The following is a 52,996-nucleotide window of genomic DNA, read 5'->3' as shown; positions in this document are numbered from 1 at the left end:
GGGAGTCCGTGCTAACCAACGAGGCCACCTTCGATTTCCACCACCTCGTGCTCGGCATGCCGCTCACGGGCCTCGCCGCCTTCCGGGCGCCTGGGGGCCCGTGCCATCGGCGCGGGGTTCCGGCGCCGATGCCACGGGTCAGTTCTGGTTGAAGAAGCCGTCGCCGCCGCGCTTGCTGTCGGCGTTGACGACCAGGTAGTCGGGCGGGGTCAGCAGGAACACCCGGTTGGCCACGCGGTCGATCGAACCGCGCAGGCCGAAGGTGAGGCCGGCCGCGAAGTCGACGACGCGCTTGGCGTCGGCGGGGTCCATCGCCGTCAGGTTGACGATGACCGGGACGCCGTCCCGGAACAGCTCGCCGATGCCGCGGGCGTCCCGGAAGCCGTCCGGGGTGACCGTGGCGATCCGGCGGCCCTGTTCCTCCGCCGAATCGGAGGCCACGCGCACGCGGGGGTCGGTGACCCAGGAGTCGGGGGAGGACGTCTCGGCGCCGTCGCCGTAATCGGCGTAGTCCTCGTCGTAGTACTCCTCGGCGCTGTTGTCGTCGACGAGTCCCAGCCAGGCGCTCGCCCGTCGTACCGATCCCATGGACGCCTCCTCTCGCACGCGGTCAGTTTGCCGTCCGCACCCCTATGGTCGTCCATGATGCGGATGATGCGCCAAGCCGATACCCACCGTGGGGTGGATTCGTGACAGACCTGGTGCATAAATCGCACTAGTGGCCCCCAGGTACCCCGTGGAATACGGCTCCTGACGGATCATCGGAAAGGGTCTCGCTCGGTAGAGTGATGCCTCACCGCCGGACAGCCGAACGGGCGGCGTACAGAACGACCAGCCGATGACGTGTTCCATTGCTGCGAATGACGTACGGGGGATTGTGATGTTCGGAATCGTCAGACCATGCCGGCACCGTCTGCCGGAGAAGCTGGCCATAGCGTGGACGGCCCATCTGTGCGGCCTCTGCCTCGCCCTGAGGGACGGCCACGGGCAACTGGCCAGGGTCGCCACGAATTACGACGGGCTCATCGTCTCGGTGCTCGTCGAGGCCCAGGCCGGGCGGACGGAGGACGGACGCCGTACCGCCGGGCCGTGCCCGCTGCGCGCGATGCGGACCGCGCCGGTCGCCAGGGGGGAGGGCGCGCGGCTGGCAGCGGCGGTCTCGCTGGTGCTGGCCTCGGCGAAGATGCGCGACCACATGGCGGACGGCGACGGTCTGCTGGCGCGCCGTCCCGTCGCCGCGGCGGCGCGCACGGTCGCCCGGCGCTGGGACCGGGCGGGGGCCGCGATTGGTTCGGGGCTCGGCTTCGACACCGCGGTGCTGGTGGACGCCGTGGGCCGGCAGACCGCCGTCGAGGCGGCCGCCGGGCCCGGCACCTCCCTGCTGACCGTCACCGAGCCCACCGAGACCGCCACCGCCGCCGCGTTCGGGCACACGGCGGTGCTGGCCGGACGCCCCGGCAACCGCACCCCGCTGGAGGAGGCGGGCCGGCTCTTCGGCCGCCTCGCCCACCTGCTGGACGCGGTGGAGGACCTGGACGCCGACGCGGCGGCGGGCGCGTGGAACCCGCTGACCGCCACCGGGACGAGCGTGGACGAGGCGCGACGGCTGTGCGACGACGCCGTGCGGGGGGTCCGGCTGGCGCTGCGTGACGTGGAGTTCACCGACGGCGCGCTCGCCCACGTCCTGCTCGCCCACGAATTGCGCCGTTCCGTGGACCGCGCGTTCGGCGCCTCGTGCGCCCACCACCCGGGCCCGGTCGGGCCCGGCGGGCCGGTGCAGTCGCCCTGGCTGACCCCCGGCCCGCCGCACCAGCCGGGCCCCCGCCGCGGGCTGCTCACGGGCTGCGCGGTGTTCGCGGGGCTCTGCTGCACCTGCCAGATCTGCTGCCGGGACCACTACGACGACCCCTGGAGCGGCAAGCGGCGCGAAGGCTGGTGCTCCAACTGCGACTGCTCCGGCTGCGACTGCGGCTGCGGGGACGGCTGCTGCTGCGACTGCGACTGCTGCGGCTGCGACTGCTGACGGGGTGGGGGCGGGTCGCGGCGCAGCCGCCCGTTCGCGCCAAACCGGGGGTGGGGCGCGGGGGTGGCCGACGGGGGGCGGGGGCGGTGGGCCCACCAGGTGATACACCGTCACAGCGGTTGACCCGGGGGAGCCGCCGGGGCGTTTCGGGTGCGTGACGCGGCCGAAACCCGCCCTTGTGCGCTTGTGCATGACTCTGAATACTCCCGTGTGCGCAGCACTTGTCAGGGGCACGCCACCCCCACAGTACGGCGGCGCCCTCGCTGCGCCTCACCGGCCCGCGCTACGCGGGTCAACTTCCGTTCCCCCACAGGAGGAAAAAGCGTGAGGATCAAGCGCACCACCCACACCCCCGTCCCGAGACGCGCACGGCTGATCGCCGTGGCGTCCGGTCTGCTGGCGGCCACCGCGCTCACCCTGCCCGCCGCCCAGGCCACTCCCGCGCCCAAGGCCTCCCCCGAGGCCGCGGCCGCGCTCACCACGTCCCTCGGCACCGCCTCCACCGCCGGTTCGTACTACGACGCCAAGGCCAAGACCATGGTCGTCAACGTCACGAACGGCAAGGCGGCCCAGGCCGTCAGCGCGGCCGGCGCGGTCCCGAAGTTCGTGGCGCACAGCAGCGCCCAGTTGGAGAAGGCCGGGAAGGCCACCCTCGCCGCGGACATCGCGGGCACCTCGTGGGTCGTCGACCCGAAGTCCAACCGCCTGGAGGTCACCGCCGACAGCACGGTCACCGGCGCCGAGCTCGCCACGCTGCAGAAGGCCACCGCCTCCTACGGCGACGCGGTCACCTTCCGCCGCACGGCCGGCACCTTCAAGCGGCTGATCGCCGGCGGCGACGCCATCTACGGCGGCGGCTACCGCTGCTCGCTCGGCTTCAACGTGCGCAGCGGCAGCACCAACTACTTCCTGACCGCCGGGCACTGCGGTGAGGTCGCGTCCACCTGGTACTCCAACTCCAGCCAGTCCACCGTGCTGGGCTCGAACGTCAGCTACAGCTTCCCGACCAACGACTACGCGCTGGTCCGGTACAGCAACACCTCCGTGACCAAGAGCGGCACGGCCGGCAACACCGACATCACCAGCGCCGGCAACGCCTTCGTGGGCCAGGCCGTCCTGCGTGACGGCTCCACCACCGGCATCCACAGCGGCTCGGTCACCGGCCTCAACGCCACCGTCAACTACGGCGGCGGCGACGTGGTCTACCAGATGATCCGCACCAACGTGTGCGCCGAGGGCGGCGACTCCGGTGGCGCGCTGTACACCTCCGGCGGCATCGCGCTGGGTCTGACCTCCGGTGGCAGCGGCAACTGCAGCGTCGGCGGGACGACCTTCTTCCAGCCGGTGACGGAGGCGCTCAGCGTCTACGGCGTCAGCGTCTTCTGACCCTCCGGGAGGTCCACGCTTCCCTTCCGCCACGGACGTGCCCGGCGGCCCCACGGCCGCCGGGCACGTCCCGTACGGCCCTCTTGTCCGCCGGGGCTGATCGTCGCAATACTCCGCGAGGCACCGCATAACCTCGTAGGGGGAACATATGAGGAACAAGCGCACCACTCCGCGCGGCGGCCTCGCCCGAGGCGCAGCGCTGCGCGGAGCGGCGCTCCTCGGTCTGGTGGCCGCGACCGCGGTCGCCGTACCGGACGCACGGGCCGCCACGGGCAGCGGGACCGCGGCCGCGCACCTGGCGGCGGCGGGCCTGGCGGCCGCGTCGGCGGACGTCGAGGGCAGTGCCTGGGCGGTCGACCCGAAGAGCGGCGCGCTGGTCATCGCCACCGACGAGACCGTCCCGCGCAGCGGGCTCACTGCGTTGAAGCGGGCCGCCGGACGGTACGGCGGCACGGTCCGTTTCGAGCGCGTCGGCGGCTCCTTCGCACGGATGGCCGCCGGTGGCGACGCCGTCCACGGCGGCGGCTTCCGCTGCTCGGTCGGCTTCAACGTCCGCGCCGCCGGCACCTATTACTTCCTGACCGCCGGTCACTGCGGCCGCGCCGCCACGACCTGGTACAGCGATCCCGCCCGGACCAGGACGCTGGGCACCACCACCGGCTTCAGCTTCCCGTACAACGACTACGCACTGGTCCGCTACACCGGCTCCGTCGCGCGGCCCGGCAAGGTCGGACGGCAGGACATCAAGAAGGCCGCGCGGGCCCGCGTCGGGGAGGCGGTGAAGCGGGACGGCTCCACCACGGGCGTCCGCAGCGGCACGGTCAACGGGCTCGGCTACACCGTCAACTACGGCGACGGAGACATCGTCCGCGGCCTGATCCGCACCGACCTCTGCGCCGAACCCGGCGACTCCGGCGGCCCGTTGTACGACGGGACCAAGGCCCTCGGGCTGCTGTCCGGGGGCAGCGGCGACTGCACCGAGGGGGGCACCACCTTCTTCCAGCCGCTGCCCGCGGTCCTCGCGGCGTACGGGGTCGGCGTGTACTGAGCCGTCCCCGGCCGCCGCCCGGTACGCGCGCCGCGGTCACCCCGCGAAGCGCACCTCCCGGGCGGCGGCCTCCGGCACCGCGAACGCCAGCAGCCGTGCGCCCTCGGCCGCGACCGCCTCCCGCGCCCCGGCGTCCAGCGGCGCGTAGGGCTGGACGTGGAGCACGGCCGCGCCGCGGGTGGCCTGGATCCGCCACAGCCCGTGGACGAAGCCGTCGTGGAGGAAGAAGCCGCGGTTGCTGCCGCTGCCGGGCAGCGGCAGCTCGGCGTAGGGGTTGCGCAGCATGATCCGCGTCCGGTCGGCGTGCGACAGGGCGATGTTGTCGTACTGCGGCAGGAACCGGGGCGGCGCGTTCGTCCCGGGGTCGGGGAAGGGCGCGTCCGGCACGTCGTACAACGCGGTGCCCTTCTCGTCGCGGTAGACCCGCAGCCCCGGGCGGAGCCGGTCCATGACCGCGCGGAGCCCGGTCAGCCCCGACCAGACGGCGACGTCCCCGGCCGACGCGGGGCCGAAGGCGGCGAGGTAGCGCAGGACGGCCGCGTCCGGCACGGAGCCGGCCGCGAAGTCGAAGTCCCGGCCGAGCCACCGGTCGGCCGGGGTCTGCAGGGCCGCGCCCGAGGTGCGCCACAGGCCGCGCGGCGGCGGCTGCACGGTCGGCACCCGGGCGGTGACGACCAGGCTGAGCGGCAGCCGCTCGCGGTCCGGCCAGCGTTCCCGAAGGGCGTCCCCGAGCCGGCTCGGGGACAGCGGGCCGTCCTCGAGGAGCGCCCGGCCGGCCCCGGCCACCTCCGCCAGGTCCAGCCCCGCCAGCTGCCGCCGGAACTGCCCGAGCAGGCGCCGCTCGAGCACGTCCTGCACCACCGGCCGCAGCGCCATGCAGTCCCGTGCCGTCACCAGGTGCACCGTCCACCGCAGCAGTGACATCCGCACCGCCCGTCGGTCCGCCAGCATCCCGGACAGCTCCTCCGGCGCGAAGTCCTCGATCCGGGACCACAGGGCGACGTACGGGTCCTGCGGCTCCTGCGCCTGCAGTCCCACCAGGGCCTCGACCATCTCCTGCGCGCCGGTGCGGAGGCGGCCCAGCAGCGACTGCCGGGCCAGGAGGGAGCGGTTGAGCGTCCGGCGGTCCAGGACGGTGCCTTCGGGGATCGTCTCCATGGGCGTCACGGTAGGGCGGAATGCGGTCAGGAACCGTCCGCGACGGCTGCCAGACTGGTGCCGTGCTGGAAACCTCCGCCCGACTGCTGCGCCTGCTGTCCCTGCTCCAGTCCCGGCGCGACTGGACCGGGCCCGAACTCGCCGAACGCCTCGAGGTCACCGCCCGGACGGTGCGCCGCGACGTGGAGCGCCTGCGCGCCCTCGGCTACCCCGTGCACGCCACCCCCGGCACCGCCGGGGGCTACCGGCTGGGCGCGGGCGCCGCGCTGCCCCCGCTGCTGCTCGACGACGAGGAGGCGATCGCGGTCGCGCTCTGCCTGCGCACCGGCGCCGGCGGCAGCGTCGAGGGCATCGAGGAGACCTCGCTGCGCGCCCTGGCCAAACTGGAACAGGTGCTGCCCTCCCGGCTGCGCCGCCGGGCGCAGGCCATGGAGGCCGTCGCGGTCGCCCGGCCCGCGACCGTGCCGGGCGCCGTCGCCCAGGACGTGCTGACCGCGATCGGCGCCGCGTGCCGCGACCACGAACGGCTGCGCTTCGACTACCGGGCGCACGGCGGCACCGCCAGCCGCCGCACGGTGGAGCCGCACGGCCTGGTCCACCACGGCCGCCGCTGGTACCTGCTCGCCTGGGACACCGACCGGCAGGACTGGCGCACCTTCCGCGTGGACCGGATGGACCCCAAGTCCCCGACCGGCCCCCGCTTCACGCCCCGGCGGCCTCCGGCGGACGCCGCGTCGTACGTCGCCCGCGGCGTCACCTCGCGGGCCTACCGCCACCAGGCCGTCGTGGTCGTGCACGCCCCCGCCGAGGCCGTGGCCGAGTACGCCGGCTGGTACGCGACCGTGGAGTCCACCGGGCCGGACAGCTGCGTGCTGCGCACCGGTTCCGAGTCCCTCGACGCGCTCGCCGTGTACATCGGCATGCTCGGCGTCGACTTCGAGGTGCGCGAGCCCCCTGAGCTGGCCGAACGGCTGCGGGTCGTCGCGGACCGCCTCGCCCGGGCGGCGGGTGCGCCGCGGTAGGCCGGCACCGGGCCCGTAACCGGGCATCCCGGCCCGTATCCGGCGGGTTACCCGCGAGGTACCGTGGAGGTACTGCGATTCCGGACCCCAGGGGGCCGTGATGGTCGTCGAGTTGATTGCCGCCGTGCTCTCGGCAGGAGCGCTGTACTTCGTGGCCGGGGCCCGTGTGGTGCAGCAGTTCGAGCGGGGCGTGGTGTTCCGGCTCGGCCGGGTCAGGGGCGGGGTGCGGAACCCCGGATTCACCATGATCGTTCCGATCGTCGACCGGATGCGGAAGGTGAACCTGCAGATCGTGACGATGCCGGTGCCCGCCCAGGAGGGCATCACCCGCGACAACGTCACGGTCAAGGTGGACGCGGTGGTCTACTTCAAGGTCGTCCACGCGGCCGACGCGATCATCAACGTCGAGGACTACCGCTTCGCCGTCTCGCAGATGGCGCAGACCTCGCTGCGCTCGATCATCGGCAAGAGCGACCTGGACGACCTGCTCTCCAACCGCGAGAAGCTCAACCAGGGGCTGGAGCTGATGATCGACAGCCCGGCCATCGGCTGGGGCGTGCAGATCGACCGCGTCGAGATCAAGGACGTCTCGCTGCCGGAGACGATGAAGCGCTCGATGGCCCGCCAGGCCGAGTCCGAGCGGGAGCGCCGGGCGCGGATCATCAACGCGGACGCGGAGTTCCAGGCCTCCAAGAAGCTCGCCGACGCCGCGGCGGTCATGAGCGACACCCCCGCCGCGCTCCAGCTCCGCCTGCTGCAGACGGTCGTCGCCGTCGCCGCGGAGAAGAACTCCACCCTGGTCCTGCCCTTCCCGGTGGAACTGCTGCGCTTCCTCGAGCGCGCCCAGCCGGCGCCCTACCCGGCCGTCGGACAGCAGCCGGCCCCCGGGCCCCCGGTGGTGGCCGCGCCTCCCCCCGGGCCCGCACCGCGGGCCGCCGCGGCCGATGCGCCGGCTGCCGGTGCGCCGCTGGTGGAACCCGCCGAGGAGCTCCCCGCCGACCTGCGCGAGGCCCTCTCGGCGGACCCGCTGCTGGACACCGTCCGGCCGCAGCGGCCCTCCGACGTCAGCTGAGCCCGCCCTCCGCCCGCGGCACGTCCGGCCGCCACACGTACGGAACGGTCACCGCCACCGGCAGCAGCCCCAGCCGGGCCAGGATCGGGGCGCTGTCCGGGGACGCGTCGACCTGCACGAAGCGGTGACCCGCCGCGACCGCCAGCCGGGCCCGGTGCGCCACCGTCGCCCGGTAGGCGCCCCGCCCCCGCCACTGCGGCAGGGTGGAGCCGCCCCATAGCGACACGAAGTCGGTGCCCTCGTGGAAGCGGGCCCAGCCGGCGCAGACCACCGTGCCGTCGGCGGTCTCGGCGACGACCACCGCGCAGGGGTCGCCGGGCCCCGACACCTCGCTCTCCAGCATCCCCGGCAGCCAGTCGTGGGGCACGCCCCAGACCGTCTCCTCCATCTCCCGGATGCGCTCGAAGTCCGCCCGTGAGCCGACCTCCCGCAGTACGAGGCCCTCCGGCAGCACCGGGGCTGCCGTCAGCGCCTGCGCCTCGCCGACCAGCACCGTCTCCGGTTCCTCCGGCACGAAGCCGGCCGCGACCAGCCGGTCCGGCAGTCCCGCGGGCAGGTCGTGCGCGTGGTACTTCCACTCCACCGGCATGCCCAGCGCGGCGTAGTGGTCCCGCTGCCGGGCGATCAGGGCGTCCAGCCCGGGCCCGTCCAGCCCGCCGAGGTCGCGGTAGTCGAGGAACCCCGCCTCCCCGTGCCGGTAGGTCTTGCGCAGCAGCGGGCCGTCGCGTTCCACCGACTCGTACCGCGAGAGGTCGGCGGGCACACGGGCGCGCAACTGCCGGTCGTAGGCGGCGCGGTACTCCAGCGCCACGAGGGAGGGGTCGAAAGTGCTCATCGTGCGGATTCCACCACAACCGCGACCCCGGGGGCGAGCGGATCGGCCGTGGTGAACGCGACGGGGCGGGGCTGCGTATGTCAGACGGAACGACGCTTCCCCCTTGCGCCCGACGATCCGGCCTGTATCCCCCCACAGGAGGTCACGAGTTGAAGCACAAACAGATAGCCAAGCGGAAGATCGTGTTCGTCACGGCCGGTGCCGCCGCCATCGCGGCAGCGGCCGTACTGCTGCCCAACGCCAACGCGTCGCAGTCCGCCGCGCAGGGCCCGCAGGCCCCCTCGCCGAAACGGCTCACCGCCGCGGCCGCCGCGGAACTCGCCGCGCGGCTCGGCTCGCAGTTCGGTCCGTCCATCGCGGGGGCGTACTACGACGCGGCGAGCAGGCAGCTCGTGGTGAACGTGGTCGCCGGGGACGGCGGCGACGTGGCCGCGCAGGCCGGGAAGGCCGGCGCCGCGACCCGGACGGTCGAGAACAGCGCCGCCGAACTGAGCTCCGCCGCACAGACCTTGAAGCAGCGCGCCACGATCCCCGGCACCGCCTGGGCCGTCGACCCCCGGACCAACCGGATCCTGGTCACCGCGGACCGCACCGTCACCGGCGGCAAGTGGGACACCCTGGAGTCCACCGTGCGGTCCCTGGGCGGCGGCATGGCCCGGATCCACAAGTCCGCGGGCGAGTTCAAGCCCCTGGTGGCCGGCGGGGACGCCATCTTCGCCGACGGGGCGCGCTGTTCGCTGGGCTTCAACGTCGTCAAGGACGGCGCCCCGGCCTTCCTCACCGCGGGCCACTGCGGGGTCGCGTTCGCGAACTGGTCGGACAGCCAGGGCGGGGCGCCCATCGCGACCGTGCGGCAGGCGACCTTCCCGGGTGCCGGCGACTTCGCCCTCGTGACGTACGACGACCCGAACACCGAGGCGCCCGGCCAGGTGAACCTCGGCGACGGCCGTGCCCTGGTGATCAACGGGGCCGCGGAGGCGGCCGTGGGCCAGGAGGTGTTCCGGATGGGCAGCACCACCGGGCTGCACGGGGGCACGGTCCTCGGGCTCGACGCGACGGTGAACTACCCGGAGGGCACCGTCACCGGGCTGATCCAGACCGACGTCTGCGCCGAGCCGGGCGACAGCGGGGGCGCGCTGTTCGGCCGCGACGGCAGCGCGATCGGCCTCACCTCCGGCGGCAGCGGGGACTGCCAGGCGGGCGGGGAGACCTTCTTCCAGCCGGTGACCACGGCGCTGGCCGCGGTCGGGGCGGAACTCGGCTGACGTCCACGTGGTGCGGGCGGGGGGGCGGGGGCGCAGGGGTGACGGGGGGGCGGGGGGGGGGGGGCTACGGGGGTCCCCGCCCCGGGGGGGGGGGGGGCCCCCCGCCCCCCGGGCCCCGGGCGGCCGGGGGGTCAGCTGAACCTGCGGTGCAGGGGGAAGGCCGTCACCGTCGCGCCGACGTGCACGGCCCGATGCGCCGGGCGGGGCGCCCGGGCCTCCTCGTGCAGGCCGACCAGCAGGGCCGCCAGCCGGTGCCGGAAGTCGTCCCAGACCTCGGCGTCCTCGTCCTGCGGGTCCCGCAGGGGCCGTGCGCCGCACGGCGGCTCCACCAGACCGGCGGCCGCGAGGCGGCGCAGGTGGCTCACCATGCGCAGCCGGCCGGGGTGCGCCACGGGTCTGGAGGTGGTGTCGGTCGCCGTCATGGCGGTCAGTAAATCGTGCCGTCCCCTTGCCTTCGCAACCCCCGAGTAGCCACCGGGGTGACGCGCGCGTGACACGGGTTGACGTACGGGACGTGGGAGCACCCACGTGACACCGGGACGTGACGAATCTCGCACCGATGCGGTGTTTGGGCCGTCGGGGAGGACGCGTACCCTCACACCCCTCCCGAGCCGCAGCCGCCCGCCCCCGAGCTCGCGCACGAGGTGGGCGTGCCGCCGCCGCCGCTGTGCCAGTGGTTGACGCCGTAGAGGCTCTCGGTCGTGTCGTGGTGGGCGAGCAGCCCGGCCTCCCTGGCGAAGTGCGGGACGGCCAGCCGCAGCGCCGGCCCGCCGTGCAGGGCGACCGCCAGGAGGACCGACTCGGGCGAGGCCCTGCGGGTGCGCGGGCGCGGGAAACGCTCCTGGGCCCGCCGCAGGACCCGGCGGCCGGCCCGGGTGTGCCGCGGCACCCTCCACAGGGCGACGGCGGCGGCCACCGTGAGGGCGGGGACGGCTGCCCGGAACGGGGAGTTCCAGGCCGTCAGGGTGCCGGACACCAGGTCCGCGGCCGCGGTCGGCACGGCCGCGCACAGCAGTACACGGGCCGTACGGCGACGCCGGCCGCCCCGGACGAGCCCCGCGCCGGCCAGTCGCCCGCACAGTACGTCCAGCTCGCGCCGCACCGGCTGTGACCCGGCGAGGGTGTTCACCCCCGCCGGCCGGTACAGGGCTTTGTAGACGGCCAGTTGCAGCGGCTGGGTGAGCCCCTGCAGCGGCCCGGAGATGCGCGCGGTGCGGTGCGCGCCGGCGTCCACCGTGCCGCGCAGATGCAACGCGACCAATGCGACGACCACCGTGCCGTGGTGGCCGTCGCGCAGGTAGGCCGCCTCGTGGGGGTCCGTCAGCTCGTACGCCGCGGCGCGCGGTGCGCGCAGCAACACCCCCGCCGTGACGAGCAGCGCCACCTCGGCCACCGGATATGTCCATGTGAGCCATGACATGTCGCACCACCCCCTGTGGTCGGTGTGCCCGCGGGCGCGGCGATGACGCGCTGTTTGAGGAAGGCCAGAGCTTTTCGGCGTAGCGTGGCCGCCGTGACGGATCTGGTGGCACGGACTTGTGACCGCATCGACCGGCTCGACGCCCGGATCAAGGCGTTCGTACGGGAACCGGACCGGCGGGGCCGGCTGGCGGCGGAGGCGGCCGCGGCACCGCCGGGCGTGCTGTCCGGGGTGATGGTGGGCGTCAAGGACATCGTCCGGATCGACGGGATGGACACCAGGGCCGGGTCCGCGGTGCCGCCGGAGGTGCTGGCCGGGCCGCAGGCACCGCTGGTGGACCGGCTGCGGGCGGCAGGGGCGCTGGTCGCGGGGAAGACGGTGACGGCCGAGTTCGCGGTGACCGCGCCGGGGCCGACCCGCAATCCGCACAACACCGCCCACACACCCGGTGGTTCGAGCAGCGGCTCGGCGGCCGCGGTGGCGGCGGGCATGGTGCCGCTGGCGGTCGGGACGCAGACCGTCGGCTCGGTGGTCCGGCCCGCGGCCTACTGCGGGGTGGTGGGCTTCAAGCCGACCTTCGGGCGCGCCCCGGTGGACGGGGTGATCGCCAACGCCCCGAGCTTCGACACGGTCGGGGTGCTCGCCGCGGACGTCGCGATGGCGACGCGCGGCGCGTCCGTCCTGTGCGACGACTGGCGGGAGCCGGCGGCCGGCGACGGCCGGCCGGTGCTCGGCGTCCCCGTCGGCCCGTACCTGGACCGCGCGGGGACGGAGGCGCGGGAGGCCTTCGCGGCGCGGGCCAAGCGGCTGGAGGCGGCGGGCTGGACCGTGCGCGAGGTGCCGCTGATGCCGGGCCCGGGTGAGTTCGAGGCGGTCGTGCGGCAGTTGTACGTCATGAACCGCTACGAGGTGGCCCGTACGCACGCCGACTGGTTCCCCCGGCACGGCCACCTGTACCGCGAGCAGACGGTCGCCGCCATCCGCGAGGGCCACACCGTCGGCCGCGACGACTACGAGCGGGCCGTGGGCGAGCGCCGGGTCTTCCGCGAGCGGCTGCTGGCGGCCATGGGGGAGGTCGATGTCTGGCTGGCGCCGTCCGCCACCGGCCCCGCCCCGTTCGGCCTGGGCAGCACCGGCGACTCGGTGATGTGCCTGCCGTGGAGCAACGCGGGCTTCCCCGCGGTGAGTCTGCCCGCCGGGTACGCCGCGAACGGCCTGCCGCTCGGTCTGCAGGCCGTCGGGCGCCCCGGCGAGGACGAGGAACTGCTGCGGTGGGCGGCGGAGTTCGCCCCGGTCGTCATGCCTCGGTGAAGACCAGGTCCTCGACCGGGACGGTCATCCGCACGGTGTGGTCGCCGGTCACCTCGACGACGTGGTGCAGTCCCCGCACCTGCGCGCGCGGGGTGTCCGAGGACAGGATCCGGTAGGTGTCGGCCGCCCCGGCCAGGTAGGCGCGGAAGGCGGCGAGGGAGGGCTCGCCGAGCGCGAGGTAGTCGAAGAGCCGCCGGAAGAGCTTGGGGACGAGCACCACGTCGTCGGTGAGCGAGGAGAGCCCGGTGACCTTCGCGCCGCTGGTGCTCACGTCGCCGGGCCACAGCCCCCTGCCCGCCTCGCGGGCCTGCCGGGCGACGTCGGTCAGCTCCCGGCGCAGGTCCTCGTAGAGGTTGCTGTAGAAGGTCGGGTAGGCCAGGCCCTCGGCGACCAGGTGGTGGTTGACGGTGGCGCGCAGCAGCGGCACGCCGACCGTGACCTCCTGGCCGCTCTTCGTGCCCTCCGGCGGCGCGCCCCGGCCGGCCAGGGCGACGCAACGGCCGTGCACGTCGACCCCGCCGGTCAGGATCCAGCCGGGGACGCTCTCGGGGTCGGCGGCGACGACCCGCTCGCCGCCGGGCTCGCGCTCCACCGCGGTGAAGCCGAGCCACCGCAGCAGCTCGTCCCGGGCCGCGTGGGCGAAGGGCAGCGGCTGGTGGGCCGGGGCGGAGGTGGGCCCGTAGTGGGTCTCCAGCGCGTCGACGGCGTCCAGGCGCAGCTTGCCCCGGCAGGAGTTGGTGAGGTCGAGCCCGAGCCCGCCCCTGACGCGGTTCCAGTCGGGGTGACGGGTGGGGGTGAAGCCCACGGTGTCCCCGTCCGGTTCGGTGTTCTTCTGGAAAGAGCCCTTGACCAGCAGCATCGGCATGGCGACTCCCCATCGGGGTGTGAGCGTCGGTGACGTCGTGTGCATGAAACCACGCGGAGGGTGGCGGAGGACAGGGATCCGGCGTGTCTTCGTACACGTGTTCGACAAGTGGTCTATGGTGGGTGGCGGAGGGTCCGGAAGGGGGGAGACGTGAGCGGTCGGAGGTGCGTATGCCGGGATTCACGCACCTGCACACCGTCTCCGGCTTCTCGCTGCGGTACGGGGCCTCGCACCCCGAGCGGCTCGCCGAGCGTGCCGCCGAACGGGGGATGGACGCGCTGGCGCTGACCGACCGGGACACGGTGGCCGGCGTGGTGCGCTTCGCCAAGGCGTGCGCGCGGGCCGGGGTGCGGCCGCTGTTCGGCGCCTCCCTGGCGGTGCCGGCGGCGTACGCGGGGGAGGGCGCCGCCCTTCAGGCCGGTCCGCCGGCCGCCCGTCGGCGCACCCCGGTGCGCGGCGGGGCCTTCGTGCCGGAGGCGACCGACCGGGCGGTCTTCCTCGCCCGGGACCGCCGAGGCTGGGGCGCGCTGTGCCGGCTGGTCAGCGCCGCCCACACCGACGGCGGCATCGGCTGGGAGGACCTGGGACGGGAAGGGCTGTACGTGCTGCTCGGCGCGGACTCCGAGGTCGGCCGCGCCCTGGCGGCCGGACGCCCCGACCGGGCCGCCAGGCTGCTGCGCCCCTGGCGCGAGGTGTACGGGGACGCGCTGCGCCTGGAAGCCGTGCACCACGGCCGCACCGGCACCGGGTCCGGTTCGCTGCGGCTCGCCGCCCGCACCGTCGGCTTCGCCGTCGAGCAGGGCGTCGTCCCGGTGCTGACCAACGCCGTCCGCTACGCCGACCCCGGCCAGGGGGAGGTGGCCGACGTCCTGGACTCGGCGCGCCGGCTGGTGCCGATCGACGTGCGCGACGCGGGGGGCCTGGACAGCGGGGAGCGCTGGCTGAAGGACGCCGGGGACATGGCGCGCACCGCCGAGCGGGTCATGGAGGCGGCCGGGTTCGCCCGCGGCGACGCCCACCGGCTGCTGCGGGCCACCGAGGAGACCGCCGCGGGCTGCGCCGTCGACCCGGAGGAGGACCTGGGGCTCGGGCAGGTGCACTTCCCCGAGCCGGAGGTCGTCGGCGCGGGCGCCCGCACCGCCGACCGCGTGCTGCGCTCGCGCTGCGCGGCCGGGATGGTCCGTGAGGGCCACGACCGGGAGCCGGAGTACTGGGCGCGGCTCGACCACGAGCTGCGGATCATCGAGGGGCTCGGCTTCGCCTCGTACTTCCTCACCGTCGGCCAGGTGGTCGCCGACGTACGGGAGATGGGCATCCGGGTCGCCGCGCGCGGCTCGGGCGCCGGCTCGCTCGTCAACCACCTGCTGGGCATCGCCGCCGCCGACCCCGTCGAGCACGACCTGCTCATGGAACGCTTCCTGTCCGGGCGGCGGGCCTCGCTGCCCGACATCGACATCGACGTGGAGTCGGCCCGCCGGCTGGAGGTCTACCGGCGGATCCTGGACCGCTTCGGCGGCGAGCGGGTCGCCACCGTCGCCATGCCCGAGACCTACCGCGTCCGGCACGCCGTGCGCGACGTGGGCACCGCCCTCGGGATGGACCCGGAGCGGACCGACCGGCTGGCCAAGGCCTTCCCGCACATCCGGGCCCGCGACGCGCGGGCCGCGCTCGCCGAGCTGCCCGAGCTGCGGCAGGTGGCGGGGGAGGACCACGGCCGGCTGTGGGAGCTGGTCGAGGCGCTGGACGCGCTGCCGCGCGGGGTCGCCATGCACCCCTGCGGGGTGCTGCTGTCGGACGCCGGGCTGCTGGAGCGCACACCGGTCGTGCCGACCAGCGGCGAGGGCTTCCCCATGTCGCAGTTCGACAAGGACGACGTCGAGGACCTCGGGCTGCTCAAGCTCGACGTGCTCGGGGTGCGCATGCAGTCCGCGATGGCGCACGCCCTGGACGAGGTGGAACGTACCGGCGGCGGCCGGATCGACCTGGACCGCATCCCGCAGGGCGACCCCGCGACGTACGAACTGGTGCGGTCCGCCGAGACGCTGGGCTGCTTCCAGATCGAGTCCCCGGGCCAGCGCGACCTGGTGGGGCGGCTGCAGCCGGCCACCTTCCACGACCTGGTCGTGGACATCTCCCTGTTCCGTCCCGGGCCGGTCGCCGCCGACATGGTGCGGCCCTTCATCGACGCCCGGCACGGCCGCAAGCCCGTCCACTACCCGCACCCCGACCTGGAGCCCGTGCTGCGCGAGACCCACGGGGTCGTCGTCTTCCACGAGCAGCTCATCGACATCATGAGCGTCATGACCGGCTGCGACCGGGGGTTCGCCGACGAGGCGCGGCGCGCGCTGTCGGACGAGGCCCGGCAGGGACGGCTGCGGGCCTGGTTCGCGGACGCGGCCCGGGGGCGCGGCTACTCCCGCGAGGTCATCCGGCGCACCTGGGAGATCGTCTCGGCCTTCGGCGCGTACGGCTTCTGCAAGGCGCACGCCGTCGCCTTCGCCGTGCCGACCTACCAGTCCGCCTGGCTCAAGGCGCACCATCCGGCGGCCTTCTACGCCGGGGTGCTCACCCACGACCCCGGGATGTACCCCAAACGGCTGCTGCTCGCGGACGCGCGGCGGCGCGGGGTGCCGGTGCTGCCGCTGGACGTCAACCGGTCGGGCGCGGCCTACCGAATCGAACTGGTGTCCGGTGAGGGGGGCGGTGAGGTGGACGAGGAGGTGTGGGGGCTGCGGCTCGCGCTCTCCGAGGTGCACGGCATCGGCGAGGCCGAGGTCGCCCGGATCACCGCCGGACAGCCCTACTCCTCCCTCCAGGACCTGTGGGAGCGCGCCCGCCCGGGCCGTGCCGCCGCCGAACGCCTGGTCCAGGTCGGCGCGCTGGACCCCTTCGGGGGCAACCGCCGCGACATGCTGCTCCAGGTCGCCGAAGTACACCGGCAGGGCCGGGCCTCCGCGTACGACGGCCAGCTCACCCTGACCGGAGGGGAGGGCGAGCCCGCGTTCGCGCCGGCCGGCCTGCCCGACATGGACGACGGCGAGCGGCTCGGCGCCGAACTCGGCGTCCTCGGCATGGACGCCTCCCGCCACCTGATGGACGACCACCTCGCCTTCCTGGAGGAGCTGGGCGCGATCCCGGCGAACCGGCTGCGCGAGGTGCGGCACGGCCGGACCGTGCTGGTCGCCGGGGCCAAGGCGGCCACCCAGACCCCGCCCATCCGCTCCGGGCGCCGGGTCATCTTCACCACCCTCGACGACGGCACCGGCCTGGTCGACCTCGCCTTCTTCGACGACAGCCACGAGGCCTGCGCCCACACCGTCTTCCACTCCTGGCTGCTGCTGGTCCGCGGGGTGGTCCAGCGCCGCGGACCGCAGAGCCTGTCCGTCGTCGGCGCCGCCGCCTGGAACCTGGCCGAACTGGTCGAACTGCGCAGGGAGGGCGGCCTGGAGGCGGTCGCGGCACGCCTGGCCGAGACCCCGGGCGAACCCGCCGGCCTCCCCGCGCCCCCGCCCGGGGGCCGCCGGGTCCGCATGTCCACCGGGTACGAGATGCACCCCTGGGCCGATCTGCGGCCCGCGGGCGAAGGCGCTCCGACCGGCCGCAAGCTGTGGCACTCCAGCCCGGGGAGCGCGGGGCGATGACGGACGACCTGCACGTGCTGTACGTGCACTTCCACGCCACCGAGGCGCTGTACGGGCAACTCCTCGGGCTGCTCGGCGGCTTCACCCCCGTCGTCCAGGCGCTCCCGCCCGACGCCGCGCTCGCCGACGTCCGCGGGGCGCTGCGCTACTTCGGGCGCGACGCCGCGGAACTGGCCACGCTGCTGCGGGTGCGGCTGCTCGCGCTCCACGGAGTGGACTGCACGATCGGCGTCGGCCCGAACCCGCTGCTCGCCCGGATGGCGGCGCAGGGCGGACCGGAGGGCGCGGTGCGCGCCGCCCCCACCGACCCCGCGGCCGTGGCGGCCTTCCTCGCCGAGCGCCCGGTGGCGGCGCTGCACGGCGTCGGCCCGGCGACGGCACGGCAGTTGGGCACGTACGGCCTGGACACCGTGGGACGGGTCGCGGCCGCGCCCCTGAGCACCCTGCAGCGGATCCTGGGCGCCGCGGCGGGCCGCAGGACGCACGAGCGGGCCCGCGGCATCGACCCGGCCCCGGTCGTCCCGAACGCCCCCGCCCGCTCGGCCGGCGCCGAGCGCCGCTTCGGCCACGACGAACTGGACCCGGTGCGGCACCGCCGTGCCCTGCTGTCGCTCACCGAGGAACTGGGCTCCTCGCTGCGCGCGTCGGGCCGGGTCGCGCGCTCACTGACCCTCACCGTCCGCTACGCCGACCGCTCCACGACCACCCGCACCCGCGGGCTGCCCGAGCCGACCGGCCACGGCACCGCCCTCGCCGAGGCCGCGTACCGGCTCTACGAGGGGCTGGGGCTGCAGCGTGCCCGGGTGCGCGGCCTCGCGCTGCGCGCGGAGGGGCTGACGGACGCCGGTCTGGCGACGCTGCAGCTCAGCCTGGACCCGGGGGACGAGAAGGCGCGCCGGATCGAGGCGGTCGCGGACCGGGCGCGGGCCCGCTTCGGCCCGCGGGCGCTGATGCCCGCGGCACTGTCGGGTGCGGCCTGACGGTCCATTATCACATCGACGTGAAGCCGGCGTGATGAATTCTTTACCCACCGGTAGCTAGCGACGTTTGTTACTCCTCCGTAAATTGACGGAAGCTCAGCACTCTGGTGATCCGGATCACAGGCTGCACGGGAGCCAGTCATTCCCCCACCTGCGAGGAGATCGCTCGATGCTGCCCATCAGACCGCGATCAGCGCTCCGGCTCCTCTCCGCGCTGACTCTCACCGCCGCCCTCTTCGCCACCCCCGTCCTGGTGGACAGCACCACCACCGCACTGGCGAAGACACCCGCGTCGGACACCCACGCCACCACGACCGTCGCCGCCGCGACCACCACCGCCGGCGCCACCGCGAGCAGCGGCTGGAACAACTGGTCCTGCAAGCCGTCCGCCGCCCACCCGCGGCCCGTCGTCCTCGTCCACGGCACCCTCGGCAACTCCATCGACAACTGGCTCGGCCTCGCGCCCTACCTGGTCAAGCGGGGCTACTGCGTCTACTCCCTGGACTACGGCCAGTTGCCGGGCGTGCCCCTCTTCTACGGGCTCGGCTCCATCACCGCGTCCTCCCAGCAGCTCGCCGACTACGTCGACCGGGTCCTCGCGGCCACCGGCGCGGGCAAGGTCGACATCGTCGGGCACTCCCAGGGCGGCATGATGCCGCGCTACTACATGAAGTTCCTGGGCGGTGCCCCCAAGGTGAACGCGCTCGTCGGCATCGCGCCCAGCAACCACGGGACCGATCTCAACGGGCTGCTCAAGCTGCTGCCGTACTTCCCCGGGGCGGCCGAGGCCATCGAGCACCTCAGCCCGCAGGGGCTGACGGACCAGATGGCCGGATCGGCCTTCCTCACCAAGCTGAACGCCGGTGGCGACACCCTCCCCGGCGTCCGCTACACGGTGATCGCGACCAAGTACGACGAGGTCGTCACGCCGTACACCTCGCAGTTCCTGTCCGGCCCCGACGTCCGCAACGTGGTGCTGCAGGACCTGTGCCCGCTCGACCTGTCCGAGCACGTCTTCGTCGGGCTGGCCGACCGCATCGTGTTCCACGAGGCGGCCAACGCCCTGGACCCGGCGCACGCCACGGCGACCGACTGCGGGGACGTCTTCAGCTGACCTCCCCCGTCAGCCGACCCGCGTCCGGCGCCTGCGGGCGACGAGCAGCAGCACCGACGCACCGAGCGAGACGGCGGCGGCCCCCGCCACCATCAGCGAGGTCGTGCCGGTGCTGCCGCTTCCGGTCTCCGCGAGGTCCGCGCCGGAAGAGGACGTGTCCGCCGTCGCGGACGGCTCCGCGAGCGGGCTCGCCGATCCGTCCGCGGCGGTGTGCGCATGGTGGTGGCGCGCCGTCGACCGGTCCGCCCCGGCGGCGATCCGCGCGTCGTCCGGCACCGAGGCGGTGGGCGCGGGGGCGGTCGTGGCCGCGGCGGGGGTCCCGGTCCCGGCCGGGGCCGAGGGCGCGGGCGCGGCGGGCGCTCCGGCGGCCTTCCCGGTGTCCGCGCCGAAGAGCACGTCGGAGCAGGAGTAGAAGGCCTCCGGGCTGTCCGAGCGCTGCCAGATCGCGTAGACCAGCTGGCGCCCCGACCTGGCCGGCACGTCCACCGGCAGGACGTAACCGCCGTCCCGGACCCGGGGGTCGGTGACCTTCGCGAACGGCTGCGCCTCCAGGTCCGACCACGTCAGCGGCCGCGACGGGTCGTACCCCGCCTTCGTCATGTACAGCTCGAACGAGCCCTTGTGGCGGGCCGTCACCCGGTACGCCAGGTCCTGCCGTCCCGGCGTCATCCTCGTCGCCGGCCAGTCGGCCCGCGCCAGGTCCAGCGCCTTGAACTCCGCGTTGCCCGCGCTGCACAGCCTGCCGTCCGGTATCACCTGCCGGTGACGTCCGGCCGCGTCGCCGATGCGCACCCCGTTCCAGTCGTAGAAGGCCTGCGTGCCGCCCGCAGCGACCGCCGCCCTGCACGCGGCCGACGCCGGGTTCTCGGGGTTCTCCGCGTAGCAGGTCAGCACCCGGCTGACCGGGCCGCCCATGGTGCCGTGCGCGCTCGCCGGTCCCGCGGCCAGGCCGGTCAGCGCGAGCGGTCCGATCCCGAGGACGGCGGCCAGGGCGGCCCTGCGGCGTGCGGTCATGGTGGGGTTCTCCTTCTGCGGTGGCCCGGTGCGCGGTGCCGGGACCCCGCCGGCGCCGCCCCCGTGCGCGGCGCCGACGGGCGCCGGCGAACCAGCACGCTAGCCGCGCCGCACGGGCGGAACCCCTGTTCGGAGGACCTGCGGGCGATCTTTATGGCGGCGTTAAGGCATCGCTAAGCGGGGGCTGAGGGTGCCGGTCGCCGGTGCGGCCCGGGTCCCCGGCACGACGGCGGCGCCGGACAGGAGTCCTGTCCGGCGCCGCCCGCCCGCCTGTCCCCGGGTGTTCCGCCGGCGTCAGCCGAGCCAGAGCGTCAGGAGGTAGCCCGGGCTGTCCCACGTGCACGTGTACTGGTAGGCCTGGCCGGAGTCGACGAACTTCTGGCCGGCCGTCTTGCAGGCCGCGCTCGTCGAGTACACCTTGTACGGCACGCTCGCGTTCGCCGGGGCGGCGAGCGCCAGCATCCCGGTGAGCGTCGCGGCCACGGCCACGGCGACCGAGGCGCCCCTGCGCTTGTTCATGTCCCCTCCAGGAAGAGCTCGTTGAACGACCGGATCACCGGCATCCTCACATCGTCGCAATGGACACGTCAATGATGCGGATCATGGGCGGCGTCGCCGTGCCGTCCCCTCAGGAGGAGTGCCGGCTGCGGGGGGTGCGCCGCGGGGGGTGGGTGAGGGTGATCTGCCGTACGAGCTGGTGGAAACAGGACAGCGCCGCGATGGCGGGGAGGCTGGCGACGGTCCAGTCGGTGATCGTCCGGGGGGCGGAGGCGACGCAGAACAGGATCGCGAAGGCCGAGAAGAGCAGCACGACCGCCCAGGAGTGCGGGGCCCGGCGCTGGTGCAGCGCGGCCCGCAGGATCGACAACGAGGCCACCATCCAGGGGCCGTAGACCAGCAGCGGCCACCAGCCCGCCAGCCCCGACGCCCCGTTGGTGGCGGCGATGTGGCGCAACGGGTCGTGGGCGACCATCCCGCCGAGCACGCTCACCATGGCCACGATGGTGGCCGCGACCGCGGCGACGACGAAGCTGAGCGTCTGGGTCCGGGCCGCCTTCTGCCGCAGCGCCGCCCGGCGGATCCTGCGGTGCCGGTGCCGGGTGAGCGGCAGCTCGTGGGTCGCGGACTCCGGGGAGGGCGCGGCGAAGACGTCGTCGTCCTCCTCGTAGTCGTCCACCTCCTCCGCCTGAGGGGGTTCGAGGAGCTGGGCCAATTCCTCCTCGGACGTCCACGCCCCGTTCAGGACGTCGTAGTCCGGGGCGGAGAAGTAGCCGTTGCCCGAAGTGTCGTCCGGATTCTGGCGGGGACTGTAAATGGTGTGGCCGCTGAGGTGGTCCTCGTACGGCATGTCGTTCTCGAAGCGGAAACGGTCCTGCAAAGGCGGCATGAAGGAATTCCTGTCGGGGCCGTGCGTGGGCGGGGGATACGGCGAATGCACGCCCTAATACCGCGCATCCAGATCGATGCCGGAGCAGCGGCGGATGAAATCCCCCTCGATGCCGACCATTTCGTTGGTGAACTGTTCCAGTTCCGAAGAGCAGTACACGAGTGGAATACGCTCCTCGCCACGCTCGATGTAGGCGTCCGGACTCCGGCCGAAGAATCCCGCCGTTCCCGGGACGAAGACCCATTCCCCGAGGGGGACGCCCTCCCTGGGGCGGTACGGACGGCTGCGGCGGATGGGCGCCGGAACCGTCCGGGGGACCTCGTTCCCGGCCGGCGCACCCGGTGCGTTCTGGGAATCGACTGTGACCACATCCCCACAACGACCCCCGCCCCGTGATGGAGTTGCGCCGTACGAGTGACCTCCGCCCCGTGTTCCGTGAGGTGTTGGCCCTGGCCACAGGCCCCGGCGGGCACCCTAGGGTGACGCCATGACCGAACCGACGCGCCGCCGTGCGGCCGCCCTGGAGCTCATCGACGCCGTCGTCGACCCCGGCACCTGGCACGGCTGGGACGAGCCCGTGACCGCCCTGCCCGGCTACCTCGACGACGCCGGGTACCGGGCCGACCTCGCCCGGGCACGGGAGCGCACCGGGCTCGACGAGTCGGTCGTCACCGGCGAGGGCAGGATCCGCGGCCGCCGGGTCGCCGTCGTCGCGGGCGAGTTCCGCTTCCTGGGCGGCTCGATCGGCGTCGCCGCGGGCGAACGCCTCGTACGGGCCGTCGAACGGGCCACCCGCGAGCGGCTGCCCCTGCTGGCCTCGCCCGCCTCGGGCGGGACGCGGATGCAGGAGGGCACCATCGCGTTCCTGCAGATGGTCAAGGTCGCGGCGGCCATCACCGACCACAAGGCCGCGGGCCTGCCGTACCTGGTCCACCTGCGGCACCCGACCACGGGCGGGGTCTTCGCGTCCTGGGGCTCCCTCGGACACGTCACCGCCGCCGAGCCCGGCGCGCTCATCGGCTTCCTCGGCCCGCGGGTCCACGAGGCCCTGTACGGGGAGGAGTTCCCGTCCGGCGTCCAGGTCGCGGAGAACCTGCTGGCCAACGGCATCGTGGACGCCGTCCTGCCCTCCGCGGAACTCGCGGACGCCGCGGCACGCGTCCTCGGGGTGCTGTGCGGCGACACGGCGGGTGTCCCGGACACCGGCGGGGCCGGGCCCGATCCGGCGCCCGGAGTCCCCGCCCCTCCGGCCGCGGAGTCCATCCGGCGCTCACGGCGGCCCGAACGGCCGGGGCTGCGCGCCCTGCTGGCGGCGGCCGCCCGGGACGTGGCCCCGCTCAGCGGCACCGGCGCCGGGGAGCGGGACCCCGGACTCCTGCTCGCGCTCGCCCGGATCGGCGGCACGCCCTGCGTCGTCCTCGGCCACGACCGGCGGGAGACCGGCGACGGGCGGCCGCCCGCGCTCGGCCCCGCCGGCCTGCGGGTCGCCCGCCGCGGCATGGGCATCGCGGCGGAACTGGACCTGCCGCTGCTGTCCGTGGTCGACACCGCGGGTGCCGCGCTGTCCCGGGAGGCCGAGGAGGGCGGCCTGGCGGGCGAGATCGCGCGCTCCCTCGCCGACCTGATGACCGTGCCCGCGCCCACGCTGTGCCTGCTGCTCGGACAGGGCGCCGGCGGGGGCGCGCTCGCGCTGCTGCCCGCGGACCGGGTGGTGGCCGCGCGGCACGCGTGGCTCTCCCCGCTGCCGCCGGAGGGGGCCTCGGCGATCCTTTACCGGACGACGGAACGGGCGTACGAGGTGGCCGGGCGTCAGGGGGTGCGGTCGGCGGACCTGGCCGCGCACGGGATCGTCGACCGGGTGGTGGAGGAGACGCCCGACGCGGCGGACGAGCCCGAGGCCTTCCTGGCCAGCCTCGGCGCGGTCCTGGGTGCCGAACTCGCGGCCCTGCGCGCCCACCCCCGTGCCGTCCGCCTCGCCGCCCGCCGTACCCGCTACCGGAACCTGGGCCTGGGCTGACGCCCCTTCCGCGGGAGACGTTCCGCGCCGCGGGGCGGGGATCCCGGCCGGGGGGAAGCCGGTGGTGCCGGCGCGGAGGGTGGCCCCGTGCGGAGGCGTCGGCGTCCGCGGACGGTGGGGGTGGTTCCGCTCGGGGCGCGGCGGGTTCTGCCGCGCCTTCCTGGGGGGATCGCCACGGGGCGGTCGTGGTGCGGACCTGACCCGGCGGTCCCGGTGGCGGACCCCCGTCCGCGTCCGCCGGTCCCGGTGGGGAAGCACGGGGGCGTTGTCAGTGGGGGGTGGAAGGATCACGGGGTGGGCGAACTCAGCAGTGACACGTACTGGGACACCGTGGCCGACCGCTTCGACGAGGAGCCCGACCACGGCTTGCGGGACCCCGCCGTGCGGGAGGCGTGGGCGGCGCGGCTGCGGACCTGGCTGCCCGGCACCCCGGCGGACGTGCTCGACCTCGGGTGCGGCACGGGCAGCCTCGCGCGGCTCGCCGCCGAGCAGGGGCACCGGGTGACCGCCGTCGACCGCTCCCCGCGCATGGCCGCGCTGGCCCGGGCGAAGCTGGCCGGCACCGGGGCCCGCGTCCTGCTCGGGGACGCGACCGAACCGCCCGTCGCGCAGGGCCGGTTCGACGTGGTGCTCGTCCGGCACCTGCTCTGGGCGCTGCCCGACCCCGTGGCCGCGTTGCGCGGCTGGGCCCGGCTGCTGCGCCGCGGCGGACGCCTCGTGCTGGTCGAGGGGCGCTGGGGAGAGGCCGAGCCGGCGGGCATCCGCGCCGCCGAACTGGCCGCGATGGTACGGCCGCTCGCCGAGCACACCGAGATCGAGCAGCTCGCCCACGACACCGCGCTGTGGGGCGGCCCGGTCCGCGACGAGCGTTATGCCGCGGTCGTGCGGATCAAGCAGCCGCGCAGGCACACGGAGATCGTCGACGTCCACCTCGTCCTCCGCCGCGGCGACGAGGTCCTGCTCGGCCGCCGCGTCAACACCGGCTACGCCGACGGCCTGCTGCACGCCCCCTCCGGCCACGTCGAGGACGGCGAGGACGTCCTGACCGCCCTGGTCCGCGAGGCCCACGAGGAGGTGGGCGTCGTGCTGCGCCCCGAGGACGTCGCCGTCGCCCTGGTCATGCAGCACCGCGCGCCCGGCGGGGGCGAGCGCATCGGCTGGTTCTTCGAGGCGGACGGCGGCGTCCACGAGCCGGTCAACCGCGAGCCGGAGAAGTGCTCGGAGCTCGGCTGGTTCCCCCTGGACGCACTGCCGGACGACATGGTGGCGTACTGCAGGGCGGGCCTGGAGGCGTACCGCGCGGGCGAGCGTTTCGTGCTGCACCTGCACGAGCCGGGGGACGCGATCGCCCACGACCCGGCGGGGTCCGGCCGCGCCGTCGTCCTCGCGGACGGTGCGTGCAGCACAATGGCCGCGACAAACAGCGCTGCCCCGTCCCGCCGGGAGGACGACACACCGTGAGCCTCAAGATCACCGTCAGGCCGGACGCGGCCGCCGCGCCCTACGAGCAACTGCGCGAGCAGATCGCGGACCAGGCCCGTTCGGGGGCCCTCCCGGTCGGCTACCGGCTGCCCACCGTCCGCGGTCTCGCGGACGACCTCGGCCTGGCGGCCAACACCGTGGCCAAGGCCTACCGCGCCCTGGAGGCGGACGGTGTGATCGAGACCCGCGGCCGCAACGGCACCTTCGTCGCGGCCGCGGGCGACGCCGCCACCCGTGAGGCGGCCGCCGCCGCGTCGGCCTACGCCCAGCGCGTGCGGCGCCTCGGTCTGGACCGCGCCGCGGCCGAAGCAGCCGTGCGGGACGCGCTGCGCGCCGCGTACGAGGCGTAGCGCGCGCCGCTCACAGCAGTCCGGCGAGTTTGTACAGCGCCAGCGAACCGGCGACCGCGACGTTGAGGCTGGCGCCCATGCCGACCATGGGGATCTCGACGGCGAGGTCGAGCAGGTCGAGCGCTTCCGGTGGGATGCCCTGCCGCTCGTGCCCGAGCACGACGACCGTGGTGCGCCGCGCGGCCGGCAGGTCCGCCAGCCGGACCGCCTCGTCGGCGAGTTCGACCCCGACGACGTGCGCTCCGCGGTCGCGCTGCCGCTGCAGCCAGCCCAGGGGATCGCCGGTCCAGTGCACGCAGGCGGGCCGCCGCAGGGTGTTGCCGCGGGCGAGCGCCTCCGGCACCCAGGGGAAGCGCGGGACGACCAGGCACGCGCCGACGGCGTCGCAGGTGCGCAGCAGCGTCCCCAGGTTGGCGCCGTGCAGCGGCCACAGCGGTGCCGCGTACAGGTGGTCCCAGCAGTCGTGCGACCGCGGGCGGCGACTGCGGCGCAGTTCCTGCGGGGTGCGGGTCCGTATCCTCCCCTTCGCGCTGCCGGGGGGACCCCCGGCCATCAGAGGTAGAGGCCTCCGGAGGCGGAGGCCGGGGTCGTCTGGTGGGGGAGCGCGGTGCCGCCGGAGGAGGAGGCGCCGCGGCGCAGGGCGTAGAGCTCCGCGAGCGTGGCGCCGTCCCGGCCGATGCCCTCGGACGTGCCGAGCCAGCCGGTCGCCTCGGTGCGGGTCAGCGGCCCCACCTCGATCCGGGCCAGGCAGCGCCCGGGGCGGACCACCGCCGGGTGCAGCCGCTCCAGGTCCTCGTTGGTGGTGATGCCGACCAGGACGTTGCGGCCCTGGCCGAGCAGGCCGTCGGTCAGGTTGAGCAGACGGGACAGCGCCTGGCCGGTCTGGTGCTTGGCCTGGCCGCGGATGAGTTCGTCGCAGTCCTCCAGCAGCAGCAGCCGCCAGCGGCCCGGCCCTTCGGTGTCGTCCTCGCCGATGGCGATCTCCATCAGGTAGCCGACGTCGTTGAAGAGCACCTCGGGGTCGAGGACGCAGTCCACCTGGCACCAGTCGCGCCAGGCGCGGGCCAGCGTGCGCAGCGCGGAGGTCTTGCCGGTGCCCGGCGGGCCGTGCAGGAGCAGCAGCCGGCCGCTGACGTTGGCGGCGGTGAGCTTCATCAGCCCGTCCATGGCCTCCGCCACCGGCGCGGTGTAGTTGCCCCGCACGTCGTCCCAGGGGGCGGCGCTGATCTGCCGCGTGATGCGGTGCGGTCCGCGGCGCGGGGCGACGTACCAGAAGCCCATGGTCACGTCGTCGGGCTGCGGTTCCGGCTGGTCCTCGGCGTCCTCGACGGCCTCGGCCAGGACGCGCCGCGCCAGTTCCTCGGTGACCGCCGTCACCGTCACGTCGGCACGGCGGTGCCAGCGCGAGACGAGGATCGTCCAGCCGTCGCCCTCGGCGAGGGTGGCGCCGCGGTCCTTGTCCCGCGCGGAGCGCAGCACCGACCCGCCGCCCGGGACGAGCGTCAGTCCCGACTTGACCCGGTCCAGGGACGTGCCGCACGAGTAGGGCTGCTCGCCGGTGACGAAGCGGCTCAGGAACAGGGCGTCGATGGCGTCGGACGGCGAGTCGTCGTCGTTCATGCCGAGACGGATGGACAGGGCGCGATGCGGGGGCGTTGCGTCGGGCATGTCGCTCATGATCCGGCACGGGGTCCGCGTCCGCACCGGGTTTTCGCGCAGTGGCGGAATCCCGGGGAATCCCTGAACGCCCGGTGAAACCGGGCCGATCCGGGCACAGCGGCGGTTCATGGGGTACCGGCCGGCCGGCCCGGGGTGATGTGTTCGGGCGGAGTCGCCGCCGGCGCCCCTAAAGGGCGTGCCAACTACGGGAGTAGAGCCCGCCGGCCGAGGCGGCGTCACTTCCGGTGCACGCAGCGGCGATCACGGACAGCTCGCAGGAATGTCCATGCCAAGAAATCTTGGCATGGACACTTCCCGAACGTGTTACTGCGCGGTACGAAAGATGCGGCAGAGATCCTGCTAAGGGAGGTTCCATGAGACTGTCCCGTTTCGTGTCAGCCGCATCCGCACTTCTCCTTACCGCCGTACTCGCCCTGGTTGGTGCCGGTTCCGCCCGAGCCGCCGGCCCCGTCTACGTGGCCCTGGGCGACTCGTACTCCGCCGGCGTCGGGTCCGGCAGCTACGACGGCTCGAGCGGCAGCTGCTACCGCAGCAGCAAGGCGTTCCCCCGGCTGTGGGCCAACGCGCATAGCCCGTCCGGGTTCTCTTTCACCGCGTGTTCCGGAGCGACCACGACCGACGTGCTCAACAACCAGCTCGGTCCGCTCAACGCCTCGACGACCCTGGTCAGCATCAGCATCGGCGGCAACGACGCCGGCTTCGCCGACGTGATGACCACCTGCGTCCTCAGCTCCGACAGCACCTGCCTCAGCCGTATCAACCAGGCCAGGGACTTCGCCGACAACCAACTGCCCGCACGGCTCGACTCCGTCTACAACGCCATCAGCTCCAGGTCCCCTTCGGCCCGGGTCGTCGTCCTCGGCTACCCGCGCTTCTACAAGCTGGGCACCACCTGCATCGGCCTCAGCGAGACCAAGCGCAGGGCCATAAACGACGCGGCCGACCTCCTCGACACCGTCACCGCCAAGCGCGCCGCCGACCACGGCTTCGCCTTCGCCGACGTCCGCGGCACCTTCACCGGGCACGAGCTCTGCTCGGGCTCGGCCTGGCTGCACAGCCTCACCCTCCCCGTCTACGAGTCCTACCACCCCACCGCCTCCGGCCAGTCCGGCGGCTACCTGCCGGTGTTCACCTCCGCCGCGTGACCCGCGGCACGGCAGCGCGGAGCACCCGGACGACGTGAGACGAGGGGTGCCGGGCCACCGCCCGGCACCCCTTGCCCGTGCCGGCGCTGCCTCAGGGGGTCGTCGCCGTCCCGTCGGAGCCGCTCGGCGACGGGCTCGGCGCCCGGCACGTGACCGTGAACGGGACGTGCGCGGACTCCGTCCCCACCGGACTGCGCACCTCGACCGCCACCCAGCCTTCGATCGTGCCGTCCGGCTCGTAGGACGGCACGGTGTACTCGACCGTCCGGCTCTTCGGGCCGCCCGAGGGGAAGTCGAGCGTCTGCCAGCCGTGGTCGGAACCGGCGCCGCTCGTCTTCCAGCGGTAGGTGACCGTCACCGGGGTGCGGTCGACCGTGACGACCGCCGAGAAGGACGGCGCCTGCTCCGCGGGCGGCGGACAGTCCCCGGTGTAGGTGTCGCGCACGGCCGACACCGTGACGTGGACGTTCACATGGGCCGGGGTGCTGGGCGGCGCCGAGGTGTGCGGGGACGCGGAGTCCCCGCCGCCGGCCGTCGCCTCGTAGCCGCTGGCGTCCGTGTCGTCGTCGTCCTGCGAGCCGGTGGCGGACGGCGTCCCGTCGCCGCCCGGGCTGTTCCCGGCGGTCGTGCCGTGGCCGGAACCCCCGGGCGAGCCGTCGTCGAGCAGGGCGTAGGCCACGCCCCCGATGCCCAGGGCGAGGGCGAGCACGCCCGCCGCCATCGCCACCGCCGCGCGGCGCGGCCGGGGCGGGGGGCCACCTGACGGGGGGCCGAATCCGGTGCCGACGGGCGTCGTCGGCCCGAGCGGTGTCGAGGAGACGGGAGTCGAGGAGACCGGTGTCGACCGGACCGGTGTGCCGTCCGGCCCCGGCGGCATCGGTACGGCGGCCTGCGTGGTGGCGTAGGCCGTTCCGGCGCCCGGCGGAGTGCGCCCGGCGGCGAGGGCGTCCAGCCGCCGCTGCACCTCGTCGCCCGGGATCCGGGCCGCCGGGTCCTTGTGCAGCAGCCCGGTGATCACCGGGGCCAGCGGCCCCGCCCTGCGCGGCTCGGGCAGTTCCTCGTCCACCACCGCGCGCATCGTGCTCAGCGCGGTGTCGCGGCGGAACGGCGAACCGCCCTCCACCGCCACGTACAGCAGCACCCCGAGCGACCACAGGTCCGACTCCGGGCCGGGACGGCGGCCGAGCGCCCGCTCGGGGGCCAGGAACTCCGGTGAGCCCACCAGTTCGCCGGTGCGGGTGATCGCCGAGGAGCCCTCGATCATGGCGATGCCGAAGTCGGTGAGCACGACCCGCCCGTCGTTGCCGATGAGCACATTGCCCGGCTTCACGTCGCGGTGCAGCACCCCGGCCGCATGGCCGGCGCGCAGCGCCGCCAGCACCTTGCCGCCGATCCCCGCGGCGCGGCGGGGGTCCATGGGGCCCTCCGCGTCGAGGACGTCGGCGAGCGTCACGCCCCGGACGAGCTCCATGACGATCCACGGGCTGCCCTCGGCCATGGCCACGTCGTACACCTTGATGACGTTGGGGTGCTCGACCCGCGCGGCCGCGATGCCCTCCTGCTGCAGCCGCGCGTACAGGCGCTCGACCTCCCCCTCCTCCAGGCCCGGCGGCGCCTTGACCTCCTTGACGGCCACCTCGCGGCCCAGCAGTTCGTCCCGGGCCAGCCACACCACACCCATGCCGCCCCGGCCCAGCTCGCTGATCAGCCGGTAGCGCCCCGCCACGAGCCGTGTCATCGGCGTGTCCCCCCTTCGTGCCGCCCGCAGCCCAGCATGACCGAACTTCCTCCCGAACGGACCCTTTCGACGGAAAGCTCCCTCAAGCCGTCAGCGCCAGCGCCGCCCTGAGCAGCAGACCGCAGCCCAGCACCAGCACCACGGACGCCGTGGCCAGCGGCGCGAGCCGCCGTGCCGCCGTGAACAGCCGGCCGCGGGCCCGCAGTGCCGACGCCTTCCCCGCCAGCCGCCCGAGGCGCACGACGGCGAAGCCGGCCGCCGTGAGCGTGATCGCCAGACCCGCGCCGTACGCCAGCACCAGCAGGAAGCCGAACCAGGCCTGGCCCAGTGCCGCGGCGCCCACCAGGACGACCACCGCGGAAGGACTGGGGACGAGACCGCCGGCGAAGCCGAGCAGGATCGTGCCCCGGAGCGTGGGCCGCAGCTCGTGCGGGTGTGTGTGCGGGTGGGGGTGGGCGTGCGGGTGTGTGTGCGGGTGGACGTGCACGTGGCGCTCGGGGGCGGGGCGTTCGGCGGTGAGGACGGCCGCGGGCGCGGCCTGTGCCGCCGTCCCGGGTGAGGGCGCGGGGCGGTGCGGGCGGACGTGGTGTTCGCCGTGGTGGTGAGGGCCGTGGCTGTGGTGGCCGCCCCCGTGGCCGTGACCGTGGTCATGCCCGTGCCCGTGCCCGTGCCCGTGTCCGTGCTCGTGGCCGTGCGGCCGGCCCCGCAGCCGCCACGCGCGGCGGAGCAGCGCCGCACCGGCGCAGGCGACCAGCACCCCGCTGGCGACGCCCAGCCAGCCGATGACCGAGGGCGCCGCGGCCGAACCGGTCGTCACCAGCAGGCCCAGCGCGAACACCCCCATGGTGTGGGTGACCGTCACCGACGCGCCCAGCGCGACCATGTCCCGGCGCGACCGCCGGCCGCCCGCGGCGGCCGCCGCGGCCATCAGCGTCTTGCCGTGCCCGGGCGCGAGCGCGTGCATCGCGCCCAGGGCCAGCGCCGTGAGCAGGGCCAGGGCGGCGAACCCCGGGGTGAGCGCGTGCCGTGACACCAGGTCGGTGAGGGCCCGGGTCCAGCGGTCCGCACCGCGCGGCAGCACACCGGCGGCGGGAGCGTCCTCCTCCACCGCCAGCGCGGGGCCGCCCGGGGTCACCCGGAAACCGGCCGCGCGCTCGTCGGCGGGAGAGGAGAGCAGGTCCTTCGGGTACGCGGTCAGCCGCCGCGACACCGACGTCCCCGGCACGTCGGCGTCGTGGAGCGTCATCCGGTCGCCACGCGCGGTGATCTCCCGCCAGCCCGGCCCGGCACCGATGTCCGCCGGACGGTACGTCAGGGACGCGGACCCGCCGTCCGGCAGGCGCGCCGTCATCCGGCACTCGACGCGCAGTGTCGTGAGCCCCGCCTGCCCCGGCCGTACGGTCGCCGTGGCCCGGCGCACCGTGACCGGTTCGCGGCGACCGCCGACGGACGCCCGCGCGCCCTCCGCGGCCGCGTCGCACCGCACCCCCGCCCAGTCCGCCAACTCGGCGCGGCCCAGCGCCCGGTCGCCGTCCCGGTCGATCGCGGGGACGGCCTGGGCCGCGGGGATCTCGGCGAGGTCCTCGACGTGGTCGATCCGCAGCACACCGGGGGCGGCGACCAGGCCGTCGTAGCGGTTGACGGTGAAGTTGCCCAGCGGATGCGCCTGCGCCTGTCCCGCGGGCAGCAGCGCGAGGGCCGCTCCCGCCGCTGCCGCGGCCGCCGCGGCGGCCGTCCTGCGCCGGATCATGACGGGTCTCCTTCGATGCGTGCCAGCGCACGGCGGGCGGCGGGGGCGGCGGTGGGGGAGAAGCCGGGGTTGAGGCGGAGCGCCGCGGCCAGCGACGTCCTGGCGGCCGCGCGCTCGCCGAGGGCCGCCTCGATGACGCCGCGGTGGTAGAGGAAGGCCGCGTTGCGGTAGCCCGGCGCCAAGGAGCGTCCGGCGTACCTCAGGGCCTCGCGGTCACGGCCGTTGACGTGCAGGGCCCAGGCGAGCGCGTCGGCGGTGTGGACGGTCTGCCGGCGCGACCATTCGGCCCGGGCCGCGCGCAGCGCCTCCGCGGCGTCCCCGTGGTCGGCGGCGACCAGCGCCGCGTCGAGGTCGGTGGCGACGCCGTTCGCCCTGGCGAGGGCGATCCAGGTGCCGACCACCGCGTACTGCTGCTCCGCCCGCTCGTCCTGGCCCGTGGCCTCGTACAGTTCGCCCAGTTCCGCGAGTTGCGCGGGCAGCGGGAAGCGGTCGACGACCCGGCCCAGGTCGCGCAGGGCCTTCTCCCGGTCGCCGCGCGCCGCGTACGTACGGCCGCGGCCCTCGACCGCCGGCAGGTAGCCGGGGTCGGCGCGCAGCGCGGTGGCGAAGTGCCGCAGTGCGGCCGGGTACCGGCCCTGGCTCCAGGCGAGCTGGCCCAGCGCCGTGGCGACGTAGGCGGTGTCGCCCGGGGTCGCGGCGGAGTCCAGGGCGCGGGTCAGGATGCGGCGGGCACCGGCCGGGTCGCCGCGCAGTTCGTGGACGTAGGCGAGGCGGGTGAAGACCGGGATGCCGGGACGCACCGCGTCCGCGTGCTCGGCGGCGCGCAGCGCCTCGTCGTAGCGGCCGAGTTCGACCAGGGCGTCGACCCGGACGGCGAGGGCGCGCTCCCCGTACGGGTTCACCTTCAGCGCCCGGTCCGCCTCGGTGAGGGCGGTGCCGAAGTCGTGGCGGGCGGCGGCGAGCGCGGCCCGCCCGGCGAGTGCGGCGTCGTTGTCGCGGGGGGAGATCCGCAGCGAGCGGGTGAAGGCCGCCTGCGCCTGCGGGTAGCGGGTCGGGTCGCCGCTGGTCCTGGCCTGCTCGACGTAGGCGGCGCCGAGCGCCGCCCACCCCGGGGCGTCGTCGGGCTGGGCCCGCAGATGCGTCTGCAGGGCCGCGATGCCGCCCGCGAGGTCGCCCTCGGCGAGGCGGTCCAGCGGGGCGTCGGCGGCGGGTGCCGCGGTCCGCGCGGCGTCCCGCGGGGCGGGGGACCCGCCGAGGACCAGCGCGCCCGCGGTGAGCGCCAGCGCGAGGCCGAGCACCAGCGCCGCGTACAGGACGGCGGCGCGCAGTCGGCCCGGGGCCGGTACGTCCATGGCTGCTGCCTTTCGGGATGATGGGGTGGAGCCCGGCCGGGGCGCTCGCGGTGCGCCCCGGCCGGGTGCCGTGCGGTGTGCCTCCGCCGGGCCGTCGGGCCCGGCGCAGCGGTGCCTCAGGCCCGGCCGTGCGCCCGGCGGCCGGCGGGGCTGCGGCGCATCCGCCACCACAGCAGCGCGGCACCGATCAGCAGCACGCCCGCGCCGCCGGAGGCCGCGGAGGCGATCAGCACGGTGTTGTCGTCACCGCCGCCCGTGAGCAGGCCGCCCCCGTTGAGCTGGGTGACCCCGTTGGTCTGGGCCGAGTTGGTGGCCGGCTTGGCCAGCGGGCCGTCCGAGCCGGAGGCCGGCAGGGCCACGTACGGGAAGCTGGCGCCGAAGGCCTGGTCGTTGGCGTTGACGGCGTCGCCCAGGTCGTTCTTCGACCCGACCAGTTCGCCCTCCACCACCTGCAGCGCGATGTCCACGACGTCGTCACCGAGCCGGCGGCCGTTGGGGAAGCCGGCGTTGTCGCCGTCCAGGACGCCGAGCCGCTTGGGCTTGGCGGTGGGCGGGACGGCCGTGTTGAGCCGCAGCATCTCCGACGGGCGGACGTGCGGCGGCTGGTTGAGCTTGGGCACACCCGTCAGGAACACCTGGACGAGGTCGTCGCGCGGGGTGGCCGGCGCCTTGATCTTGTAGATGCCCTCGATGAGCCTGGGCAGTTCGGGGTGCGTCACGTTCTTGAGGAACTGGGCGTCGTTCCAGGGCGAGGACGCGTTGAACCGGTCCTTGTCCTTGAGCGGGTTGACCACCTCGTTGACCAGCGGCATGCCGAGGCGCGAGACCTGTGCCCAGTCGCCGTTCGCGGTGCGCCGCTGCGTGGTGGACCAGATGCCGACGACCGGCTGCTTGGCCGACTGGCGGATCGCGGCCGTCGGGACCTGCAGGGCGATGGTGTTGACGTTGTAGCCCTTGAGGGTGTCGTCGCCGACCTCGGAGAGGTTGCCCCCGTAGAGCAGGTCGAAGACCCGCAGGTCGAGGAAGAACGGGTCGTCGGACTGGCCGGCGAAGGCCGTGGTGCCGCGGCCCAGGTCCTTGACGGCCTGCTGGCGCAGCACGTTGTAGTCCGGCATCGAGGCCTTGCCGACGTTCGACGGCGCGACGGGCACGTCGTCCGCGACCTTGTAGCGGCCGGTGACCTGCTGGTTGTGCAGCCGGAACAGGTCGATGTCGTAGGTCTGGAAGAAGTTCAGGTCCGGGTCGTCGAGGCTGGTGACCGGGCCGGTGTTGTAGAGGAACGTCTTCTTGTTGCGGAGGTGGTCCCGGAAGGTCCACCGGTAGAGGTAGTCGCCCTGGGCGTCCCCGTCGTTGTCGATGTGGATGTCGTACTGGGCGTCGTCGGCGAACTTGTAGAAGTTCGGGCCGCCGGCCGGGTCCTCGAACGGTATCCAGTTCGCCACCAGCGTGGTGGTGTCCGGGCGGTCGGGGCTGACGAACGCGTAGACGTCCGTGGTGTCGTACTGCGGCTGCCCCGAGATCAGCGGTGCCTCCCGGTGGCTGGACGCCTGTGCCGTCCCCGGCTCCAGTCCGGTGACGCCCACCGCGGCGAGCCCCCCCGCGGCCAGTGCGCCGGCGGCCAGCAGGGCGATCGTGCGCGATCGCCCGAACCGGGCCGTGAGCCTGTTCCTGCTGTGTGCGGTCATCGCGTCGGTCCTTCGCGAGTCTGGCCCCTCCCCCTTGGAAGAGGTCCTGCGTGGGTTGTTCGGGGCCGGTCGGACGGCGGATTGGCGGACCGGGGAGAATTTGTGTCACAGGGTTGTAACGTGATATAGGCCCGGCCGGACGGTGCGTGCACCGCGGAGGGAAGCGGGGCGACCCATGAGAGGTTCCGTGCACGAACTGGCCGCGGCGTACGCGCTGGACACCCTCGCGCCGCGGGAACTGCGCCGATTCGAACGGCATCTGATGCGCTGCGACGCGTGCGCCGAGCGGGTGCGGGATCTGGCCGGGGACACCGTGCGGCTCGGCAACCGGGGTTCCGCCGCGCCGCCGCCCCCGATGGTGGCGCCCCCGATGGTGCCGCTGCAGGTGGACGAGGTGCCGGTGGGCGGGGTGCCGGGGGATCCGGAAGCGCCGCAAGCCCCGGAGCCCCTGGAGGCCCTGGCGCCGGGCCGCTGGTGGGAGGCGTGGCGCCGGCCGTCCGCGGCGCGCCTGGCCGCGACGGGCGCCGGGGCGGCCCTCCTGGTCTGCGCGGTTCTGGGCGCCCTGCTGCTGCGGACCGCCACCCAACTGGACCGGGAACGGGGGAACACGCGTGCGGTGAACGAGGTTCTGACGGCCGCCGACGCCCGCCCCGCCTACGCGAGCGACGACCATGGACGGGGGGTGACCGCCGTGGTGTCGCGGGACCTGCGCCGCGCTGTGGTGACGGTGCACGGGCTGCCGCGCCTGGAGGGACGGAACGTCTACCAGCTGTGGCTGGTGAGCGAGCGCCCGACGTCCTTCCGCTCCCTCGGCGTGCTGGGCGCCGATCCGGCGGCGGACGGCACGCCCGGGCCGATCGTGACCGACGGGCTGAACGAGCGGTCGTACGCGTTCACCGTGACGGTTGAGCCGACTGGCGGATCAGTGGTGCCGACCTCGGATCCCATGGTGCAACTTCCCCTGCTCGCGCTGGGGATCGGTTCGTGACCGTCAACCCCCTTGACGGGAAGGTGAATCCGGGAACGCGGATGCATAGGTGACGCCGCAGGACGATAGGGTTACCCTGCCCGGTGCCGGGTGCCCTCGAACGGGTGGGGAGTGTCATGGATCAGATAGCAATGCGGAGCAGGCCGCGAGTGCCTGCCGTCACGTGCGGGAGCAGCGCGTCCAGCGCGCGTCTCGACCGCCATCTCTCGGTGCTGGCCGGCCCCGCCGTGCCGCAGCGGGAGGCGGAGGAGGCCACGCTGTTGATGCGCGAGCTGACCTCGCGCGACCACGTGCGCGCGAACGCCAGCCGCGGGGCGCGCGTGTCGTTGTTCGCGCCGCTGCGGCGGCTGCGCCGTTCGCTCTTCGGCAGCCGCGGCTGACCGGAGGCGTTCTCGGCGTTCCTTCAGCGGACAGGCTCGGGCGCAGTACACCGTCCCGGCACCGCGCTGCGTGATGCGGCGCGTCGGTGTGCTCCGTCCGAGCCTGTTGTCGTGTCGACTTGTGGTCACAGCAGGGCGAACTGCCCGTCCGGTCCCTCTTCGTGGTGATCCAGCACGGAGGCCGGGCGGCGCGCCGAATCCGGCACCGGCAGGACGCGCGCCGCGCGCAACTCGGCGGCACTGATCCGCGGGCCGTCCGCGACCCGGGCGGCGAGCGCGCGGCGGGACGGCCGCAGCTCCGCCAGCAGGGCCAGCACACTGACCAGCTCCAGCAGTTCGGTCGTCCTGGCCCGCGGCCAGGCGGCGGGCCGGATCGCGTCGAGTCCCTCCGCCTCCCCGGCGGGGAGCCGTCGCTCGAACCAGGTCTCCAGCACCCGCGTCCCCCCGGCGTGGAACTCCCAGGCCGCCTGCGGCACCGGCGCCACCCGCCCGCTCCCCAGCACCAGCGCCTCCTCCTCCGGGACGTACGACGGCGCCTCCCCCGGCACGTCGGGCAGCGCCGCCCGGACGTAGGGGCGCCGGCCGCCGGGTAGCCGGGGATGCCCCGCGGGGCGGTCCTCCGCCGGATCGGCGAAGCGGGCGCCCCGGGTGTGCAGCCACAGCAGACGGCGGCCCAGCGCGACTCCCTCCGCCCACAGCGCCGCATCGGCGGTGAGCGGGACCGCGACGGGCGAGCCCGTGGCGAGCGCGGCGACCCAGGCGAGCACGTCCTCCGCGCCGACCGGGGTGTCCAGCCGATGGGCGATCCGGTCCAGCAGACCCGGCGCGAGGTTCGGGTCCCGTCCGCCGGGGCGGCGGAACAACGGCCGGATCCGGCCGGGCCGGCCGGCGGGGGAGTGGCCGTCGGGGAGCAGCGCGGAGAAGGCCAGCGGCGGCCCCGGGACCTGCGGCAGGCGCGCCAGTTCCACCGCGTACAGCTGGCGGTCCTCGTCGGCGACCCGCCACAACTCGGGGCGGGCGGCGTCGATCAGGCGCTGGTCGGGGATGAGCCACTGCTGGTCGTACGGGCCGTGGAGCACGCGCACCGGCTCCGCGCAGGGGCCCTCCTCACGCTCCAGCCGGGTGGTGGGCGCCGGGTGGCCCGGCAACTGGGCGACGGCGGTGTGCGGGGTGCGCGCCCGGGTCGGATGGAACAGCCGCTCGCGCTCGGCGCCCCCGGCCTTCACCAGCCGGTCCCAGCGCGAGGTGAGGGTCGCCGCCTCGGGAGCCATGACCCAGCTCCGCCCCAGGCGCAGGGGCGGGACGGACCACGGCATCAGGTCGGCCAGCGTCGGCGCTTCATCGCTCACTGTGGGCATGCTACTGAGGGCCCTCAGGGTGCCTCCACGGTCACGGTGAAGGAGAAGCGGTCTCCCCGGTAGCGGATGCGCACCACGTCGACCGTGCGGCCCGTGTCGTCGTAGGTCACCCCCGTGTAGTGCAGGATCGGGCTGAGCAGGGGCACCTGCAGCAGCCGGGCGGTGTCCGGGTCGGCCAGCCGCGCCTCGACGGTGTCGGTGATGCGGCTGATCCGTACCCCGAGGGCGTCCCGGAGCACCTTCGTCATCGGCCAGCGCGCCAGGTCCGCGAGGTCGATCCGGGCGGCCAGCTCCGGCAGGACGAAGTTCTCCGCCCAGTTGGTCGGCTCACCCGACTCGTCGCAGCGCAGCCGGCGGTAGGCGACGGTCTCCGGCAGTCCGGGGAAGTACTCGGCGAACTCCGGCGGCACGGGCGCCGGGCCGTGACCGAGCACGCTGGTGCGGTCCCCGGACTGCTGGGCGACGATCGCGTCGACCGAGCCCAGCAGCCGCACCGGAGCCCCGCGCCGCGCGGCCGGTTCGATGAACGTGCCGCGCCGCCGGTGGCGGCTGATCAGCCCCTCCTCCTCCAGCTCCTTCAGCGCCTGCCGCATCGTGAGCACGCTGACGCCGTAGTGCCCCGCCAGCGCGTCCTCGGTCGGCAGCCGCAGCGGGGCGTCCGGACGACGGCCGAGTATCGAGGCGCGCAGGGACTGCGAGACCTGGTACCACAAGGGGAGTTTGCGGTTCAGGACCAGCGAGTCGGGGGCGAAGGTGCTGCTCGGGCTCGTCGTCATGGCCTGAAGTGTCGCTCAAGCCCCCGCCACACGCCGTCGTAGTCCCGCTGCAGGTGCTCCGCCCCCAGCGCTTCCGGGGTCGCCACCACCGGCCAGCGCGTCTCGAACATGAAGGCCAGCCCGTCGTCCACCTTCTGCGGGACCAGCTCGGCGGCGCTCGCCTTGTCGAAGGTGGCCCGGTCCGGGCCGTGCGCCGACATCATGTTGTGCAGCGACGCCCCGCCGGGGACGAAGCCCTCCGCCTTGGCGTCGTACGCGCCCTCGACGAGCCCCATGAACTCGCTCATCACGTTCCGGTGGAAGTACGGCGGGCGGAAGGTGTCCTCGCCGACCAGCCAGCGCGGCGCGAAGACCACGAAGTCGGCGTTGGCCAGGCCCGGGGTGTCGGAGGGCGAGGTCAGCACGGTGTAGATCGACGGATCGGGGTGGTCGTAGCTGACCGAACCGAGCACGTTGAAGCGCCGCAGGTCGTAGACGTACGGCACCAGGTTGCCGTGCCAGCCGACGACGTCGAGGGGTGAGTGGCCGTACTCGGCGGCCCACAGGTTGCCGCCGAACTTGTTCACCACCTCCACCGGCTCCTCGCGGTCCTCGTACGCCGCCACCGGCGCCATGAAGTCCCGCGCGTTGGCCAGGCCGTTGGCGCCGATCGGGCCGAGGTCGGGCAGCCGGAAGGACTGGCCGTAGTTCTCGCAGACGTAGCCCCGCGCCTCCCCGTCCGGCAGCTCGACGCGGAAGCGCACCCCGCGCGGCACCAGCGCCACGTGGCCCGGCCCGGCGGCCAGGACACCCAGTTCGGTGCGGATCAGCAGCCGACCGCGCTCCGGCACGATCAGCAGCTCGCCGTCGGAGGAGGAGAACACCCGGCTGTCCATCGAGCGGTTGGCCGCGTACCAGTGGATGCCGATGCCCTCGCGGCGCAGCACGTCACCGTTGCCGCCGACGGTGACCAGGCCGTCCACGAAGTCGGCCGGCTCCTGCGGCAGCGGCAGCGGGCTCCAGCGCAGCCGGTTGGGATCGGGCTCGGCCTGCGTGAAGGGCGCGCTGCGCAGCCGTCCGTTGGCGATGCGGCGGAACGGCGGATGGGCCGCCGAGGGGCGGATGCGGTACAGCCACGAGCGGCGGTTGTGATGCCGCGGCTCGGTGAAGGCGGTGCCGCTCAGCTGCTCCGCGTAGAGGCCGAGCGGGGCGCGCTGCGGTGAGTTGCGGCCGACCGGAACCGCTCCGGGGACCGCCTCGCTCATGTGCTCGTTGCCGAAGCCGGGGAGGTAGGCGAGGTCCTCGCCGTCCTGGATCTCTGTGCTGGCGATCTCTGTGCTGGTCACGATTCCTATGGTTGTCCATAGGAATCAACCCCGCAAGGGATCGGCCGGGCCCTGTGGAAAACCGGCATGATGGACCTCGTGCACAGCAGCGGCAACGGTCTCCGGCGCGTACCCGTCCAGCAGCGCAGCGCCGAACGCTTCGCCCGGATCCTCGACGCGGCCGCGGCGATCCTCGACGAGGGCGGCTACGAGGAGCTGAGCACGCGGGACGTGGCCGCCCGCGCGGGCGTGCCGATCGGCTCGGTCTACCGCTTCTTCTCCAACAAGCGCGCCATGGCCGACGCCCTCGCCCGCCGCAACCTCGACAAGTACCTCGCCGGGGTCACCGACCGCCTCGACGCCCTCGGCGCGGCCCCGGGCGAGGCGGCGGCCCCCGGCGACGCACCCCCCGCCGGCGCCGGCGCCGGCGCCGGGGACTGGCGACGGCTGATCGACGTCGTCGTCGACCAGTACGTCGCCATGCGGCGCACCGTGCCCGGCTTCGCCCTCGTCAGCTTCGCCGGCCCGGCTCCCGGTCCCGCCGTGAACGACCTGGCCAACCACCTGGTCGCCGACCGGCTGCGGGCCCTGCTCATCGCCCCGCTCGGCGCCGCCGGCGTGGCCGTGACCGACGACCGGCGACTGCGGACGGCCTTCGTGGTGGGCGTGGAGGCCGCCGACGCCCTGCTCAAGATGGCCTTCCGCGCCGAGCCGCAGGGCGACGCCGCGCTCATCGCCGAGACGAAGGTACTGCTCCGCGCGTACCTCGCCGGCGTTCTGGAGCCATAGCGCCGCGAGTGCTATCCCGACATGCATACCGGTCGGTATGGTGACCGCACACGAGGAAGCGCCCTTGCCCTGGAGGCCCGATGGCCAGCAGTCGTACCGCCCTGCGTATCTGTCCGCTGTGCGAGGCCACGTGCGGACTGACCCTGACCATCGACGCGGACCGGGTCACCGGCGCCCGCGGCGACCGCGACGACGTCTTCAGCGCGGGCTTCATCTGCCCCAAGGGCGCCTGCTTCGGCGAGGTCGACGGCGACCCCGACCGGCTCACCCGCCCGCTCGTACGCCGCGACGGCGCGCTCACCGAGGCCACCTGGGCCGAGGCGTACGCGACCGTCCACGAGGGCTTCGCCCGCATCCGCGAGACCCACGGCACCGCGGCGACCGGCGTCTACCTGGGCAACCCCAACGTGCACACCATCGCCGGCGGCCTCTACCCGCCGATGGTCATCCGTGCCCTCGGCACCCGTGCGCTGTTCTCCGCCAGCACCCTGGACCAGATGCCCAAGCAGGCCGCGTGCGGCCACCTCTACGGGGACGCGCTCGCCGTCCCCGTGCCCGACCTGGACCGCACCGACCACCTGGTCGTCATCGGCGGCAACCCCCTGGTGTCCAACGGCAGCCTCGCCACGGCCGCCGACTTCCCCGGCAAGCTCAAGGCGCTGCGCCGCCGCGGCGGCAGACTCACCGTCATCGACCCCAAGCGCACCCGCACCGCCGAACGCGCCGACCTCCACCTCGCCCCGCGCCCCGGCACCGACGCCGCGCTGCTCTTCGCCGTCGTCCACGTGCTGTTCGAGGAGGGGCTCACCGGCCTCGGCCACCTCGAAGGCCACGTCACCGGCGTCGACGAGGTCCGCGCACTGGCCCGCGACTTCACCCCCGAGGCGGTCGCCCCGTACTGCGACGTCCCCGCCGAGCGCATCCGCACCCTCGCCCGCGACCTGGCCGCCGCCCCCAGCGCTGCCGTGTACGGACGCCTGGGCAGCACCGCCGTACGCTTCGGCACCCTCGCCAGCTGGCTGATCGACGTCCTCAACATCCTGACCGGCAACCTCGACCGCCCCGGCGGCGCGATGTTCCCGCTGCCGGCCACCGCACGCGCCCCGCGCCCGGCCGGCCCCGGCCGCGGCTTCACCACCGGCCGCTGGCGCAGCCGGGTCTCCGGCCACCCGGAGGTCGCCTCCGAACTGCCCGCCGCCGCACTCGCCGAGGAGATCGACACCCCCGGCGACGGGCAACTTCGCGCCCTGGTCACCATCGCCGGCAACCCCGTGCTGTCCGCCCCCGACGGGGCCCGCCTCGACCGGGCCCTGGCGGGGCTGGACTTCATGGTCAGCGTGGACCCGTACCTCAACGAGACCACCCGCCACGCGGACGTCGTCCTGCCGCCGCCCCCGCCCTCCCGCAGCGCCCACTACGACTTCGCGTTCGGCAACTTCTCCGTGCGCAACAACGCCCGCTACAGCCCGCCCGCGATCCCCCTGGAGGACGGCAGGCCCGGAGAGCCGGAGATCCTCGCCCGGCTCGCCCTGCTCCTCGGCGGCTTCGGCCCGGACGCCGACCCCGCGCTCGTCGACGAGCAGGCCGTCACCCACCGCCTGGCCAAGGAGACCGCCGACCCGCACTCCGCGGTCCACGGCCGCGACCCCGCCGAACTGGCCGCCGCGCTCACCGGAGGCACCGGCTACGAGCGGCGGCTCGACATGATGCTGCGGCTCGGTCCGTACGGCGACGGCTTCGGCGCCGACCCCGGCGGCCTCACCCTGCGCGGGCTCCTCGACCGGCCGCACGGCATCGACCTCGGCCCGCTGCGCCCCCGCGTCCCCGAGGTGCTGCGCACCGCCTCCGGCACGATCGAACTGGCGCCCGCGCCGCTCACCGCCGACGTGCCCCGTCTGCTGGCGGCGGTCACCGGCCGGTCCGCGGACGGGCTGGTCCTCATCGGCCGCCGCCACCTGCGCTCCAACAACAGCTGGATGCACAACGTGCCCGCGCTCACCGGCGGGAGCAACCGCTGCACGCTCCAGGTGCACCCCGAGGACGCCACCCGCCTCGGCCTCACCGACGCGGCGCCCGCCCGCATCAAGGGCGACGGCGGCGAGATCGAGGCCCCGGTCGAGGTCACGGACGCGGTGCGGCCCGGAGTGGTGAGCCTGCCGCACGGCTGGGGCCACGACCGCGCGGGCACCCGGCTGACGGTCGCGTCCCGCGAACCGGGGGCCAACCTCAACCAGTTGCTCGACGGCACCCTGCTCGACCCGCTGTCGGGCACGGCCGTCCTCAACGGATTCCCCGTCCAGGTCGCCCCGGCGTGACCCACCGCACGGGGTGCCGCCCTGGAAACAGAAAACTATCGGCGCTAGTTTGGGCGGGCCACGGCAGGTCCGCCCGGGAGGACAAGGGATGAAGCCGCACGACGGGATGTACATCGACGGCGAATGGCGGCCCGCCGCCGGCACGGAGACGATCGACGTCGTCAACCCCGCCGACGAGCAGGTGTTCGCCACCGTGCCCGCGGGCACCGCCGCCGACGTCGACGCGGCGGTCCGCGCCGCCCGGGCCGCGTTCCCCGGCTGGGCCGCCACGCCGCCCGCCGAACGGGCCGCCCGCATCGCCGCGCTGCGCGACACCCTCGCCGCGCGGCGCGACGAGATCGCCGAGACCGTCACCGCCGAACTGGGCGCGCCGCTGCCGTTCAGCCAGGCGGTCCACGCGGGGCTCCCCATCACGGTCACGGGCTCGTACGCCGAACTCGCCGCCAGCCACCCCTTCGAGGAGCGGATCGGCAACTCCACCGTTCTCCACGAGCCCGTCGGCGTGGTCGGCGCGATCACCCCCTGGAACTACCCGCTCCACCAGATCGTCGCCAAGGTCGCCCCCGCGCTCGCCGCCGGCTGCACGGTCGTCCTCAAGCCCGCCGAGGACACCCCGCTGGTCGCCCAGCTCTTCGCCGAGGCCGTCCACGAAGCGGGCGTGCCCGCCGGGGTGTTCAACCTCGTCACCGGTCTCGGCCCGGTCGCCGGACAGGCCCTGGCCGCCCACGAGGACGTCGACCTGGTCTCCTTCACCGGATCCACCGCCGTCGGCCGGCAGATCGCCGCGACCGCGGGCGCCGCCGTCAAGCGCGTCGCCCTGGAACTCGGCGGCAAGTCCGCCAACGTCATCCTGCCGGGCGCGGACCTCGCCAAGGCCGTCAACGTCGGCGTCGCCAACGTCATGTCCAACAGCGGCCAGACGTGCAGCGCCTGGACCCGGATGCTCGTCCACCGGGACCGGTACGAGGAAGCGGTGGCCCTCGCCGTGACGGCCGCCGCCAAGTACGTGCCGGGTGAGCGCATCGGCCCCGTCGTCAACGCCAGGCAGCACGAGCGCGTCCGCGGCTACATCGCCAAGGGCGTCGAGGAGGGCGCCCGCCTCGTCGCCGGCGGCACCGACGCCCCCCGGGCGCGGGGCTACTGGGTCAGCCCCACCGTCTTCGCCGACGTCACCCCGGCGATGACGATCGCCCAGGAGGAGATCTTCGGCCCCGTCCTGTCGATCCTGGCGTACGAGGACGAGGAGGACGCGCTGCGCATCGCCAACGGCACCGTCTACGGCCTCGCCGGGGCGGTCTGGGCGGCCGACGAGGCGGCGGCCGTCGCCTTCGCCCGGCGCATGGACACCGGCCAGGTCGACATCAACGGCGGCCGCTTCAACCCGCTGGCCCCGTTCGGCGGGTACAAGCAGTCAGGCGTCGGGCGCGAGCTCGGCCCGCACGGCCTCACCGAATACCTCCAGACCAAGTCCCTCCAGTTCTGAGCGCAGGAGAAAACACCGTGGTCCGCGCCGCCGTACTGCCCGCCGTCAACGCGCCCCTGACCCTCGCCGAGATCGACCTGCCCGAACCCGGGCCGGGCCAGGTACGGGTCAGGCTCGCCGCGGCCGGGGTGTGCCACTCCGACCTGTCCCTGTCCAACGGGACGCTGCGGCAGCCCGTGCCCGCCGTCCTCGGGCACGAGGGCGCCGGCACGGTCGTCTCCGTGGGCGAGGGCGTCACGGGCGTGACCCCGGGCGACCGCGTCATCCTCAACTGGGCGCCCTCCTGCGGCGCCTGCCACTACTGCGGGCTCCGCGAGCCCTGGCTCTGCGCCGCCGCGGGCGCGGCGGCGGGCGTGCCCTACGCCAAGCTCGTGGGCGGCGGGGACGAGCTCTACCCGGGGCTCGGGACGGCCGCGTTCGCCGAGGAGACCGTGGTCCCGGCGGCCGCGGTGCTGCCCCTCCCGGACGGGGTGCCGCTCACGGAGGCCGCGCTCCTCGGGTGCGCCGTGCTCACCGGGTACGGGGCGGTCCACCACAGCGCCCAGGTGCGCCCCGGGGAGTCCGTCGCCGTCTTCGGCGTCGGGGGCGTCGGCCTCGCCGTCCTCCAGGCCGCCCGCATCGCGGGGGCGGGCGCCGTCGTGGCCGTCGACGTCTCCCCGGAGAAGGAGGCCCTGGCGCGGGCCGCGGGCGCCACGGAGTTCCTCCTCGCGGGGGAGGACGTCGCGAAGCGCATCCGCGCGCTGACCGGCGGGCACGGGGCGGACGTCGCCATCGAGTGCGTGGGGCGCGGCGAGACGATCCGCGCCGCGTGGTCCTCGACGCGGCGCGGCGGGCGCACGACGGTGGTGGGCATCGGCGGGAAGGGGGACCTGGTCTCCTTCTCCGCGCTGGAGCTCTTCCACTTCGGGCGCACGCTGTCCGGGTGCGTGTACGGGAACAGCGACCCGGCGCGGGACCTGCCCGTCCTGGCCGAGCACGTGCGGGCGGGGCGGCTCGACCTGTCGGCGATGGTCACGGAGCGGATCGGGCTGGAGGGGATTGCGGGGGCGTTCTCGGCGATGCTCGCGGGGAGGGGCGGGCGGGCGCTGGTCGTTTTCTGACCGGTCCGTCGCCGTCTGCGGGTCGTTTGCGCCTGCGGCGGGCGGTATCCCCGCCCGCCCGCCCGATTGCCCGGCGCGGTCAGTGACCGCCTCGCGCGGTCGTTGTGGGGTCGGTGTCGCGCCGGGGCACGCCCCCAGCCTTCGGCCGGGGGGACCCCCACCTCGGCGCTCGCGGCGCTGGTCTACGTCATGCGGCGCCGCGCGCACCGCTCGTCGCCTGCGGGGGCACCCCGCCACACCCCCTCCTGCCGTGTGGGCGGCTGACGGCCGGATGGGGTCAGAGAGCGGTCCGGGGTTGCCGCAGGTGCCCTACTGACCCCCCACCGGCCGTCATGCGCCCACACAACGAGAGGGGGTGTGGCGGGGTGCGCCCGGAAGCGACGAGCGGCGAACGCGGTGCCGAATACTGCAGGGGTAAACCGCGAGCGCTGAGGACGTGCGCCGGCGCGGCACCGACCCCAACCCAACGGTGCGAAGGTCCGTACTGACCGCGCCGGGCAATCGGGAGGGTGGGCGGGGGAGAAACCCCAACCGCAACCACAACGGCGCCGCACCCGCACATGGACGCCCCAACCGTGTCAAGCCACGAAATGCAGGGGCGTGACCGGGAGGGGGCCGGCGCCGCCTACTGGAGGGAGTCCAGATACGCGGGCCGCACAGGCGGCCCCGGCCCGAGGGGAACTCCCATGCCGCACAAGATTTTGACCCGCCGCTTCTTCGCACTCGCCGCCGCCTCCGCCGTCGTGACGGGGGGCGCGCTGCTGCCCACGACCGCGTTCGCCGATGATTCCGGGTCGTACTCGACGCTCCTGTACACCGACGACATGAGCCAGGACGGTTCCGGCGGCTGGATCGGGACCGACGGCTGGGACCCGGGCCGCGGTGACCACGACGGGGACGGCTACGGCGGCGGCGTGGACACCGACGACGACTGGCGCACGCACCCCGTCTGCTTCGCCGCCCCCTGCGAGCTGTGAGGCCTACCGGGTCTCGGGGGCCGGCGCCCGGCCGAGCGCAGCGAACTGCACCGCGAGGCCGTCGACGAGGGCGCGCAGGCCCGTCTCGAAGGCGCCCTCGTCCACCTGCTGCTGCCGTTCCGCGAGCAGGTGGGCCTGCCCGAGGTGCGGGTAGTCCGCCGGGTCGTACGCCGACGGGTCGTCGACGAACCCCCGCGCGAAGGACCCCAGTGCCGAGCCCGCCACGAAGTACCGCATGAGCGCGCCCACGCGGGTGGCGTGGGCCGGGGGCCAGCCGGCGGCGGTCATGCCGCCGAAGACCGCGTCGGCCATGCGCAGGCCCGCCGGACGGCGGCCCGGGCCCTGCGCGAGGAACGGGACGATCTGGGGGTGGGCCGCGAGCGCGGCGCGGTAGGAGCGGGCCCAGGCGAGCAGGGCGTCGCGCCAGTCGCGGCCGTCGTCGAACATGGAGAGGTCGACCTCGCCGACGACCGCGTCGGCGACCGCGTCAAGGATCCCGTCCTTGGTCGTGAAGTGGTTGTAGAGGCTCGGCCCGCTGACGCCGAGCTCCGCCGCGAGACGGCGCGTGGAGACGGCCTGCAGTCCCTCGCCGTCCACGAGCGCGAGAGCCGTGGCGACGATGCGTTCGCGGCTGAGCAGGGGCTTGCGGGGGCGGGCCATGCGGCACATAGTAGAGGCTGCCGCCAGGAAACTAGCAGTGATAATTTAAAGCCGAACCGAGGTGCGCCGTGAATCTTGAGCTGTCCGAGGAGCAGGCCGCGGTCCGCGCGCTGGCCGCCGAGTTCGCCGAGCGCGAGATCGTGCCGCACGCGGCCGCGTGGGACCGGGCGGAGAGCGTGGACCGGGGCATCGTCAAGAAGCTGGGTGCCGTGGGCTTCCTCGGACTGACCATCCCGGAGGAGTACGGCGGCTCGGGCGGCGACCACCTGGCGTACTGCCTGGTCACCGAGGAGCTGGGGCGCGGTGACTCGTCCGTGCGCGGGATCGTCTCCGTCTCGCTCGGGCTCGTGGCGAAGTCCGTCGCGCACTGGGGCACGGAGGAGCAGAAGCGGGCCTGGCTGCCCCGGCTGGCCTCCGGCGAGGCGGTGGGCTGCTTCGGGCTGACCGAGCCCGGCACCGGCTCGGACGCCGGCGGTCTGACCACGCGGGCCCGGCGCGAGGGCGGCGACTACGTGATCAACGGCGCCAAGATGTTCATCACGAACGGCACCTGGGCGGACGTGGTCCTGCTCTTCGCGCGCACCAACGACCTCCCCGGCCACAAGGGCGTCAGCGCCTTCCTCGTGCCCACCGGCACCCCCGGCCTCGCCCGGCACGAGGTGCACGGGAAGCTGGGGCTGCGCGGCCAGGCCACGGCGGAGCTGGTGCTGGAGGACGTGCGCGTGCCTGCCTCGGCGATGCTCGGGCCCGAGGGGAAGGGCTTCTCGGTGGCGATGTCCGCCCTGGCCAAGGGCCGCATGTCGGTCGCCGCCGGGTGCGTGGGCATCGCGCAGGCGGCGCTGGACGCGGCCGTGGGTTACGCCAAGGACCGCGTGCAGTTCGGCAAGCCGATCGCCGCGCACCAGCTGGTGCAGGAGCTGCTCGCGGACATCGCCCTGGACGTGGACGCGGCCCGGCTGCTGACCTGGCGGGTCGCCGACCTCATCGACCGGGGCCGGCCCTTCGCGGCGGAGTCGTCCAAGGCGAAGCTCTTCGCGAGCGAGGCGGCGGTGCGCTGCGCCAACAACGCGCTGCAGGTCTTCGGCGGCTACGGCTACATCGACGAGTACCCCGTGGGCAAGCTGCTGCGGGACGCCCGCGTGATGACCCTCTACGAGGGCACGAGCCAGATCCAGAAGCTGCTGATCGGCCGGGAGCTGACGGGGATCGCGGCCTTCTGACGGGGCCGGCCGGCGCCGACCGACCGCTCGGCATCTAAGCGCTTGCTCAGCGTCCATGTAGGGTGTCCGCCATGGACGTGGAGGCGGAGCAGTCGGAGCGGACCGAGGCGTGGACCGGCATCACCCCTGATGCCGCCAGGCGGCTGGTGATCGCCGCGGTCGAGGCGTTCGCGGAGCGCGGCTACCACGCGACGACCACGCGCGACATCGCGGGCCGGGCCGGCATGAGCCCCGCGGCGCTCTACATCCACTACAAGACCAAGGAAGAGCTGCTCTACCAGATCAGCGTGGTCGGGCACCGGCTCTCCCTCGGGCTGCTCCAGGACGCCGCGAACGGCGGGGGCGGCCCCGCCGAACGGCTGGCCACGGCCGTGCGCTCCTTCGTCCGCTGGCACGCGGAGCACCACACCACGGGCCGTGTCGTGCAGTACGAGCTCGGCGCGCTCGGCCCCGAGCACTACACCGAGGTGGTGGAACTGCGCCGGGAGAGCGAGGCCGCGGTCCGCTCGGTCATCCACGACGGCGTGCAGGCCGGGGACTTCGACGTGCCGGACGTCTCCGGGACCACCGTCGCGCTGCTGTCGCTCTGCATCGACGTGGCCCGCTGGTTCAACCCCGGCGGGCGCCGGACGCCGGACGGGATCGGCGCGCTGTACGCCGATCTCGCCCTGCGCATGGTCGGGTACGCGCCCCGTCAGAGGTAGAAGCGGACGACCGTCTCGGCCACGCACACTGGCTTGTCGCCGCCCTCCCGCTCCACGGTGATCGCCACGACGAGCTGGGCGCCGCCGGGCACCTCGCTCACCTCGGCGATCCGGCCGCCGGCCCGCAGCCGTGAGCCGACCGGCACGGGGGAGGGGAAACGGACCTTGTTCACGCCGTAGTTGACGCCCATCTTCACGCCCTCGACCCGCAGCAGCTCCGGGGTGAGGGACGGGATCAGCGACAGGGTCAGGTAGCCGTGCGCGATGGTGGTGCCGAAGGGGCCCTCGGCCGCCTTCTGCGGATCCACGTGGATCCACTGGTGGTCCCCGGTGGCGTCGGCGAACAGGTCGATCCGCTTCTGGTCGACCTCCAGCCAGCCGGTCGTCCCGAGGTCCTCCCCGATGGCGTCCTTCAGTTCGCCGACCGAGGTGAAGATCCTGGGCTGTCCCATGTCATGCCTCCCGTACTGTCCAAGCGCTTGCTCAGCATGGTCTCCGCGGAGGATCCGTGTCAACGCCCCGCACCCGGCGCGTACCGAGGGCCGTTCATCCGGTTTGTGACTATCTTTCATCTCCGTATGCCCCTGTTCGCGCCGGTGGAGGAGACGGAAGTGGCCGAGGCCCCCACGGAGACCAGCCCGTCCGACTGGCGCACGGTGGAGGTCCGGAGCGGCGGCGGCACCCCCTCCCCGGCGGCCGTCCGCACCGTCGTGCTGCGCCCCGCGACCTGGCCCCAGACCTGGCTCGCCCTCGCCGCCTACTGGCTCGCCAGCCGGGTGGTCATGCTGGCCCTGCTGCGCAGCGGGCAGGGCGACATCGCCCGCGAGGTGCACTTCCTCTACCGCCACTGGAGCGAGGGCTTCGCGCACGGGACCTTCCCCGTGGGCGACGTGACCTGGCAGTACCCGCCCGGCGCCGCGCTGGTGATGCTCGCCCCGGCGCTGCTGCCCGGGCTCAGCTACTTCCAGGGCTTCGTCCTGCTGTCGCTCGCCGCCGACGCCGTCGTCCTGCTCCTCCTGCTGCGGGCCGGGACCGGCCGGCCAGGACGCAGCACGGCCGGTGCGTGGCTGTGGGCGCTCGCCCTGCCGCTGCTGATGCAGCTGCCCTACGCCCGGTACGACCTGATGGTCACCGTCGTCGCCGTCGGCGCGCTGCTCGCGCTGCCCGCGCGGCCGCGGCTCGGCGGCGCGCTCGCCGGGCTCGCCGCCCTGATCAAGCTCTGGCCCGTGCTGACCGTGCTCGGCACCCCGCGCGGCCGGACCACCCGGCAGGCCTGGACGGCGCTCGCGCTGTCCGCGGGCGGGCTGCTGCTGGTGCTGTGCACCGCGTTCCGCGGCGCCCTCGGCTTCCTGTCCGCGCAGCACCACCGCGGGGTCGAGATCGAGTCCCTCGGCGGCACCTTCCTGCACGTCGCCGAGATGTTCGGCTGGCCGGGGCGCGTGGTCGCGCACTACGGGTCGCTGGAGTTCACCGGCCCGTACGTCGCCGAGATCACCACCGCCTCCCTGCTGCTCACCGGGACCGCCCTGGTGTGGCTGCTGATGTGGCGCGTGAGGGCGGCCCGTTGGACCCCGGCCACGCCGTACGACGCGGCGCTGACCGCCGTGCTCCTGTTCACCGTCACCAGCCGGGTCATCAGCCCCCAGTACCTGGTCTGGCTGATCGGCCTCGGCGCGGTCTGCCTCACCATGCGGCAGACCACCCAGCGGCCGGTCGCCGCGCTGGTGCTGCTCGCCACCGCCGTCACCACGGTCGACTACCCGCTGTTCTTCGCGGACGTCACCGCCGCCACCTGGCAGGGCGCCGCCATCGTCGCCGTCCGCAACGCGCTGCTGGTCGCCGCCGCGCTCGTCTCCTGCGTCCGGCTGTGGCGCACGAGCGTTCCGCACCGCAAGCGGCTCGCCGAGCTCCCGTAGAGTCGGGACGTGGCGAGGATCCCGGGCGAGCACCGCGAACTGACCGTCGGCCAGCTGAGCGGTCGCAGCGGGGCCGCCGTCTCCGCGCTGCACTACTACGAGGCCCAGGGCCTGATCCGCAGCCGCCGCACAGCCGGCAACCAGCGCCGGTACACCCGCGACACCCTGCGCCGCGTCGCCTTCATCCGGGCCTCCCAGCGGGTCGGCATGCCGCTCGCCGCGATCCGCGAGGCGCTGGACGGCCTGCCCGAGGGCCGCACCCCGGACCGGGCCGACTGGGCCCGGCTCTCCGCGGGCTGGCGGGCCGAACTCGACGCCCGCATCGACCGGCTCACCGCGCTCCGCGACAGCCTCGACGACTGCATCGGCTGCGGCTGCCTCTCCCTGGACCGCTGCGCCCTGTCCAACCCCGGCGACACGCTCGGCGACCAGGGGCCGGGCGCGTGGCGGCTGCTCGGTACGGAGCCGCCGCGCCCCGCCCCCGCTACCAGATCGGGGGCCTGCGGCCGGCCCACGGACGGGCCGCCTCCAGCTGCGCCGACAGCGAGATGAGCGTCGCCTCGTCCCCGTAACGGCCGCCGAACATCACCCCGATCGGCAGCCCCTCCTCCGTCCAGTGCAGCGGCACGTTGACGGCCGGCTGGCCGGTGGCGTTGAAGATCGGGGTGAACGGCGTGTAGGCGGCCAGCCCCGCGAACTCCGCGGCCGGGTCGTCGTCGTCCCGCAGGCCCGCGCTCCCGACGAACGCCGGGGGCTGCGCCAGCGTCGGGGTCAGCACCAGGTCGTACGAGGACAGCAGCGCGTCAGCGATCAGCTGCCCCAGCGCCCGGAACGCGTACAGCGACCCCGCGAAGTCCGGGCCGCTCACCTTGCCGCCCTCGGCACGCAGGTGCCGCGTGAGCGGCATCAGCAGCTCCTCCTGCTCCGGCGCCACCGGGTAGACGGTGGCCATCACGCCCCACACCCGGGTGAACGCGTGCAGGAGCGCGTCGTCGACGGGCAGCTCGATCTCGTCCACCTGGTGGCCGAGCCCGCGCAGCAGCTCCGCGGTCCCCTCGTACGCGGCACGGCAGTCCGGGTGCAGTTCGACCCCGGGCACGGGGGGCTGCGGCAGTCCCACCACGCGCAGCGTTCCCGGCTCACGTGTGACGTACGAGGAGAAGGACTCACCGGGCGGCAACGACGGCGCGCCGTACGGGTCGCCCGGCATCGGGCCCGCCAGGACGTCGAGCAGGGCCGCCGCGTCCGCGACCGTACGGGCTATCGGGCCGCTGCCGCTCAGACCGCTCACGTCGTGCTGCACCGGGCCCGCGCTCACCCTTCCGCGGCTGGGCTTGATGCCGAACAGGCCGCAGACGGAGGAGGGGATGCGGATCGAGCCGCCGCCGTCGCTGCCCTGCGCGACCGGCGCCAGCCCCGCGGCGACCGCGGCCGCCGCGCCGCCGCTGGAGCCGCCGGCGGACCGCTCCAGGTCCCACGGGGTGCGGGCGGGCGGGGCGAGCCGGTTCTCCGTGTAGCAGGGCAGCCCGAACTCCGGGGTGTTGGTCTTGCCCAGCAGGACCGTCCCGGCCGCGCGCAGCTTGGCGGCGACGTGGTCGTCGACGTCCGGCACGTGGTCGGCGTACGCCTGTGAGCCGAGGGTGCAGCGCACGCCGGCCACGAAGTTGAGGTCCTTGACCGGGACCGGGACGCCGTGCAGCGGCGACAGGTGCCGCCGACGGTCCTCGCGGCGGGCCGCGAGCGCCTCCGACTCGGCGTCGGCGGCCTGCTTGCGGGCGATCTCCGGGGTCACGGTGATGAACGCCCCGAGGGTGTCGTTGTGCCGCTCGACGCGGTCCAGATAGTGCTCGGCGAGTTCCGTCGGGGAGACCTCCCCGGCCTTGATCGCCTTCCCCTGCTCCAGCGCCGTCAGATCGTGCAGCTCCGCCATGTGCCGGTCCCGTCCCGTCGCGCGAGGGTGTGCGTTGCCTGGGGTGGCATCGTCGCACCACGGCGGCGGGGTGTCAGTACCGCGGGGTGCGGTGCGCTCTGTGGGGCCCGGTTGTCGTGTGCGGCTTGTTTGCGCCTGCGGCGGGCGGTTTCCCCGCCTCCCGCCCGATTGCCCGGCGCGGTCAGTGCGGGTCTCGCACCGTGTGCCTGGGTCGGGGCCGCGCCGGCGCACGTCCTCAGCGCTCGCGGTTTATCCCTACATCGTTCGGCGCCGGGTCCGCCGCTCGTCGCTTCCGGGCGCACCCCGCCACACCCCCTCCCGTTGTGTGGGCGCATGACGGCCGGTGGGGGGTGAGT

At 74.6% G+C, this 52,996-nt stretch carries 46 protein-coding genes; 25 read left to right on the top strand and 21 right to left on the bottom strand.

Going from position 1 to position 52,996, the window contains the following annotated elements; genetic code table 11:
- Positions 1–138 precede the first annotated feature (138 nt).
- On the bottom strand, positions 139–588 hold the full coding sequence (locus ACFV3E_RS19015) for a cell division protein SepF (RefSeq protein ID WP_499603801.1): 450 nt from the start codon (positions 586–588) through the stop codon (positions 139–141).
- A gap of 292 nt (positions 589–880) precedes the next feature.
- On the opposite strand from ACFV3E_RS19015, the gene ACFV3E_RS19010 reads away from it, so the two are divergent.
- The 3 genes from ACFV3E_RS19010 (at position 881) to ACFV3E_RS19000 (ending at position 4,457) form a co-directional block, all read left to right on the top strand.
- Complete coding sequence (locus ACFV3E_RS19010; protein WP_500535658.1) at positions 881–2,023, top strand: DUF5685 family protein; 1,143 nt, start codon at positions 881–883, stop codon at positions 2,021–2,023.
- Between the two features lie 324 nt (positions 2,024–2,347).
- Complete coding sequence (locus ACFV3E_RS19005) at positions 2,348–3,409, top strand: S1 family peptidase (RefSeq protein ID WP_500535657.1); 1,062 nt, start codon at positions 2,348–2,350, stop codon at positions 3,407–3,409.
- A gap of 148 nt (positions 3,410–3,557) precedes the next feature.
- The gene (locus ACFV3E_RS19000; RefSeq protein WP_500535656.1) at positions 3,558–4,457 is read left to right on the top strand and encodes a S1 family peptidase; all 900 of its coding nucleotides are present in this window, start codon (positions 3,558–3,560) and stop codon (positions 4,455–4,457) included.
- Between the two features lie 36 nt (positions 4,458–4,493).
- Here ACFV3E_RS19000 and ACFV3E_RS18995 read toward each other — a convergent pair whose 3' ends face one another.
- Positions 4,494–5,615 (bottom strand): winged helix DNA-binding domain-containing protein, encoded by a 1,122-nt coding sequence (locus tag ACFV3E_RS18995; RefSeq protein WP_500535655.1) that lies wholly within the window; start codon positions 5,613–5,615, stop codon positions 4,494–4,496.
- A gap of 62 nt (positions 5,616–5,677) precedes the next feature.
- Between ACFV3E_RS18995 and ACFV3E_RS18990 the strand changes: the two genes are divergently transcribed.
- Together ACFV3E_RS18990 and ACFV3E_RS18985 are read left to right on the top strand one after the other, a co-directional pair.
- Positions 5,678–6,637 (top strand): helix-turn-helix transcriptional regulator, encoded by a 960-nt coding sequence (locus tag ACFV3E_RS18990; protein ID WP_500535654.1) that lies wholly within the window; start codon positions 5,678–5,680, stop codon positions 6,635–6,637.
- Positions 6,638–6,737: 100 nt separating this feature from the next.
- On the top strand, positions 6,738–7,709 hold the full coding sequence (locus ACFV3E_RS18985) for a slipin family protein (RefSeq protein WP_500370341.1): 972 nt from the start codon (positions 6,738–6,740) through the stop codon (positions 7,707–7,709).
- Here ACFV3E_RS18985 and ACFV3E_RS18980 read toward each other — a convergent pair.
- A complete protein-coding gene (locus ACFV3E_RS18980; RefSeq protein WP_500535653.1) occupies positions 7,702–8,544 on the bottom strand; it encodes a GNAT family N-acetyltransferase in 843 nt (280 codons plus the stop codon). The two genes, ACFV3E_RS18985 and ACFV3E_RS18980, sit on opposite strands and share 8 nt — an antisense overlap.
- A 149-nt stretch (positions 8,545–8,693) precedes the next feature.
- Between ACFV3E_RS18980 and ACFV3E_RS18975 the strand changes: the two genes are divergently transcribed.
- Positions 8,694–9,809, top strand: coding sequence for a S1 family peptidase (locus tag ACFV3E_RS18975; RefSeq protein WP_500535652.1), 1,116 nt, complete (start codon positions 8,694–8,696; stop codon positions 9,807–9,809).
- 131 nt (positions 9,810–9,940) lie between these two features.
- On the opposite strand, the gene ACFV3E_RS18970 is transcribed toward ACFV3E_RS18975, so the two are convergent.
- Positions 9,941–10,231, bottom strand: coding sequence for a hypothetical protein (locus tag ACFV3E_RS18970; protein ID WP_500535651.1), 291 nt, complete (start codon positions 10,229–10,231; stop codon positions 9,941–9,943).
- A 173-nt stretch (positions 10,232–10,404) separates the two neighbouring features.
- A complete protein-coding gene (locus ACFV3E_RS18965) occupies positions 10,405–11,229 on the bottom strand; it encodes a TIGR04222 domain-containing membrane protein (RefSeq protein ID WP_500535650.1) in 825 nt (274 codons plus the stop codon).
- Between the two features lie 93 nt (positions 11,230–11,322).
- Here ACFV3E_RS18965 and ACFV3E_RS18960 point away from each other — a divergent pair, with 93 nt between their 5' ends.
- Positions 11,323–12,540 carry an amidase gene (locus ACFV3E_RS18960; protein ID WP_500535649.1) on the top strand — a complete coding sequence of 406 codons (1,218 nt, stop codon included), beginning with the start codon at positions 11,323–11,325 and terminating at the stop codon, positions 12,538–12,540.
- Here ACFV3E_RS18960 and ACFV3E_RS18955 read toward each other — a convergent pair.
- Entirely contained in the window at positions 12,527–13,405 is an 879-nt protein-coding gene (locus ACFV3E_RS18955) for a nuclease (protein ID WP_500535648.1), read from the bottom strand. The genes ACFV3E_RS18960 and ACFV3E_RS18955 overlap by 14 nt on opposite strands.
- A 170-nt stretch (positions 13,406–13,575) precedes the next feature.
- On the opposite strand from ACFV3E_RS18955, the gene ACFV3E_RS18950 reads away from it, so the two are divergent.
- The 3 genes from ACFV3E_RS18950 to ACFV3E_RS18940 all read left to right on the top strand — a co-directional run bounded on the left by ACFV3E_RS18950 (position 13,576) and on the right by ACFV3E_RS18940 (position 19,140).
- Positions 13,576–17,046 carry a DNA polymerase III subunit alpha gene (locus ACFV3E_RS18950; protein ID WP_500535647.1) on the top strand — a complete coding sequence of 1,157 codons (3,471 nt, stop codon included), beginning with the start codon at positions 13,576–13,578 and terminating at the stop codon, positions 17,044–17,046.
- The gene (locus ACFV3E_RS18945; RefSeq protein WP_500370349.1) at positions 17,043–18,026 is read left to right on the top strand and encodes a DNA polymerase Y family protein; all 984 of its coding nucleotides are present in this window, start codon (positions 17,043–17,045) and stop codon (positions 18,024–18,026) included. The genes ACFV3E_RS18950 and ACFV3E_RS18945 overlap by 4 nt, the downstream gene beginning before the upstream one ends.
- A 169-nt stretch (positions 18,027–18,195) precedes the next feature.
- On the top strand, positions 18,196–19,140 hold the full coding sequence (locus tag ACFV3E_RS18940; protein WP_500535646.1) for an esterase/lipase family protein: 945 nt from the start codon (positions 18,196–18,198) through the stop codon (positions 19,138–19,140).
- 9 nt (positions 19,141–19,149) lie between these two features.
- Here the strand turns inward: ACFV3E_RS18940 and ACFV3E_RS18935 are convergent, their stop codons facing one another.
- From ACFV3E_RS18935 to ACFV3E_RS18925, 3 genes are all read right to left on the bottom strand, one after another.
- Positions 19,150–20,154 carry a lytic polysaccharide monooxygenase auxiliary activity family 9 protein gene (locus ACFV3E_RS18935; RefSeq protein ID WP_500535645.1) on the bottom strand — a complete coding sequence of 335 codons (1,005 nt, stop codon included), beginning with the start codon at positions 20,152–20,154 and terminating at the stop codon, positions 19,150–19,152.
- 294 nt (positions 20,155–20,448) lie between these two features.
- The gene (locus tag ACFV3E_RS18930; RefSeq protein WP_499511037.1) at positions 20,449–20,673 is read right to left on the bottom strand and encodes a hypothetical protein; all 225 of its coding nucleotides are present in this window, start codon (positions 20,671–20,673) and stop codon (positions 20,449–20,451) included.
- A 109-nt stretch (positions 20,674–20,782) separates the two neighbouring features.
- Entirely contained in the window at positions 20,783–21,541 is a 759-nt protein-coding gene (locus tag ACFV3E_RS18925) for a DUF2637 domain-containing protein (protein ID WP_500535644.1), read from the bottom strand.
- Between the two features lie 487 nt (positions 21,542–22,028).
- Between ACFV3E_RS18925 and ACFV3E_RS18920 the strand changes: the two genes are divergently transcribed.
- The 3 genes from ACFV3E_RS18920 (at position 22,029) to ACFV3E_RS18910 (ending at position 25,390) form a co-directional block, all read left to right on the top strand.
- Positions 22,029–23,558, top strand: a complete 1,530-nt coding sequence (locus tag ACFV3E_RS18920; RefSeq protein WP_500535643.1) for a carboxyl transferase domain-containing protein — start codon at positions 22,029–22,031, stop codon at positions 23,556–23,558.
- A gap of 294 nt (positions 23,559–23,852) precedes the next feature.
- Positions 23,853–25,019, top strand: coding sequence for a methyltransferase domain-containing protein (locus ACFV3E_RS18915; protein ID WP_500535642.1), 1,167 nt, complete (start codon positions 23,853–23,855; stop codon positions 25,017–25,019).
- The gene (locus ACFV3E_RS18910; protein ID WP_500370355.1) at positions 25,016–25,390 is read left to right on the top strand and encodes a GntR family transcriptional regulator; all 375 of its coding nucleotides are present in this window, start codon (positions 25,016–25,018) and stop codon (positions 25,388–25,390) included. The genes ACFV3E_RS18915 and ACFV3E_RS18910 overlap by 4 nt, the downstream gene beginning before the upstream one ends.
- A 10-nt stretch (positions 25,391–25,400) precedes the next feature.
- Here the strand turns inward: ACFV3E_RS18910 and ACFV3E_RS18905 are convergent, their stop codons facing one another.
- A complete protein-coding gene (locus tag ACFV3E_RS18905) occupies positions 25,401–25,943 on the bottom strand; it encodes a TrmH family RNA methyltransferase (RefSeq protein WP_500535641.1) in 543 nt (180 codons plus the stop codon).
- Positions 25,943–27,058, bottom strand: coding sequence for a DUF5925 domain-containing protein (locus ACFV3E_RS18900; RefSeq protein WP_500535640.1), 1,116 nt, complete (start codon positions 27,056–27,058; stop codon positions 25,943–25,945). The genes ACFV3E_RS18905 and ACFV3E_RS18900 overlap by 1 nt, the downstream gene beginning before the upstream one ends.
- A 365-nt stretch (positions 27,059–27,423) precedes the next feature.
- Between ACFV3E_RS18900 and ACFV3E_RS18895 the strand changes: the two genes are divergently transcribed.
- Entirely contained in the window at positions 27,424–28,215 is a 792-nt protein-coding gene (locus ACFV3E_RS18895; RefSeq protein WP_500535639.1) for an SGNH/GDSL hydrolase family protein, read from the top strand.
- A gap of 91 nt (positions 28,216–28,306) precedes the next feature.
- Here ACFV3E_RS18895 and ACFV3E_RS18890 read toward each other — a convergent pair whose 3' ends face one another.
- From ACFV3E_RS18890 to ACFV3E_RS18875, 4 genes are all read right to left on the bottom strand, one after another.
- Positions 28,307–29,953 (bottom strand): serine/threonine-protein kinase, encoded by a 1,647-nt coding sequence (locus tag ACFV3E_RS18890; protein ID WP_500535638.1) that lies wholly within the window; start codon positions 29,951–29,953, stop codon positions 28,307–28,309.
- Positions 29,954–30,035: 82 nt separating this feature from the next.
- The gene (locus tag ACFV3E_RS18885) at positions 30,036–31,703 is read right to left on the bottom strand and encodes a nickel transporter (protein WP_500535637.1); all 1,668 of its coding nucleotides are present in this window, start codon (positions 31,701–31,703) and stop codon (positions 30,036–30,038) included.
- Positions 31,700–33,055 carry a tetratricopeptide repeat protein gene (locus tag ACFV3E_RS18880; protein WP_500535636.1) on the bottom strand — a complete coding sequence of 452 codons (1,356 nt, stop codon included), beginning with the start codon at positions 33,053–33,055 and terminating at the stop codon, positions 31,700–31,702. Before ACFV3E_RS18880 ends, ACFV3E_RS18885 begins: the two co-directional genes overlap by 4 nt.
- A 116-nt stretch (positions 33,056–33,171) precedes the next feature.
- Positions 33,172–34,740 carry a DUF4331 domain-containing protein gene (locus tag ACFV3E_RS18875; protein ID WP_500370362.1) on the bottom strand — a complete coding sequence of 523 codons (1,569 nt, stop codon included), beginning with the start codon at positions 34,738–34,740 and terminating at the stop codon, positions 33,172–33,174.
- A gap of 175 nt (positions 34,741–34,915) precedes the next feature.
- On the opposite strand from ACFV3E_RS18875, the gene ACFV3E_RS18870 reads away from it, so the two are divergent.
- Together ACFV3E_RS18870 and ACFV3E_RS18865 are read left to right on the top strand one after the other, a co-directional pair.
- Positions 34,916–35,728, top strand: a complete 813-nt coding sequence (locus ACFV3E_RS18870) for an anti-sigma factor (protein WP_500535635.1) — start codon at positions 34,916–34,918, stop codon at positions 35,726–35,728.
- A 116-nt stretch (positions 35,729–35,844) separates the two neighbouring features.
- A complete protein-coding gene (locus ACFV3E_RS18865) occupies positions 35,845–36,108 on the top strand; it encodes a hypothetical protein (RefSeq protein ID WP_431963264.1) in 264 nt (87 codons plus the stop codon).
- Between the two features lie 125 nt (positions 36,109–36,233).
- Here the strand turns inward: ACFV3E_RS18865 and ACFV3E_RS18860 are convergent, their stop codons facing one another.
- Genes ACFV3E_RS18860 through hmgA form a run of 3 tightly spaced genes read right to left on the bottom strand, consistent with a single transcriptional unit; the run spans position 36,234 to position 39,567 of the window.
- A complete protein-coding gene (locus tag ACFV3E_RS18860; RefSeq protein ID WP_500535634.1) occupies positions 36,234–37,466 on the bottom strand; it encodes a type ISP restriction/modification enzyme in 1,233 nt (410 codons plus the stop codon).
- A 14-nt stretch (positions 37,467–37,480) separates the two neighbouring features.
- On the bottom strand, positions 37,481–38,242 hold the full coding sequence (locus ACFV3E_RS18855) for a GntR family transcriptional regulator (RefSeq protein ID WP_500535633.1): 762 nt from the start codon (positions 38,240–38,242) through the stop codon (positions 37,481–37,483).
- Complete coding sequence (gene hmgA, locus ACFV3E_RS18850) at positions 38,239–39,567, bottom strand: homogentisate 1,2-dioxygenase (protein ID WP_500535632.1); 1,329 nt, start codon at positions 39,565–39,567, stop codon at positions 38,239–38,241. The genes ACFV3E_RS18855 and hmgA overlap by 4 nt, the downstream gene beginning before the upstream one ends.
- Positions 39,568–39,633: 66 nt before the next feature.
- On the opposite strand from hmgA, the gene ACFV3E_RS18845 reads away from it, so the two are divergent.
- The 5 genes from ACFV3E_RS18845 to ACFV3E_RS18825 all read left to right on the top strand — a co-directional run bounded on the left by ACFV3E_RS18845 (position 39,634) and on the right by ACFV3E_RS18825 (position 46,210).
- Positions 39,634–40,335 (top strand): TetR/AcrR family transcriptional regulator, encoded by a 702-nt coding sequence (locus ACFV3E_RS18845; RefSeq protein WP_500535631.1) that lies wholly within the window; start codon positions 39,634–39,636, stop codon positions 40,333–40,335.
- A gap of 80 nt (positions 40,336–40,415) precedes the next feature.
- Positions 40,416–42,650 (top strand): molybdopterin oxidoreductase family protein, encoded by a 2,235-nt coding sequence (locus tag ACFV3E_RS18840; protein ID WP_500535630.1) that lies wholly within the window; start codon positions 40,416–40,418, stop codon positions 42,648–42,650.
- 88 nt (positions 42,651–42,738) lie between these two features.
- A complete protein-coding gene (locus tag ACFV3E_RS18835; protein WP_500535629.1) occupies positions 42,739–44,133 on the top strand; it encodes an aldehyde dehydrogenase family protein in 1,395 nt (464 codons plus the stop codon).
- Positions 44,134–44,150: 17 nt separating this feature from the next.
- Positions 44,151–45,233 carry a zinc-binding dehydrogenase gene (locus ACFV3E_RS18830; protein ID WP_500535628.1) on the top strand — a complete coding sequence of 361 codons (1,083 nt, stop codon included), beginning with the start codon at positions 44,151–44,153 and terminating at the stop codon, positions 45,231–45,233.
- Positions 45,234–45,919: 686 nt separating this feature from the next.
- Entirely contained in the window at positions 45,920–46,210 is a 291-nt protein-coding gene (locus ACFV3E_RS18825) for a hypothetical protein (RefSeq protein ID WP_500535627.1), read from the top strand.
- Positions 46,211–46,213: 3 nt separating this feature from the next.
- On the opposite strand, the gene ACFV3E_RS18820 is transcribed toward ACFV3E_RS18825, so the two are convergent.
- Positions 46,214–46,870 carry a TetR/AcrR family transcriptional regulator gene (locus tag ACFV3E_RS18820; protein ID WP_500535626.1) on the bottom strand — a complete coding sequence of 219 codons (657 nt, stop codon included), beginning with the start codon at positions 46,868–46,870 and terminating at the stop codon, positions 46,214–46,216.
- Positions 46,871–46,938: 68 nt separating this feature from the next.
- On the opposite strand from ACFV3E_RS18820, the gene ACFV3E_RS18815 reads away from it, so the two are divergent.
- Complete coding sequence (locus ACFV3E_RS18815; protein ID WP_500370373.1) at positions 46,939–48,090, top strand: acyl-CoA dehydrogenase family protein; 1,152 nt, start codon at positions 46,939–46,941, stop codon at positions 48,088–48,090.
- Between the two features lie 71 nt (positions 48,091–48,161).
- A complete protein-coding gene (locus tag ACFV3E_RS18810; protein WP_500535625.1) occupies positions 48,162–48,794 on the top strand; it encodes a TetR/AcrR family transcriptional regulator in 633 nt (210 codons plus the stop codon).
- Here ACFV3E_RS18810 and ACFV3E_RS18805 read toward each other — a convergent pair.
- Positions 48,785–49,246 carry a MaoC family dehydratase gene (locus tag ACFV3E_RS18805; RefSeq protein WP_499511013.1) on the bottom strand — a complete coding sequence of 154 codons (462 nt, stop codon included), beginning with the start codon at positions 49,244–49,246 and terminating at the stop codon, positions 48,785–48,787. The genes ACFV3E_RS18810 and ACFV3E_RS18805 overlap by 10 nt on opposite strands.
- A 126-nt stretch (positions 49,247–49,372) precedes the next feature.
- On the opposite strand from ACFV3E_RS18805, the gene ACFV3E_RS18800 reads away from it, so the two are divergent.
- Complete coding sequence (locus ACFV3E_RS18800) at positions 49,373–50,710, top strand: glycosyltransferase 87 family protein (RefSeq protein ID WP_500535624.1); 1,338 nt, start codon at positions 49,373–49,375, stop codon at positions 50,708–50,710.
- Between the two features lie 9 nt (positions 50,711–50,719).
- Positions 50,720–51,262: a redox-sensitive transcriptional activator SoxR gene (gene soxR, locus ACFV3E_RS18795; protein WP_500535623.1), complete on the top strand. Its 543-nt coding sequence runs from the start codon at positions 50,720–50,722 to the stop codon at positions 51,260–51,262.
- On the opposite strand, the gene ACFV3E_RS18790 is transcribed toward soxR, so the two are convergent.
- Complete coding sequence (locus ACFV3E_RS18790) at positions 51,195–52,640, bottom strand: amidase (protein WP_500535622.1); 1,446 nt, start codon at positions 52,638–52,640, stop codon at positions 51,195–51,197. The two genes, soxR and ACFV3E_RS18790, sit on opposite strands and share 68 nt — an antisense overlap.
- Between the last annotated feature and the right edge of the window lie 356 nt (positions 52,641–52,996).

Origin of the sequence: Streptomyces sp. NPDC059718 (assembly GCF_042733315.1) — a bacterium.
GTDB lineage: Bacteria > Actinomycetota > Actinomycetes > Streptomycetales > Streptomycetaceae > Actinacidiphila.
The sequence above is the reverse complement of the archived record's forward strand: the minus strand, read 5'-3'. Positions and strand labels throughout refer to the sequence as shown.

Coding starts and splice junctions, on each gene's coding strand:
- ACFV3E_RS18920 (WP_500535643.1), top strand. CDS start 22,029: ATGACCGAACCGACGCGCCGCCGTGCGGCCGCCCTGGAGCTCATCGAC.
- ACFV3E_RS18985 (WP_500370341.1), top strand. CDS start 6,738: ATGGTCGTCGAGTTGATTGCCGCCGTGCTCTCGGCAGGAGCGCTGTAC.
- ACFV3E_RS18825 (WP_500535627.1), top strand. CDS start 45,920: ATGCCGCACAAGATTTTGACCCGCCGCTTCTTCGCACTCGCCGCCGCC.
- ACFV3E_RS18980 (WP_500535653.1), bottom strand. CDS start 8,544: ATGAGCACTTTCGACCCCTCCCTCGTGGCGCTGGAGTACCGCGCCGCC.
- ACFV3E_RS18805 (WP_499511013.1), bottom strand. CDS start 49,246: ATGGGACAGCCCAGGATCTTCACCTCGGTCGGCGAACTGAAGGACGCC.
- ACFV3E_RS18925 (WP_500535644.1), bottom strand. CDS start 21,541: ATGCCGCCTTTGCAGGACCGTTTCCGCTTCGAGAACGACATGCCGTAC.
- ACFV3E_RS18965 (WP_500535650.1), bottom strand. CDS start 11,229: ATGTCATGGCTCACATGGACATATCCGGTGGCCGAGGTGGCGCTGCTC.
- ACFV3E_RS18970 (WP_500535651.1), bottom strand. CDS start 10,231: ATGACGGCGACCGACACCACCTCCAGACCCGTGGCGCACCCCGGCCGG.
- ACFV3E_RS18835 (WP_500535629.1), top strand. CDS start 42,739: ATGAAGCCGCACGACGGGATGTACATCGACGGCGAATGGCGGCCCGCC.
- ACFV3E_RS18880 (WP_500535636.1), bottom strand. CDS start 33,055: ATGGACGTACCGGCCCCGGGCCGACTGCGCGCCGCCGTCCTGTACGCG.
- ACFV3E_RS19015 (WP_499603801.1), bottom strand. CDS start 588: ATGGGATCGGTACGACGGGCGAGCGCCTGGCTGGGACTCGTCGACGAC.
- ACFV3E_RS18890 (WP_500535638.1), bottom strand. CDS start 29,953: ATGACACGGCTCGTGGCGGGGCGCTACCGGCTGATCAGCGAGCTGGGC.
- ACFV3E_RS18995 (WP_500535655.1), bottom strand. CDS start 5,615: ATGGAGACGATCCCCGAAGGCACCGTCCTGGACCGCCGGACGCTCAAC.
- ACFV3E_RS18930 (WP_499511037.1), bottom strand. CDS start 20,673: ATGAACAAGCGCAGGGGCGCCTCGGTCGCCGTGGCCGTGGCCGCGACG.
- ACFV3E_RS18800 (WP_500535624.1), top strand. CDS start 49,373: ATGCCCCTGTTCGCGCCGGTGGAGGAGACGGAAGTGGCCGAGGCCCCC.
- ACFV3E_RS18895 (WP_500535639.1), top strand. CDS start 27,424: ATGAGACTGTCCCGTTTCGTGTCAGCCGCATCCGCACTTCTCCTTACC.
- ACFV3E_RS18845 (WP_500535631.1), top strand. CDS start 39,634: ATGATGGACCTCGTGCACAGCAGCGGCAACGGTCTCCGGCGCGTACCC.
- ACFV3E_RS18865 (WP_431963264.1), top strand. CDS start 35,845: ATGGATCAGATAGCAATGCGGAGCAGGCCGCGAGTGCCTGCCGTCACG.
- ACFV3E_RS18875 (WP_500370362.1), bottom strand. CDS start 34,740: ATGACCGCACACAGCAGGAACAGGCTCACGGCCCGGTTCGGGCGATCG.
- ACFV3E_RS18810 (WP_500535625.1), top strand. CDS start 48,162: ATGGACGTGGAGGCGGAGCAGTCGGAGCGGACCGAGGCGTGGACCGGC.
- ACFV3E_RS18885 (WP_500535637.1), bottom strand. CDS start 31,703: ATGATCCGGCGCAGGACGGCCGCCGCGGCGGCCGCGGCAGCGGCGGGA.
- ACFV3E_RS18940 (WP_500535646.1), top strand. CDS start 18,196: ATGCTGCCCATCAGACCGCGATCAGCGCTCCGGCTCCTCTCCGCGCTG.
- ACFV3E_RS18790 (WP_500535622.1), bottom strand. CDS start 52,640: ATGGCGGAGCTGCACGATCTGACGGCGCTGGAGCAGGGGAAGGCGATC.
- ACFV3E_RS18900 (WP_500535640.1), bottom strand. CDS start 27,058: ATGCCCGACGCAACGCCCCCGCATCGCGCCCTGTCCATCCGTCTCGGC.
- ACFV3E_RS18935 (WP_500535645.1), bottom strand. CDS start 20,154: ATGACCGCACGCCGCAGGGCCGCCCTGGCCGCCGTCCTCGGGATCGGA.
- ACFV3E_RS18955 (WP_500535648.1), bottom strand. CDS start 13,405: ATGCCGATGCTGCTGGTCAAGGGCTCTTTCCAGAAGAACACCGAACCG.
- ACFV3E_RS18905 (WP_500535641.1), bottom strand. CDS start 25,943: ATGGCCGGGGGTCCCCCCGGCAGCGCGAAGGGGAGGATACGGACCCGC.
- ACFV3E_RS18840 (WP_500535630.1), top strand. CDS start 40,416: ATGGCCAGCAGTCGTACCGCCCTGCGTATCTGTCCGCTGTGCGAGGCC.
- ACFV3E_RS19010 (WP_500535658.1), top strand. CDS start 881: ATGTTCGGAATCGTCAGACCATGCCGGCACCGTCTGCCGGAGAAGCTG.
- ACFV3E_RS18870 (WP_500535635.1), top strand. CDS start 34,916: ATGAGAGGTTCCGTGCACGAACTGGCCGCGGCGTACGCGCTGGACACC.
- ACFV3E_RS18820 (WP_500535626.1), bottom strand. CDS start 46,870: ATGGCCCGCCCCCGCAAGCCCCTGCTCAGCCGCGAACGCATCGTCGCC.
- ACFV3E_RS18855 (WP_500535633.1), bottom strand. CDS start 38,242: ATGACGACGAGCCCGAGCAGCACCTTCGCCCCCGACTCGCTGGTCCTG.
- ACFV3E_RS18945 (WP_500370349.1), top strand. CDS start 17,043: ATGACGGACGACCTGCACGTGCTGTACGTGCACTTCCACGCCACCGAG.
- ACFV3E_RS19000 (WP_500535656.1), top strand. CDS start 3,558: ATGAGGAACAAGCGCACCACTCCGCGCGGCGGCCTCGCCCGAGGCGCA.
- ACFV3E_RS18950 (WP_500535647.1), top strand. CDS start 13,576: ATGCCGGGATTCACGCACCTGCACACCGTCTCCGGCTTCTCGCTGCGG.
- ACFV3E_RS18860 (WP_500535634.1), bottom strand. CDS start 37,466: ATGCCCACAGTGAGCGATGAAGCGCCGACGCTGGCCGACCTGATGCCG.